General features: G+C 42.9%; 33 protein-coding genes, 4 pseudogenes and 2 riboswitches. Of the genes and pseudogenes, 35 read left to right on the forward strand and 2 right to left on the reverse strand.

The window, feature by feature from the left end:
* Positions 1-118 precede the first annotated feature (118 nt).
* From DW981_RS08985 to DW981_RS09090, 21 genes and pseudogenes are all read left to right on the forward strand, one after another.
* Complete coding sequence (locus DW981_RS08985; RefSeq protein ID WP_118501733.1) at positions 119-472, forward strand: thioredoxin family protein; 354 nt, start codon at positions 119-121, stop codon at positions 470-472.
* The gene (locus DW981_RS08990) at positions 472-879 is read left to right on the forward strand and encodes an arsenate reductase ArsC (RefSeq protein ID WP_118507479.1); all 408 of its coding nucleotides are present in this window, start codon (positions 472-474) and stop codon (positions 877-879) included. Before DW981_RS08985 ends, DW981_RS08990 begins: the two co-directional genes overlap by 1 nt.
* 36 nt (positions 880-915) lie before the next feature.
* Positions 916-1,362 carry a MarR family transcriptional regulator gene (locus DW981_RS08995; RefSeq protein WP_182434208.1) on the forward strand — a complete coding sequence of 149 codons (447 nt, stop codon included), beginning with the start codon at positions 916-918 and terminating at the stop codon, positions 1,360-1,362.
* A 12-nt stretch (positions 1,363-1,374) separates the two neighbouring features.
* Positions 1,375-2,736, forward strand: a complete 1,362-nt coding sequence (locus tag DW981_RS09000; RefSeq protein ID WP_118507481.1) for an MATE family efflux transporter — start codon at positions 1,375-1,377, stop codon at positions 2,734-2,736.
* A 263-nt stretch (positions 2,737-2,999) separates the two neighbouring features.
* Complete coding sequence (locus DW981_RS09005; protein ID WP_347474551.1) at positions 3,000-3,290, forward strand: hypothetical protein; 291 nt, start codon at positions 3,000-3,002, stop codon at positions 3,288-3,290.
* A 15-nt stretch (positions 3,291-3,305) separates the two neighbouring features.
* A pseudogene (locus tag DW981_RS09010) lies at positions 3,306-3,674 on the forward strand (recombinase family protein); the annotation flags it as partial.
* Between the two features lie 209 nt (positions 3,675-3,883).
* Positions 3,884-4,246: a VOC family protein gene (locus DW981_RS09020; RefSeq protein WP_118507483.1), complete on the forward strand. Its 363-nt coding sequence runs from the start codon at positions 3,884-3,886 to the stop codon at positions 4,244-4,246.
* 165 nt (positions 4,247-4,411) lie between these two features.
* Positions 4,412-4,978 (forward strand): annotated as a pseudogene (rhuM, locus tag DW981_RS09025) (RhuM family protein); the annotation flags it as partial.
* A gap of 49 nt (positions 4,979-5,027) precedes the next feature.
* Positions 5,028-5,318, forward strand: a complete 291-nt coding sequence (locus tag DW981_RS09030; protein ID WP_243034703.1) for a HigA family addiction module antitoxin — start codon at positions 5,028-5,030, stop codon at positions 5,316-5,318.
* 173 nt (positions 5,319-5,491) lie between these two features.
* Positions 5,492-6,505 carry a virulence RhuM family protein gene (locus DW981_RS09035; RefSeq protein ID WP_118507484.1) on the forward strand — a complete coding sequence of 338 codons (1,014 nt, stop codon included), beginning with the start codon at positions 5,492-5,494 and terminating at the stop codon, positions 6,503-6,505.
* 101 nt (positions 6,506-6,606) lie between these two features.
* Complete coding sequence (locus tag DW981_RS09040; RefSeq protein WP_118507485.1) at positions 6,607-7,197, forward strand: RQC-minor-1 family DNA-binding protein; 591 nt, start codon at positions 6,607-6,609, stop codon at positions 7,195-7,197.
* A gap of 35 nt (positions 7,198-7,232) precedes the next feature.
* On the forward strand, positions 7,233-8,522 hold the full coding sequence (locus tag DW981_RS09045; protein ID WP_118507486.1) for a hypothetical protein: 1,290 nt from the start codon (positions 7,233-7,235) through the stop codon (positions 8,520-8,522).
* Positions 8,523-8,647: 125 nt separating this feature from the next.
* A riboswitch (TPP riboswitch) is annotated at positions 8,648-8,757 on the forward strand.
* 100 nt (positions 8,758-8,857) lie between these two features.
* On the forward strand, positions 8,858-9,052 hold the full coding sequence (gene thiS / locus DW981_RS09050) for a sulfur carrier protein ThiS (RefSeq protein WP_022024584.1): 195 nt from the start codon (positions 8,858-8,860) through the stop codon (positions 9,050-9,052).
* 4 nt (positions 9,053-9,056) lie between these two features.
* Complete coding sequence (thiF, locus tag DW981_RS09055; protein WP_243034704.1) at positions 9,057-9,713, forward strand: thiamine biosynthesis protein ThiF; 657 nt, start codon at positions 9,057-9,059, stop codon at positions 9,711-9,713.
* Between the two features lie 163 nt (positions 9,714-9,876).
* On the forward strand, positions 9,877-10,647 hold the full coding sequence (locus DW981_RS09060) for a thiazole synthase (RefSeq protein ID WP_118507501.1): 771 nt from the start codon (positions 9,877-9,879) through the stop codon (positions 10,645-10,647).
* A 126-nt stretch (positions 10,648-10,773) separates the two neighbouring features.
* Positions 10,774-12,029 (forward strand): annotated as a pseudogene (gene thiH / locus DW981_RS09065) (2-iminoacetate synthase ThiH).
* A 67-nt stretch (positions 12,030-12,096) separates the two neighbouring features.
* Positions 12,097-12,753, forward strand: coding sequence for a thiamine phosphate synthase (gene thiE, locus DW981_RS09070; RefSeq protein ID WP_118507487.1), 657 nt, complete (start codon positions 12,097-12,099; stop codon positions 12,751-12,753).
* Between the two features lie 149 nt (positions 12,754-12,902).
* Positions 12,903-13,340, forward strand: a complete 438-nt coding sequence (locus tag DW981_RS09075) for an Hsp20/alpha crystallin family protein (RefSeq protein WP_022024589.1) — start codon at positions 12,903-12,905, stop codon at positions 13,338-13,340.
* A 335-nt stretch (positions 13,341-13,675) separates the two neighbouring features.
* The gene (locus tag DW981_RS09080; protein WP_118507488.1) at positions 13,676-16,237 is read left to right on the forward strand and encodes a hypothetical protein; all 2,562 of its coding nucleotides are present in this window, start codon (positions 13,676-13,678) and stop codon (positions 16,235-16,237) included.
* Between the two features lie 149 nt (positions 16,238-16,386).
* Positions 16,387-17,961, forward strand: coding sequence for a protein kinase (locus DW981_RS09085; RefSeq protein ID WP_147352630.1), 1,575 nt, complete (start codon positions 16,387-16,389; stop codon positions 17,959-17,961).
* Positions 17,945-19,345: a hypothetical protein gene (locus DW981_RS09090; RefSeq protein ID WP_118507490.1), complete on the forward strand. Its 1,401-nt coding sequence runs from the start codon at positions 17,945-17,947 to the stop codon at positions 19,343-19,345. The genes DW981_RS09085 and DW981_RS09090 overlap by 17 nt, the downstream gene beginning before the upstream one ends.
* Positions 19,346-19,424: 79 nt before the next feature.
* Here DW981_RS09090 and DW981_RS09095 read toward each other — a convergent pair whose 3' ends face one another.
* Entirely contained in the window at positions 19,425-20,849 is a 1,425-nt protein-coding gene (locus DW981_RS09095) for an alanine/glycine:cation symporter family protein (RefSeq protein WP_118507502.1), read from the reverse strand.
* Positions 20,850-20,862: 13 nt separating this feature from the next.
* Positions 20,863-20,959, reverse strand: a riboswitch (glycine riboswitch).
* 273 nt (positions 20,960-21,232) lie between these two features.
* On the opposite strand from DW981_RS09095, the gene DW981_RS09100 reads away from it, so the two are divergent.
* The 6 genes and pseudogenes from DW981_RS09100 to DW981_RS09125 all read left to right on the forward strand — a co-directional run bounded on the left by DW981_RS09100 (position 21,233) and on the right by DW981_RS09125 (position 27,278).
* Complete coding sequence (locus DW981_RS09100) at positions 21,233-21,466, forward strand: transcriptional repressor (RefSeq protein ID WP_022024653.1); 234 nt, start codon at positions 21,233-21,235, stop codon at positions 21,464-21,466.
* A gap of 429 nt (positions 21,467-21,895) precedes the next feature.
* Positions 21,896-22,531, forward strand: coding sequence for a DUF3793 family protein (locus DW981_RS09105; protein ID WP_118507491.1), 636 nt, complete (start codon positions 21,896-21,898; stop codon positions 22,529-22,531).
* Between the two features lie 147 nt (positions 22,532-22,678).
* A complete protein-coding gene (locus tag DW981_RS09110; RefSeq protein ID WP_118507492.1) occupies positions 22,679-23,110 on the forward strand; it encodes a flavodoxin in 432 nt (143 codons plus the stop codon).
* A gap of 236 nt (positions 23,111-23,346) precedes the next feature.
* The gene (locus tag DW981_RS09115; RefSeq protein ID WP_118507493.1) at positions 23,347-23,643 is read left to right on the forward strand and encodes a DUF6110 family protein; all 297 of its coding nucleotides are present in this window, start codon (positions 23,347-23,349) and stop codon (positions 23,641-23,643) included.
* A 138-nt stretch (positions 23,644-23,781) separates the two neighbouring features.
* Positions 23,782-25,859 (forward strand): annotated as a pseudogene (locus DW981_RS09120) (heavy metal translocating P-type ATPase).
* A gap of 45 nt (positions 25,860-25,904) precedes the next feature.
* Entirely contained in the window at positions 25,905-27,278 is a 1,374-nt protein-coding gene (locus DW981_RS09125) for a CPBP family intramembrane glutamic endopeptidase (protein WP_118507494.1), read from the forward strand.
* A 153-nt stretch (positions 27,279-27,431) separates the two neighbouring features.
* Here DW981_RS09125 and DW981_RS09130 read toward each other — a convergent pair whose 3' ends face one another.
* Positions 27,432-31,667, reverse strand: coding sequence for a 2-hydroxyacyl-CoA dehydratase (locus DW981_RS09130; protein ID WP_243034705.1), 4,236 nt, complete (start codon positions 31,665-31,667; stop codon positions 27,432-27,434).
* 291 nt (positions 31,668-31,958) lie between these two features.
* Between DW981_RS09130 and DW981_RS15110 the strand changes: the two genes are divergently transcribed.
* The 8 genes from DW981_RS15110 to rpmB all read left to right on the forward strand — a co-directional run bounded on the left by DW981_RS15110 (position 31,959) and on the right by rpmB (position 40,470).
* Positions 31,959-32,411 (forward strand): LysM domain-containing protein, encoded by a 453-nt coding sequence (locus DW981_RS15110; RefSeq protein ID WP_243034706.1) that lies wholly within the window; start codon positions 31,959-31,961, stop codon positions 32,409-32,411.
* A 230-nt stretch (positions 32,412-32,641) separates the two neighbouring features.
* The gene (locus DW981_RS09140) at positions 32,642-33,589 is read left to right on the forward strand and encodes a hypothetical protein (RefSeq protein WP_022024428.1); all 948 of its coding nucleotides are present in this window, start codon (positions 32,642-32,644) and stop codon (positions 33,587-33,589) included.
* A gap of 21 nt (positions 33,590-33,610) precedes the next feature.
* Positions 33,611-36,847: a phospholipid carrier-dependent glycosyltransferase gene (locus tag DW981_RS09145; RefSeq protein ID WP_118507495.1), complete on the forward strand. Its 3,237-nt coding sequence runs from the start codon at positions 33,611-33,613 to the stop codon at positions 36,845-36,847.
* 91 nt (positions 36,848-36,938) lie between these two features.
* The gene (locus tag DW981_RS09150) at positions 36,939-38,372 is read left to right on the forward strand and encodes a hypothetical protein (protein ID WP_118507496.1); all 1,434 of its coding nucleotides are present in this window, start codon (positions 36,939-36,941) and stop codon (positions 38,370-38,372) included.
* Positions 38,373-38,514: 142 nt separating this feature from the next.
* The gene (locus DW981_RS09155; protein WP_022024431.1) at positions 38,515-38,835 is read left to right on the forward strand and encodes a hypothetical protein; all 321 of its coding nucleotides are present in this window, start codon (positions 38,515-38,517) and stop codon (positions 38,833-38,835) included.
* 11 nt (positions 38,836-38,846) lie between these two features.
* Positions 38,847-39,797: a DUF2953 domain-containing protein gene (locus tag DW981_RS09160; protein ID WP_118507497.1), complete on the forward strand. Its 951-nt coding sequence runs from the start codon at positions 38,847-38,849 to the stop codon at positions 39,795-39,797.
* Positions 39,798-40,166, forward strand: a complete 369-nt coding sequence (locus DW981_RS09165) for a GerW family sporulation protein (RefSeq protein WP_118507498.1) — start codon at positions 39,798-39,800, stop codon at positions 40,164-40,166. It begins immediately after the preceding gene.
* Positions 40,167-40,284: 118 nt separating this feature from the next.
* A complete protein-coding gene (gene rpmB, locus DW981_RS09170) occupies positions 40,285-40,470 on the forward strand; it encodes a 50S ribosomal protein L28 (protein ID WP_118507499.1) in 186 nt (61 codons plus the stop codon).
* Positions 40,471-40,723: the final 253 nt, after the last annotated feature.

The raw sequence follows: 40,723 nt of genomic DNA on the forward strand, positions 1-40,723 counted from the left end.
TTCAGTACCCGATACATCGAAATGCTCATAGCTATGGTTTATTCGCTGAGATAAAAAGGTTGAGAAACCCTGAATTTTCAATAAAAAACACTTGATTATATGAGGAGGATAACTGATTATGGCATTATTTGGATTAGGAAAAAAGAAAGAAGAAACAAAGTCGTTATGTTGCTGTGGCGGAACCTGCACGCCTGACACAATGGAAAAGGCAGAAGAAAAGAAAACAGGTATGGGAGTAAAGGTTCTTGGTGGTGGTTGTGCAAAGTGTAATCAACTTGAAGCTGCGACAGTAGAAGCATTAACCGAGTTAGGTATGGATACAACTATTGAACATATCAAAGACTGGGGAGAAATTGCCTCCTATGGAGTAATGACAACTCCTGCTTTAGTGATAGACGGAAAAGTTGTTTCCTTTGGAAAGGTATTAAAGAAAGATGAGGTTGTAAAAATTCTTAAAGAGGTCAGAGGCTAATGGAAAAGAAGAAAATTGCTTTTATTTGTGTTCATAACTCATGTCGAAGTCAAATAGCTGAGGCATTAGGGAATCATTTGAGAGGTAATGATTTTGAATGTTACTCCTGTGGTACAGAAACGAAGCCACAGATAAATCAGGATGCGGTCAGACTGATGAAAGAACTATATGGGATTGATATGGAAGAGAAACAGTTTAGTAAAACTTATGATAGAATTCCGACACCCGATATTGCGATTTCAATGGGATGTGATGTAGGATGTCCGTATATTGGCAGAGCATTTGATGATAACTGGAGTTTACCAGACCCAACAGGACAAGGTGATGAAGTCTTTAAAGAAGTAATCAAGCAAATTGAGAGAAAAATTTGGACCATCAGCTATGACTTGACAAAAAATGAAGATTAGAGTAAACTACTAATGTTCAAAAACGAACAGTTCAAAATGAAAGAAGATGTGTTTGTGAAAAATTATTTTGCACATTGTGTTGATGTAGAAGAATTGTATGAAAATATGGTATCTCCTGTTTGTGAAAAATACGAATTGACCTATATGGAGTTTACAGTTCTTATGTTTTTAGCAAATAATCCCCAGTATGATACAGCTACTCAAATTGTTAGATATCGTCATCTTGCTAAATCCCATGTATCTGTTTCCATTCGTTCCTTACAGGAAAGAGGATTGGTGTTAGGTGAACATAGGGAAGGAAATCACAGAACCATTCACTTAAGTGTGGCTGACAAAGCAAGAGATATAATTGCGGATGGGCGTGTGGCGCAAGGCAAATTTTGTGAAATAGTATTCGCGGGATTTTCAAAAGAAGAAATAGAAGCCCTATATAGGTTTACAGAGCAAGTAAACAGAAATATCAAAGAATATTTGAATGATTAGGAGATGTTTATCGTGGAAAATAGCAAGGATTTTTTAGGTACGCAGCCCGTTGGAAAACTGCTTTTTAAGTTGGCAATTCCTACGGTGATAGCACAGTTGATCAATATGTTGTATAACATTGTTGATAGAATCTTTATCGGTCATATACCGGATGCAGGCAGTCTTGCTCTGACGGGTGTCGGTGTGACCATGCCTATTATTATGATTGTGTCGGCATTTGCAGGACTTGTAAGTTCAGGAGGTGCGCCACGTGCTTCTATTTCGATGGGAAAAGGAGATATGGACAGTGCAGAGCAAACGCTTGGTGGATGTTTTCTTTTACAGGTAATTGTTTCAATCATTCTGACAGTGGTACTTTTACTGTTTGGAGAAAATTTGCTGTTAGCTTTTGGAGCCAGTGAGAACACCATTTCGTATGCTGCTTCATATCTGAATATTTATGCTTATGGAACGTTATTTGTGCAGTTGACCTTGGGCATGAATGCATTTGTAACTGCTGAAGGGTTTACAAGGATATCCATGGTATCCGTTGCTATCGGAGCAATTCTAAACATTGTGCTTGATCCGATTATGATTTTTGGATTAAATATGGGTGTTCGTGGTGCTGCTTTGGCAACTGTTATTTCGCAGGCAGTTTCATGTATCGTCGTTGTGGCATTTTTGTGCAGTAAGAAATCAATACTTAGACTGAAACGTAAGAATTTGAATATAAAGCCCAAAGTTGTGTTCCCATGCATAGCACTTGGAACCGCAGCATTTATTATGCAGGCGAGTGAGAGCGTTATATCCGTATGCTTCAATTCTTCCCTGCTGAAATATGGCGGAGATATTGCGGTAGGTGCAATGACGATTCTTACCAGTGTCATGCAGTTTGCAATGCTTCCTTTACAGGGAATTGCACAGGGAGCGCAGCCAATTACAAGCTATAATTATGGAGCAAACAATACGGAACGTGTAAAAAAGACTTTTCGTGTTTTATTAACTACATGTCTGATTTATTCTGTCACACTTTGGCTGGCGGTAATGCTTTTGCCACAATTCTTTGTAAGTATTTTTACTCCGGAGACAGCGATGATCGAGTTTGCATCAAAAGCTCTGCGTATCTATATGGCAGTCATGTTTTTATTTGGTATTCAGATTGCATGCCAAATGACCTTTACAGCTCTTGGCAATGCGGCAAGTTCTATCATTGTGGCAGTTACAAGAAAATTTATTCTGCTGTTACCATTGATTTATATTATGCCACATATGGTTTCAGACAAAACCATGGGTGTTTACCTTGCAGAGCCGGTAGCAGATTTCATAGCAGTAACCTTTACTGCAATTTTGTTTTATTTCCAGTTTAGGAAAGCGATGAACAAGATTGAATCATAGTTTATATAGTCGTTAAGGAGAATTTCTTCTTGACGGCTATTTTTGTTTATAAAAAAATAATAAGTATTGGATTGACAAGTATCCGAAATCAGACTAAGAAAGGAAGGTGTTATGAATAAAGTTTCACAGTTACAATTAGAACGTATGAGGTATATGAGTCCATCTATAAGCAGGCAAAGTCATCAATATATGTTGTTGATAATTATATTGGATTAAGAACGCTGGTACACCTTAAGAATTCTCCGACCGGAGTAAATATTACTTTGTTCAGCGATAATGTTGGAAATAATAAACTTCATAATATAGAATTTACGGATTTTTGCAAAGAATATCCATCCGTAAAAATATCAATGAAAAAGACAGGAGGTATATTTCATGATCGATTTATAGTGTTGGATTATGGAACTGCAGATGAAAGGTTTTTCTTATGTGGTGCTTCGTCAAGGGATGCAGGAGCTAGAATAACCAGTATTGTTGAAGATTATGGAATATCTAAATATGCCCCTGTGATTGCCACACTGTTAAAAAATCCGATGTTGATTTTACCACAATAGGGGGGAGTGAATGTATTGGAAAAGAAAACAAAATGCTACATATATACTTGTGTATCAACAGCAATTCAGGTTGATGGTTACAGCTTGGATGTACAGAAGGACAAGCTTTGAAAATATGCAGAATTCCAGGATATGGAGATTGTAGAAGAATATTACGATGAAGGGCTTTCCGGTAAGAATATAAAAGGTCGTCAGGAATTTATGCGGATGCTGAATGATATTGAAGATGGCAAGGACGGAGTTGATTTCGTCCTGGTATTTAAATTATCCCGATTTGGCAGAAATGCAGCGGATGTACTCAGCTCTTTACAGATTATGCAGGATTATGGAGTGAATCTTATTTGTGTAAAAGATGGAATTGACGGTTCAAAAGAAGCTGGAAAATGGTGAACTTGTTATTACAGAGGATGTTACTGCATATCTATTAACTTTATCTGGGTCACTGTGGTTTCTGAGTGGCCCGGAGAAACAGAGTATAGATACATTATTTTTATGGAAAAAAGGTAAGATTGCTCGTATAATGAGTTTAGAAAATTTTAAGTAAACAATGGATTGGAGCTTGGACGCAGACCGTTTGCAGAATGGAGATTAAAATGAAGTTACGAAATGTGCTTATTGTTGTTAAAGATATAGAACAATCCAAGAAGTATTACCATGACTTATTTGGTCTGGAAATGCTTTTGGATAATGGTGGAAATATGATTCTTTCCGAGGGGCTTGTGCTTCAGGAAGAGGAATGTTGGAAAGATTTTTTGCAGGAGGATGTTCTGCCAAGAAATAATCATAGTGAGCTTTATTTTGAGGAGGCAGAGATAGAAAGTTTTGTGGACAAATTGGAACGCCTATATCCGGAAACAGAGTATGTTAATCCGTTGACGACACATAGTTGGGGACAGAAAGTCATTCGTTTTTATGATCTTGATGGGAATTTGATCGAAGTGGGAACACCGGTATAAGGCGATTTGACGGGACAGCGATCAAAAACACAATTGGTGGCACAAAACGTCAAATGCAGGCATTGTTGGCAATCTTACAATTAGGACTGCAATTACCATACAGCAAGTGTTAAAATAAAACATAGTTGATTATTCGACTTAGAATCTTAGAGGAGGGAATCCTATTTGAAAAAGAAAAAAGACGAAGTAACTATTCGTTCCAGTGCAGCAGAATACTTAACCTATGTTGCCTCTGTCGGTGATCAGCAGGACAGTATTGAGCTGCGCTACGAGAATGAGAATATATGGCTGACACAGAAGATGATGGCTACACTATATGACATTGGTTTGCCAACGATAAATGAACATATTAAAAAGATTTATGCAGATAGTGAATTAGAAGAGTCTGCAACTATCCGGAATTTCCGGATAGTTCAAACTGAGGGTTCGCGTCAGGTGTCTCGTGATACAAAGCATTATAATCTTCAAATGATCATTGCGGTCGGATTCAAGGTGAACAATGAGCGAGCAGTGCAGTTTCGTAAATGGGCCAACAGCATTGTCAAGGACTATACCATCAAAGGCTGGGTTATGGATGATGAGCGTCTGAAAAATGGTGGTTCCGTACTTACAGTAGAATATTTCGACCGTTTGCTTGAGCAGATTCGTGAAATCCGCCTCTCTGAGCGCAGATTTTATCAAAAGATAACAGACATCTATGCGACAGCTCTTGATTATGACCGAACAGCAAAAACATGTAAAATGATTAAAAATGTGAAGGTGACGGAGGTGTCGAACCATTATGAGTAATGTGAAGGAATACAAAGATGTAGTGGCATTTCACCCTGGATATTATATTGCAGATATTATTGACGATATGGAAATAAGTCAGAATGAGTTTGCCACAAGGATGGGAACAACAGCAAAGACATTAAGTAAGTTGATCAATGGGCAGGCTAATATTTCAAATGACTTAGCAAAGAAGCTTTCTGTAATGCTTGGAACGAGTGTAGAAGTTTGGCAGAATTTACAGAATACTTATGATCAAAAGTTGATTGAGATACAGCAGGTTAGCCTGTTTGCTCATGTGTAAGATGTGGACATTGCTTAAGTACTTTGTTGATTAATTTGGTTAATCCGGATTTGAATCTTGGGAAAAGTTTTGGTTGAACAGAGGTTTGGATGATGATAAGATTTAGTTGGGGCAATAGTGAACACATGAGTTCACATTTCATAACTAAGAAGTAATGGATTGGAGAAGTGCTTATGGCAGATAAAATTGGAACCGATGAATATGGGGAAATACTTATATATCAGACTGATGATGGGCAGACAAATATAGAAGTTAAAATAGAAGATGATACAGTATGGCTGACACAACAGCAGATGTCAGAATTATTCCAAACTTCTCGAACAAATGTAGTAGAACATATTAAGCATATTTATGAGGAGGGTGAATTAGACGAAATTTCAACCTGTCGGAATTTCCGACAGGTTCGAAAAGAAGGAAATCGTGAGGTGACAAGGCAGATTCCTCATTATAATCTTGATATGATAATATCTCTTGGATACCGTATTAAATCAGTGATTGCAACAAGATTCAGGCAGTGGGCAACAAAGCGGTTAAAAGAATATATGATTAAGGGATTTACGATAGATGACGAGCGTTTGAAAGGAAATGGTGGAGGAAATTACTGGAAAGAGTTACTTGACAGAATCAGGGATATAAGATCTTCAGAAAAGGTCTTGTATCGTCAGGTTCTTGATTTGTATGCTACGAGTGTAGATTACAATCCTCATAGCGAAGAGTCTGTTAGATTCTTTAAAATTGTTCAGAATAAACTTCACTATGCAGCACATGGTCATACTGCGGCAGAGGTTATATATCAGCGGGCAGATGCAGAAAAGCCATTTATGGGGCTTACTTCATTTGCCGGAGAGTTACCGGCATTAAAGGATATAGGAATTGCAAAGAAATATCTTGAAGAAAATGAACTCAAAGTATTAAACAATCTTGTTTCTGGTTATTTTGATCTGGCTGAAATTAATGCAATTGAGCATAAGCCAATGTATATGGATGATTATGTTAAGCAGCTGGATAGCGTGTTGTCATCCGGAAATAGAAAACTTTTAACTGGAGTTGGTTCTGTAAGTCATAAACAGGCGTTGGAGAAAGCAAAGTCAGAATACAGAAAATATCAGGAGATTACTTTGACGCCAGTCGAAAAAGCATATCTTGAAAGCATTAAAGAAGTTTCCAAGGAAGTGAAAAGGAGATAACATGAGATTGCATACATATTATGTGTTTTAAATTGGGGAAACAGTGTTTACCAAATTAAACAAGTCAGATTATTACTTGAGGAAGGACAAGAGGATAACAAATGAGCAAAAAAATACACAGAGTGCCGGTTGTTCTTGATGCAGGAGAAATTAAGGATTTGCCACCGGAAGATATTCGGATGATTTTAAGAGGTGCAGATGAACTGATTTTTACCGGTGGGAGAAACATGCTTGCCAAACTATTAAAAGGTTCCAAGGATAAAAAGATATTGGAATACAAACTGAATGAATGCCCGGCGTATGGATATTATCATAACCTAAAACTAAATGATATTAGCAAATGTGTTGATTGGATGATTGAGAAAGATTACCTCAGGATTAAGTATGATTATCGACTTCCTTTATTGGTGTTTTCCGAACAAGGATGGGAGATAGAAAAGGAAACATTTGCGGAAGAACTTTATCAAAGATTTTGTTTGGATGTTAAAGAAAAACATGCCCGTGTCATTTTTGAATTGAAAGAGGTAAATAGACAGGTTGTTTTGCGTGTGCTTGACAAAATAGAGGCAGAAGGAACAGATGAATTTCTAGCTTGCTTAGAAGCGTGGAGACGAATGGAAGTGAAAAAAGTTGCAGCACGGATCACAGATGTTGAAACTACGATTAAAAACAGAACAAACCTATCAGAATAGAAAATGAGTTTGATTTTTTAACGGAGGACGGTACAATGGCGAATGAAGAAAAAGAATTATATAAGTTTGTGAACGATCCGAAATATCGAAGCAAAGTGATTGCTAAAATTCACAAGAATAGTGACAATGCCTATAATAAGCGGATCAAGAAGATTGAACATGAGAGAGATGCACTGTCTAAAAAGAGAACTCGCGAAATTACGCGTATTGCCAATGACAGATGGGAAAGCCTGGCTGGCGGAGCAATCGGGGTCAATCGGACAGAAGGAAAAATACAGATCAATAATACAACGGTCTTATTTTCGAGCATTCGGGGTGCGGAAATGAACATGATGACCGGTTGCCGTGTTGTCACCCGGGAGAGTTCCAAAACCAAATCAAAGAAACATGCCTCTTTAGGAGGCGCTGTAGCCGGAGGCATGCTATTTGGACCGCTTGGAGCAGCAGTTGGGGCTGTTGGGCTTGGCGAAATGGATGGAAAGACCATCGGGACTACGGTGTCTGATCAGATACCTACCTGTACTCATCTGGGCGTTATGGTCAATATTGATGGTTTTATGTCAGAGGTGGTATTGCTCTCGAATCAAGTAGACCAAACGAGTGCTGCATTTGTAAATGCCAGAAATGAAGCACAGAGTATTATTGCGCAGCTTGGCAAATTGGCTAAGATGCCTGTTCCATCGCACTTTTTGCAGCCGGAGGAGGAACAGTCTGTGAAAGAGATCGAAGCGCAGATCGCGGCCAAGCAGTCAGAGCTCCAGATCGCCATCAACGACAGACCAACATATGATATTCCGGCTATGTACCGCACTCCAGAGCAGCGGGGAATGTCGGATGAGCAGTATTTGCAGTATTTAAATAATACAGATGCACAAAGAATGTCACAAAGTGCAGCGTATGAGGATGCATTAAAAGGGATACAAGCGGAGCAGAAGGCAGTTTGGCAGACCAAAAGCGAAGCAGAACGAGCTGAAAGAAACGCGCACATAGAGCAGAGAGTGGATAATGCAGGTTATCTGAGTACGCTCAGTTCGGTTGCCACATTGATCTATAATATTATTTTTTGGTTTCTGTCTGTATTTGTGCTGTTCTTTGCTATTGCAGGATTTGCAAATGCAGGTATTGTGAGTGGTATTATTTATTTGATCACAGCGATAATGATCAATCCGCTGGTTGGCGATCATATTCGGGATAAGGGCGCTGCATTTCCCAAATGGGCGGTTATTATTATATTGATAGTTGGATTTCTGGCGGGAGCGTTGACGTTTCCGATCACGGATACGTCCTCTAATAAAACAGCGAGTATAGAAAGAGTAAATTTTTGAAAGATATTCTCATTTAGCGTTGCGTTGATTTCTTTTTTGTGTATAATGATAACTGAGGTCGTTCGATATGCATTGTGCCTGTCAGAGGATGACGGTGCTTGATCTTGCATACGAAGGTCATAATATAATAAAAACAGGGGAGCTTGAATATAGCAGGCTGAGAGGAAGTGCTCAAACTTCGACCCTTTAACCTGATGCGGATAATGCCGCCGTAGGAAGTCATGATAAGAAGATTTTGCAGGAGGCATCAGATGTCTCCTGTTTTTTTACTTTATTGGATTAAAGTGTCAGCGGATTTTGGCACTAGGATCCATTACCAACAGAGGAGGAGAAGCATGGTAAAAGTAAATGGTGAGTTGTTAGATCTTGCAGGAAAGACAATTTCTGAATATCTGACAACAACAGAGTATGATCCAAAGCGAATTGCGGTAGAGCGCAATGGAGAAATTGTTTTTAAATCGCAATATGATGATGTGGTTTTGCAGGATGAAGACAGCATAGAAGTTGTCAGCTTTGTAGGAGGTGGTTGATGAAATGTCGATGAACAGGGAACAGAGCTCTGCTATCCCCACAAAGGAAGAATGGATGGCGGCGCTCACGATGCGCCATGGAGAGGAACGGCAGAAAGCATTTTCGGCTGCAACAGTTGCTGTTTGTGGATTGGGCGGACTTGGCTCGAACATAGCGACCGCATTGGCGCGTGCCGGCATTGGTAAATTGATCTTGATGGATTTTGACTGCGTGGATATTACGAATCTTCACCGTCAGCAGTACAAGATCACGCAGATCGGAATGCCCAAGACAGAGGCGATGGTACAGAATCTGCGGGAGATCAATCCTTATATTGATACGGAGATACATACTGTGCGCATTACAACGGAAAATGCGGTTGCTCTTTTGCAGGAGGCGGACATTGTATGTGAAGCGTTTGACAATCCGGAAGCGAAGGCAATGCTTACGAACCTCGTGTTGGAGCAGTTTCCACAAAAGTATTTTGTGGCGGGCTCCGGTATGGCGGGATTTGGGGATCCTAATATGATCCGGACGCGGAAATTGACGGAGCATTTTTATTTGTGCGGTGATGGATGCAGTGATGTTGCGGACGGCGTTGGATTAGTGGCGTCCAGAGTGATGATCTGTGCGGCACATCAGGCACATACGATCCTGCGCATCCTCGCAAAGGAGCAGTAGACAGCAAACTAAAAGGTTGGTTTCACAACGGAAAGAAGCAGCCGGCCAAAAACAGACGCTGGTTTCACAACGGGAAGCAGCAGCCGGCTAAAAACAGACGCTGGTTTCACAACGGAAAGAAGCAGCCAAATAAATGACACATACAACAGAAATGGAGATTATCATGAAAAATGACAAATTAGTAATTGGTGGACACGAGTTCAACTCTCGTTTTATTTTAGGTTCTGGAAAATATTCCATGAAGTTGATCGAGGCGGCAGTAAAAGATGCCGGAGCGGAGATTATTACGCTTGCAGTGCGTCGTGCCAATACGAAAGAGCAGGAAAATATTTTGGATTACATTCCGGAAGGGATAACGCTATTGCCGAATACCAGTGGCGCCAGAACGGCTGAGGAAGCCATTCGTATTGCACGTTTGGCGCGGGAACTGGGCTGCGGCGATTTTGTTAAAGTAGAGATCATGCGCGACTCGAAGTATTTATTGCCGGACAATCAGGAAACGATCCGTGCAACAGAAATTCTTGCGAAAGAAGGATTTGTGGTTATGCCATATATGTATCCGGACCTCAATACGGCTAGGGATCTTGTGAACGCCGGTGCATCTTGCGTGATGCCGTTGGCTTCACCGATTGGATCCAACAAAGGATTGGCTACGAAGGAGTTTATTCAGATATTGATCGATGAGATCGACCTTCCGATCATTGTAGATGCCGGTATTGGAAAACCATCGCAGGCGTGTGAAGCAATGGAAATGGGTGCAGCGGCGATCATGGCAAATACAGCACTTGCAACCGCAGGAGATCTGCCAATGATGGCATCTGCGTTCAAGGCAGCGATCGAGGCCGGAAGAAAAGCATATCTGGCGGGAATTGGAAGGGTATTGACGCGTGGTGCATCTGCTTCCGATCCGTTGACCGGATTTTTGCGCGACTAAGGCGATACAGATTAAGGTGTCAAAAAGTTTGAATAGCTCTATCATAGAAAGGGACTATAGACACCATAATCCTATCATAGAAAGGGACTATTGACACCATAATCCTATATAGGAAAGGAATATAAAATGGAAAATCAATTTTTAGTAGATTCTGAGTATCTTTCCCCGGAGGCTCTTGCGGTAAAGCACCGTCTTGAGACAGATCCTTCTTCCAGAAAAGATCATATGGAATATTTACCGGGAATGGAGATCATTGAGTCAGACGTCTGTGGTAAGGTGATGACTCAGATGAAACAGTATGAGGCAGATCGTTATACGGCAAAAGATGTGCGGGCGGCATTAGAGCATGAGACATGTACAATTGAGGATTTTAAGGCGTTGATCTCTCCGGCAGCAGAACCCTTTTTGGAGCAGATGGCGGAGCGTGCACGAAGGGAAACGAGTAAACATTTCGGTAACACGGTGTATCTTTTTACACCGTTATATATTGCCAATTATTGTGAAAATTACTGCGTGTATTGTGGCTTTAATTGCTATAATCACATCAACCGCATGAAGCTGACGATGGAGCAGATCGAAAAGGAAATGAAAGTTATTGCGGATTCCGGCATGGAAGAAATTTTGATCCTGACCGGCGAGAGCAGAGGGCAAAGTTCGGTAGATATATTGGAGAAGCCTGTAAATTAGCGAGAAAATATTTTCGGATGGTTGGACTTGAAATCTATCCGGTCAATACCGATGAATATCGTTATTTGCATGAGTGTGGCGCAGACTATGTAACGGTATTTCAGGAAACCTATGACATGGACAAGTACGAAACGCTGCATTTGATGGGACACAAGCGCGTGTGGCCTTATCGCTTTGATGCGCAGGAGCGAGCACTGCGGGGAGGAATGAGAGGCGTGGCATTTTCGGCGTTGCTTGGTTTGTCCGATTTTCGTAAAGACGCACTTGCCAGCGCACTTCATGTATATTATTTACAGAGAAAGTATCCGCATGCGGAAATGTCTCTTTCCTGTCCGAGACTAAGACCGATCATTAACAATGACAAGATCAATCCGTTGGATGTTCACGAAAAGCAGCTTTGTCAGATCATCTGTGCTTATCGCATTTTTCTGCCATTTGTGGGCATTACGGTATCCTCACGTGAGAGCGCTTCTTTTCGTGATGGCATTGTAAAAATAGCGGCAACGAAAGTATCAGCAGGGGTTTCTACCGGAATCGGGGATCACGACAGTAAGTACAATGGCAAAGAAAATGAAGAACCACAGGGCGATGAACAGTTTGAGATCAACGACAGCCGCAGTCTGGATAAGATGTATCAGGATATCGCGGAAGAGGGATTGCAGCCGGTCTTGAACGATTATCTTTATATCGGTTAGTTGCTCTGTAAATAAGGGGAAACCTTGTCAGAAGTGTCCCTATTAAAAGATGGAAAGGTGGAGGATAATGAGAAATTTTGATCCGAGTTTATATTTTATTACGGACAGTACCGGATTTACGGAAGAGAAGTTTTTGTACCGGGTCGAGCAGGCATTGATCGGAGGAGCAACGATGCTGCAGCTTCGTGAAAAAGAAAAGACGACCAGAGAATATATGGAGCTTGCTATCAAGGTGCATGCGCTCACGCAGAAGTTCAATGTGCCGTTATTGATTGACGATCGTGTGGATGTAGCACTTGCGGTTGATGCAGAGGGTGTACATGTTGGCGCCAGTGACTTGCCGGTTGCGGCAGCCAGACGTTTGATGGGCGATCATAAGATCGTTGGTGCGACGGCAAAGACAGTTCCTTGGGCTCAGGATGTCTATGAGCAGGGAGCCGATTACTTAGGCGTGGGAGCGATTTACCCAACAACAACTAAAGTAAAAACCGTGTTGACTTCGACAGATACACTGCGGGACATCTGTGAGGCAGTGCCTATCCCGGTCAATGCGATCGGCGGCCTGAATAAGGATAACCTGGATATATTGGACGGCATTCCAATCGCAGGGATCTGCGTAGTGTCGGCGATCATGAAAGCACCAGATCCGGCATTAGCGGCTAAAGAATTACGAGCACAGGCAGAGAAGCAAAAGAGTTCACAGAAAATTCACAAAAAATATTAGCACTCACTCTTGACGAGTGCTAATAATAGTGGTATAACATAATCAGAACGAAGGAAGAGGAAAGAAAAAGAAGTAAGATTCAAATCCCAAGTTCCAAAAATGTAACTTTTACATGTGTGAGCATTAAAAAGTTGAAGGAGGAATGACTTATGTTAATGCCTAGTATTTTTGGAGAAAACTTATTTGATGATTGGATGGATTTTTCATTCCCGGATATTGACAAGGCTTTGTATGGCAAGCATGCAAAGAACGAGATGAAAACAGATGTCCGTGAGACCGAAGATGGTTATGAATTGGATATCGACCTGCCTGGCTTTAAGAAAGATGAAGTCACAGCACAGTTGGATAACGGATATTTGACGATACAGGCATCCAAGGGCCTAGACAAAGAGCAAAAAGATAAGAAAGGCAAATATATCCGCAAGGAGCGTTATGCCGGTTCAATGAGCCGCAGCTTTTATGTTGGTGATGCGATCACGGAGGAAGATGTTCATGCGAAATATGAGGATGGTATCTTGAAACTGTCCGTGCCGAAGAAAGAAGCCAAAGCAGTAGAGCAGACGAAACACATTGCCATTGAAGGATAATGTGAGGTTAGAAAGTTTGTCCCTAACAAATAGATGGAATTGCAAAGGCTTTCGTGACCAGGGGCGTCATACCGTAAGGTATGGCGCCTTTTTGTGCTGTTTGGTGGCTGCAAAATGTTTTATTTATTGCTGATATAATAAGCAATATGTGGTTGTGGAGAATTTGAGGTATGGCAGGTTTGAGTATTTTATTTCATTGTGAATACATCTTGATTGTGCTAAAATAAAACAGACTGTGAGAATGAACATTTTGCAGTAGAGGATTAACATATATGACAATAAATTCTTTGTTTGCTACACTGTTATAGCGAATATATAGTGGCAGGAGGTATGAAATGAGGTACTATAAAAAAGCAATCGCAGCGATCATGGCTGTTGCTGTTTTGGTCGGATTGGAACCATATATAGAGAGGATTAATATTCACGGTGTGCAATATGCCTCTGCACAGACATCAGAAGATACTATAGAGACATCAGCACAACTGTCGGAAAGTGCAACGGGAATCCCTACACAGACACCGGACGTCACACAAGGAGTATCTGCGTGTGATTATTATCAAAATATGTCAACCATTGGAAAAGATACATCGGTTGTCACGATATCCAATGCGGACGATCTTCGTGCTTATATGAAGATTATGCAAAAAGTGACCGGATTTGGGTTGACTTTTGTGCAGACAGCAGACATTGCGCTCAGTGACTACAACTTTCGATATGATAAATCTTTGAAACGTATTGCTGTTTATGATGGTGATACGTTAAAATGCACCGTTGCATCGAATGGAACTGCGTATCAGCCGGACAATTCCGATCGCAGCGCTTCGTATGCAGCACTTGGTATGTCAGAAGATTTTCTATGGTTACACGGTCACGATTTTCATGGTGTGTATCAGGGAAATCATCATCGGATATCGGGGGCTTTGCTTGGAGGATCGAGTGCGATTTTCGGAAATGCGAGAGGTGCAGTGGTCAATTTGGTTCTGGAAGGATGCGCAGAAATTGCGGCAACTGATTGTGCATTGTTTGCGAAGGAGTTACAGGGGGCGATTGTGAACTGTTGTGCCAGGAACTGCATCATAGTAGATGTGGAGCGTGGGTACGCAGCGTGGGATGTTGGTGCTTTTGCCAGCCGTGTGACGGAAAAAGCAGTTGTAGAACAATGCACCTCTGAGAACAATCAGGTGATTGCAGAAGATATATGTGGAGACAACATTAGTCTAAATGTTGGTGGAATCGCAGGCAGTAGTTATGGTTCTATTAGAGATTGCCGGGTGCAGGGAGGCGTTGTGCATGGAAGTAATGCCGGTGGAGTGAGCGGTCTAATATCTGCTGGCGAAATATCTGCTGGCGAAATTATGGGGTGCTGCAATTCCGCAGATGTTTATGGGGTGTATTATACCGGGGGGATTTGTGGCTGGAATGCAGCCATGACGTATTTGCAGATGTCTGAGTGTGTGAATGAGGGAACCGTACATGAGTGTTCCGAGACGAGTGGGAGTATGGGGCAATATGCAGGTGGGATTATCGGGTATACATTAAACGGAATTACGATTAACAGATGTCGTAATGCAGGAAATATCAGTTCCGGAGAGCAATCCTGTAATGCGGCACCGGTTAACGTAGGTGGTATATTGGGCGGTGGCTGGAATGACGGAAGCTGTGATTGGATCATTTCTAATACAGTTAATACCGGAACGTTGATCGAACGGCAGCATTCCATCAGCTATATTGGTGGCGTTGTCGGAGACGGTGCCTATCCTCTGCTAAGGCTTTCTAATATCGCGAACTTCGGAACGCTGCTCTATACAGTACAGGATACGTATGCAGAGGCGGCGATTGGCGGTATATTGGGCAGAGGCTGTGAGGCAGAACAGACAGGATCAACTATTTGGAATTTACTGCAGCAGCATGCCATGACGAACTGTGTAAATTATGGAACGGTGCAATTTGACAGTGATTCGAAAAGTGAAGAACAAATCGACTATCATGCGGTGACTGGTGGCGGACTATCCGGAAATGCTGCTGCGACCGCATGGAAAAATTGTTATGAAGCTTCGGTATCAGATCTGCCCCTATTTGGAAAAGAGGGGAATGGTACGATCATGGAGGTTCATCGGATCGATCGTGCACAAAGAGCAGGAGAGGCTTCTGCGGCGTTCATTAGTGAGAATGCAGCGTCTTATGCGCACACTTCCTCACTGGCTGAAGCCTTAAATGCATATGTTTCAGCACAGAATGGAGCGAAAGGGGATTATCTGTCTTGGCTGCAGGGAGACGATACGTATCCTACGTTAAATCTCACGATCGATCTGACGAGAAGCGGATATTCGACCGATAGACTGGTGGACGGTGCTTCCTTGTTGCCAAAACCAAGTGCGGCACCCACGAGTTCACCAACGAAAACACCGACAGCGAATCCAAGTGTTACGCCATCTGTGGCGCCGAACATCCGTCCGACAGCTAACCCAAGTGTTACGCCATCTGTGGCACCGAACATCCGTCCAACAGCGGTTCCGACGAAACGACCAACGGTTGTACCGACAAAGCGTCCGGCGGCACCGGCAAAGCACCCATGCAAACCCACGATAGCACCGAAGAAATATCCTGCACCGCGCGTGAAAGTAGTCCGCAAGAAGACCAAAGCCGGTCAGCGGTATATTCAGGTGTCTCTGCGCAAAAAACAAAATTGTTATTTGCAATTTTACCGTAAAACAAAACTTGGGTTCATGCGCTTAAAACTTAAGAAAAATCGGTTAAAAAACGGACACCGCAAGATTAACATTGCCTATAGCAGGAAGATGAAAACCGTGACGTACAAAATACGTATCTACAAGAAAGTAAACGGACGCCGGAGGTACAGCAAATTTACGAAAGTAAAGAAAATGCGGTTATCCTAGCGCATTACTTCTTAAACAGCTGTTGTGTCGGATGGGAAAAAACGGATAAAAAAATAAGAAATTGATAGACAGCTATGACATATAATTAAGAAAACAATAGACAAAATCAGTATATCAGCATTGATACACATAAGGGAGTAGTACAGACATTGGAAGACAAAAAGTATTGTATGAATTGTATGCAGCCATTGAGTTGGGATGGAACTTGTCCACATTGCGGTCTGGCAGCAGAGAAGATTTCGGATGCCCCGCATCATATTCCACATGGCAGTAAGTTATTTCATGGCAAATATTTGGTTGGTCGTGTGCTTGGTGAAGGTGGATTTGGTATTACATATATCGGTCTGGATCTGACGCTTTTAATCGCTGTGGCGATCAAAGAATATTTCCCAAATGGTCTGGTTTGGCGAAAATGCGATAAAACCAGATCATCTTATCAGGTTACCCCGTATACTCCGGAATCCAAAGTGTTATTCGAACGTGGCAAGGACGATTTTCTCAAAGAAGCCAGAGTGCTGTCACAGTTTGGCACACAGGAAGGCATTGTCCGTACACGCAGTTTTTTTGAAGAAAATGACAGTGTATATTTGGTTATGGATTATGTGCGTGGAGGCAGCATTAAGGATTATGTGAAACGGAATGGACCATTTTCACCACAAAATTGTTGGAATATATTGCACAATCCGATCCGGGCATTGCTGGACCTGCATCGGAGGGGTCTTGTTCATCAAGATGTCAGCCCGGATAACGTGATCATAAATGCAGAGGGCAATGGCGTATTGATTGATTTTGGCGCAGTCAGACATGCAAATGCCATTGATGACAAGACGCGGACTTCTATATACAAACAGGGATTCTCGGCATATGAACAATTGGAAAAGCGTGGCCAGAGGGGACCGTGGACAGACGTATACAGCTTATGCGCTACGATTTATTATATGTTGACCGGACAGGCACCTATAGATGCGACAGAGAGAGTATTTAATGACACGATCAAGCCATTGTGGGAGTATCCGGTGGATATTACCAAAGATGTGGCTGAAGTCATTATGCATGGACTGGCTGTGGAAAGCAGTACGAGATTGCAGACATTAGACGAGTTGTACGAAACGCTCTATGAGTGTCCGGCGCATCGTAAAGATATGGCAGAAGTTGTTGAGTCGGCATCTGTGCTTGGCGAGAGCCGTGAGGCTATGCGTGAGGAAGCACTTGGTAAGCAGAAAAGGCGGGAGCGGCATATTCATCATTTGTCGGATCAGTTAGAGCAGATGGAAAGACGCCGCAAACACAAAAAGTGGGTGGCCGCCTTTGGAATCATGGTTGGCGTTTTGGCAGTGATCAGCGGTATCAGGTATCGTCAGATGGCAGCAGATCATGGCAAAGCGGAGATGAAACCGCCAGTGATCGCTTCGGCAGAACCGACGAGACTTCCGGAAGATCAGGCGGGACGATCGGTAGTTCCACAGGCAGATGCGGCAACGGCTTCGACAGAACCGACACCAACTGCCACAGAGCCGGTACGGACGAAAAAGCCAAAGGCAACAAAGCACCCGGTACGGACGAAAAAGCCAAAGGCAACAAAGCACCCGGTACGGACGAAAAAGCCAAAGGTGATAAAGACACCGGAGGTAGCAGCGACACCGAAGCGGACCAAAGCACCGAAAAAAACTAAAAAACCAACAAAAATACATATGGATGGTGATATGGATGAGCTCACAGAGTAGTACGAGAAAGATTGCAGAGAAGATTGCGGTCATCAATGACCGATCCGTTTTTTTGGGATTCGATGTATATATGACATTAGAATTGTTGTGTAAGACGCCACAGCAGTGGATGGATGCAGATGTAGAGCAGCAGGCCGCCTGGCGTGTGGAAACATATAAAAAGCTAAATATGGTACTTGGCAAAAAGAAGATCGTGTCAAGGCCGACATTACGACGTTGGCTTGCGCTGGATGGGGAGAACGCAGTATTTCCCAAAAGAGAACAGATCCTAAAGATGGCGCTTGCTCTTTCTTTTGATGAAGAACAATTGCAGCGTTGTCTAAGACAAGGCATACAAGAACCGGGTATTCAGATCAATGATTACCAGGAAATATTATGTTTATATTGTGCGGCACATCATCTTGATAATAACAAATATGAGGATATGCTGCAGATCTTTGAACAGGAAGCGAGCGAGGACACGGAATTAAAGCAAAAGAGTCATACCAGCCAGCTATGGAATATGTACAGAGTGCAAAAAGACAAAGAACCGGCTGATTTTCTGGAATGGATGTTAGAGCATGCTTCGATGTTTAAGGGCTATGGTAAAATGGGACTGAAAGTGTTCCATGAATACCGGGAAAAGATCGTGTATTACGCCAACAAAGAAGTACATGAACGTCTTGTTCGTGCTTTGGAGCAGACGGATTTTGAGGAATGGTCGGCAGAACATGGATACAAGACACCGGATTATGATAGAGGTGTTGTGCAGTATTTGAAAAATAAAAAGCGACGTAAAGATCCGGGCATTGACCAAAATTCATTACGAAGCATACAACGGGATCATTTGCTGTATTATTCCAAAATGGAAAAGAATCTGGTGATGCTGCGCGAACTGTATGCAGCTATTTTGATCCCGCAGGAAGAGCGGGATAGTGGCAGGAGCATCGTTTTTCAGAAACAGCTTAAAAATATGCCGTCGGAATTTCACTTTATGACCGATGATTATGTATCTAAGCTATTGACGGTATCCAAGCAAAAGGAGTGTTTATTCCGATTATCCAGTGAGTATGCCAAGACGAGGGACAAGAAGTGGTCGATCAAGATAAAAAGTCAAAAACAGCGCTGTCGTCAGGTGCAGCGTTCGGATATCCTGCCTATGATCCAGTGGGTTGCAGTACACCGTTATCTGGAGGAAAATGAAAAGCAGGATAGGGAATACGATCAACAGGAAGCGAAAGAGATGTTTGAGCAGATGGCAGAGGAAGCCCTGCAAAAATGCGATATGGCACCATTAAATCCGAGATATCGGTTAGATTTTGTGCTGCTGTCCTGTTTTGGGGACACAGAGATGTCGTACCTGTCAGAAATATTATGTGAATATATTCAACCGGAAGAAGAGTAGAGTGGAAACACTCTACTCTTCTTCCGGTTTTTTCTTGGTTTGTAAGGTCTGCATTGCATTGCCTAGCATTTCGTAGGCATTATTTGATCTCGCCTCGTTTATGTCGTTCAAAGAAATCTTTTGTTTCCTTAGCAACAACACCGCTCAGTGCGAATAATGCGATCATATTTGGCAATGCCATCAATCCATTGAAGATATCTGCAATCGTCCAAACAGCTTTTACAGTCATATATGGTCCGATGAAGATCGCAAGGATATAAATATATCGGAAGATCTTCACATGCTTCATATTACCTCCGCTTAAGTATTCTAAGCAGCGCTCACTGTAATAATCCCATCCAAGGATCGTTGTGAAGGCGAAGAATACCAGACATAGCATTAACACAAAAGCAGCAAATTCATTCGGGAAAGGAAGTCCCTTCTGGAATGCATAAGTTGTTACCTGAACGCCCTCTAAGCCCGGTACTTTCCAGGCTCCGGTAAGTACAATAGACAGACCGGTCAATGTACAGATTACGATCGTATCAATAAAAGTACCGGTCATGCTGACAAGACCCTGGCGAACAGGCTCATTGGTCTGTGCAGCAGCTGCTGCGATCGGTGCACTACCAAGACCGGCTTCGTTGGAAAAGATACCTCTTGCAACACCTTTCTGCATAGCAACTAACATACTTCCTACGGCTCCGCCGGTGACGGCCTTCGGCGTAAATGCTGCAACAACGATTGTTTTAATTGCTGCCGGTAGTGCCGTAATATTGCAAAGAATTAAGATAATAACAACGACGAAATATAAAATTGCCATAAATGGTACAATAACCTGACTGACGCTTGCGATTCGCTTTACACCACCGATCAATACGGCGGCAACGCAGAACGTTAAGATCAAAGAAGCGATCACAACAGACCAGGAATAATCTGCCAAAAAAGGAATGGATTTTACACGGTGTGTATTATTTGGATCAAAGAAGTTGTTTACGGCACTGGAGATACCATTTACCTGACTAAAGGTACCGATGCCGAATAATCCAACGCATACGCCGAAAAATGCAAATATTTTTGCGAGCCATTTCCAACGCTTGCCCATTCCCTGCTCTATGTAATAGAAAGGACCGCCTAAGCTATGTCCATCTTTCGCAACAACACGATATTTTACAGCAAGTAATCCTTCGGAGAATTTTGTAGCCATTCCTAGGAAGGCTGCGACGATCATCCAAAATAAAGCACCGGGACCACCGGCACCTACTGCTGTTGCGACACCGACGATATTGCCGGTACCGATCGTAGCACTTAGTGCTGTACAAAGTGCCGAGAAACTAGAAATTTCACCTTCGCCACCTTCTTCGTTTTTGATCATCCACTTGAGTGCTAACGGAAGTTTGCGAACTTGAAGTAGTTTGATACGGGTTGTTAGAAGAAGTCCACCTGCCATGATCAATATGATCAGAGGGACGCCCCATACTAAATTGTCAACAGTTACGAGAAAATTATTGATTTCTTTCCACATTTTTTTTACCTTTCTTTTGTTTTCTGTCCTTTTACCTGAGAGATTCCAGCCATAGGCTTGTTGCACCTTCGGTATCTGCCAAAACCGCAGAATTCTCCAGAGAGTCGATCCATTTACAGTTACACCGTATTGCACGGCACCTGAGAGTGTTACTCCTTCGGCAGGTGAAACCACCATTTTCCTGTAAACTTCATATCGAAACACACAATATATACTATATAACGTCTCCTATTTTTTTTCAAGAAAAAAGAAAAAAGCATTGACAACTAATAGAAGTTAGATTATACTAACTACCGTGAAATAAAAATTATTTCGCATTATTTTTTGAAGGTGGGTTAGTAAACGCTAACTATAATAAGTTATAGAAAGAAGAGGGTACTGTGATGGCAAAAGAAGTGATTATTCAGAAAATGAAAGACTCCGGCTGCAGAATTACGAAGCAGCGTATGATACTCTTAGATATTATTCTGGAGGAGGATTGTTCTTGCTGCAAAGAAATTTATTTTAAGGCATCCAAGAAAGACTCCAAGATCGGTGTGGCAACCGTATATCGTATGATCAATTCTCTGGAAGAAATCGGAGTGATCAGCCGCAAGAATATGTTTAAGGTAATGTAGTTAATAGATTGTTTTGCAAAAGCATTTTATATAGGGGACAAAAACATATTGTGTGCATTTATGTTTTTATTCCGTATGAATTCTACAAAAAAGGCAGAAACTTATGTTGATGCCTTTTTTTGTTACTTTATAGGAAACTGCTCACTACAGTAACTTCCCATACCGGAAGTTACTGTTCAAACCACATATTGCTTATTATGACGATGGTCTAATTATATTTTGCAGCTATTAGATAGAGAATCCTGCCATCAAAAAAATATAGCAATTACCTTGCTAAACCGGGACATCTCAGGCACTCCTTTAGGCATGTATTCATCAGAGACTGAACAAAATGAGAAAACGTATCAGAAGTATGTATTGACGAATGGAAAGGAGTTAGTTATCATACAGATAAGTTAGCAGAGACTAACTTAAAAGGAGGGAACGGTCATGCGAATAGAAACCTGGGAAATCATGCAGAATGCAGATTTGGATGAGATAGAATTGCAATTGGCGTTTCAGTGTGCACCGCTTATTACCGGTTTGAAGGTGTCTAATCTGTTTCAGATTGACAGTAGACATTATAAAAGATTATGTGAAATATTGGATAAAAGTAATTTTTCATTTTGCGGTTTGGGCGGAAGAAATGGGTCGGTGTCGTTGCTGATCTATCAAAAAGAATGGCTGGAGCAGTTTTTACAGCAAGAGGAGGTGCGGATATTGATGCATCGTTTGGGCTATAGGGATCTGCACTTGGAGCGGGTATTGACCAAGTTTCGCAGCAGATATATCCGATATATGCAAAAAAAACAGCAGTTCCCGCACGAGATGGGAGTACTGCTCGGATATCCGCCGGAGGATGTGGAAGGCTTTATTATATACGAAGGAAAGAACTCTTTGTGTGAGGGGTATTGGAAAGTGTATGCAGAACCGCAAAAGAAGCTTCGGTTGTTTGCACAATATGATAAAGCAAGAGAGTGGCTTTTGGATCTGCTGTATTGTGGCGTTGGGATGGAGGATATTGTAGGGGTAGCTCTTGATGCGGAAAGCAGAGCAATTTCGCAGGATTATCTTTTTGCTTCGTGAGATCGGGGCAAGATCCGGGAATGCACTGTGATTCTGTATCGTTACAAATAATATAGGCGAAGAAACTTCGCGGTATAAATATGGTGCCTGATATTCAGCAAAACGAGATTGCGGGATAACAGGAACATAAAAGAATGGAGGATTATTATGAGCAAAGTATCAATTGTGTACTGGACACAAGGTGGCAACACACAGGCTATGGCAGAGGCAATCGGTGAGGGTGTTACGGCAGCCGGTGGTGAGGCGGATGTTGTATTTGTCAGCGATGCTAATATTGCAGATTTAAAAGCAGAGGGTGCATTTGCATTGGGATGTCCGGCGATGGGCGCTGAGGTGCTTGAGGAAATGGAGATGGAACCTTTTGTTCAGGATGTTGAGAGGTTTGCCAATGGCAAAAAGATCGCGTTATTTGGTTCTTATGGATGGGGAGATGGTCAGTGGATGCGCGACTGGGAAGACCGCATGACCGCTGCCGGAGCAACACTGGTTGGCGGTGAAGGCGTGATCTGTCAGGAAGCGCCGGATGAGGCTGCATTACAAAACTGCATCGAGATTGGTAAACAGCTTGTGAACGCATAAGTTTAGATGTATCATTTTGTGGCAAAAGCATTCTGGGAGCATTTTGTCATGAAATTATTATATGGATTCTTTTGATTTAAGTCTAAAAGCGGTCTTGTTGATAAAATATATCAATAAGGCCGCTTTTGGCTGGAAATTCAAAAAATCGTAATGTATAATACTTTTTTGAGAATTCTCTACAATAGATCATAACAGAAGCGCACGGTTTTGTGATGCTTCGGAAATGGAGGAAGCATATGTTAGATTGTTTAAAAAAAGTGGATGGTAAAAAATTAGGAGTGTTTGCAGCCGGTGTAGCATTTGGTACTGCAGGTATCAAAGTATTATCCAGCAAAGATGCAAAGAAGCTTTATACAAATTGTACAGCAGCCGTTCTTCGTGCTAAGGAGTGTGTGTTAAAGACAGCAACGAAAGTGCAGGAGAATGCCGAGGATATTTATGCAGAGGCACAGCAGATCAATGAGGACCGTGCGGAAGCAGAAGAGGTTCTTGGTGAGGAAGAGACTGTAGAAGCGGAAACAACAGAAGAATAATTAACGCTGCACCTGTGGACGGGGTCGCTGTCTACAGGTGTTTTGTCGTTTATTGTCCGGGTGTGCTCTGTGCAGAGATGCCCGGACAGAGTTTTAATTAGAATACCGGTTTCAATGGTTAGAAAGGCATGAATAATTATGAAGTTTGTCATTAAACATGAGATAAGAGGTCGTATTCGAGTACATCTGATCGGAAAAGCAATGAGTTTTGCGCAGGCAGACACGTTGCAATATCAATTTGAGCAGATGAAAGATGTAACGGCGGTCAAGGTACAGGAACGTACTATGGACGTTACGATCTGTTATATAGGAAGCCGTAAACATATTATTACGGCATTAGGACAGTTTTCTTATGATAAGGTGGAAGTGCCGGAGGTGTATCTCAAAAATTCAGGACGGGAAATGAATCGTTTTTATTGGGATAAATTGGTTGATCAGACGGTAGTACATTTTGTAAACAAGATATTTTTGCCGGCACCGTTACGGGCTGGGATCGCTACTGTGAGATCGGTCAAATATATTGTGCAAGGTGTTAAGACTTTGGCTAAAAGAAAAATAGAAGTACCGGTGTTGGATGCAACGGCGATCAGTGTGTCTTTAATACGAGGTGATTATAAGACGGCGGGCGCTGTCATGTTTTTACTTAGTATGGGCGAGATCTTAGAGGAATGGACGCACAAAAAATCAGTCGGAGATCTGGCACGAAGTCTGTCCCTCAATATTGATAAAGTATGGCTTGTTACCGATGATACGGAAGTGCAGGTGTCGGCTGCACAGATTAAGGAGGGCGACCGGATTCGTGTACATATGGGAGCTGTTATTCCGTTTGATGGCATTGTGATGGAGGGAGAAGCGTTAGTCAATCAGGCGTCGCTTACCGGAGAGTCGCTGCCGGTGCGTAAGGCGGCAGAAAGTCCTGTTTATGCGGGTACCGTTGTTGAAGAAGGAGAGATTACTCTTTTGGTCAAAGAAAGTACCGGATCCAGCAAATACGAAAAGATCATGACGATGATCGAGGATTCCGAGAAGCTTAAGTCGTCCTTGGAAGGCAAAGCGGAGCACTTAGCTGACCGACTGGTACCATATACGTTTTTGGGTACCGGCCTTACGTTGGCATTGACTCGTAATACTGTGAAAGCGTTGTCAGTATTGATGGTTGATTTTTCCTGTGCATTGAAATTGGCAATGCCGTTGTCGGTACTGTCGGCGATCCGTGAATCCAGTGCACATGATATTACTGTGAAAGGCGGTAAATTCTTAGAGGCAGTTGCGGAAGCCGATACGATCGTGTTTGATAAGACAGGAACGCTCACTAAGGCACAGCCTACGGTAGTTGAGGTGATTCCGTTTGACGATAGAAGCCCTGATGAGCCGCTTCGTATTGCAGCCTGTTTAGAAGAGCATTTCCCACATTCTATGGCAACGGCAGTTGTTGTTGAGGCAATGAAACGCGGTCTTGTTCATGAAGAACTGCACACGAAAGTAGAATATATCGTGGCACATGGTATTTCCTCTACGATCAATGACAAGAAGATCATTATCGGAAGTCATCATTTTGTCTTTGAAGATGAGGGCGCTGTCGTTCCGGAGGATAAGAAGGAACAGTTTGAGCAGCTTCCGGAGCAATATTCTCATTTGTACATGGCGATGGATGGTAAGTTGGTTGCCGTGATCTGTATCGAAGATCCACTGCGAGTTGAGACAGCTGAGGTGATCCGTGAATAAAACATCTTGGTATTCATAAGGTTGTGATGATGACTGGTGACAGTGACCGCATTGCTGCTAATATTGCTCAAAAGGCTGGTGTTGATGCGTATTATTCGGAAGTGCTTCCGGAGGATAAGGCTAATTTTGTGGAGCAGGAAAAGAAAGCAGGACATAAGGTTATCATGGTTGGTGATGGGATTAATGATTCTCCGGCATTGTCGGCGGCTGATGTAGGCATTGCGATCAGTGATGGCGCGGAAATTGCCAGAGAGATTGCAGATGTTACGATCGCAGCAGATGACTTGCGTGAGATCATTACACTCAAGAAAATCAGCAATGCTTTGATGAAGCGTATTGACAGAAATTATAAAGTTATTGTAGGATTTAATACAGCACTTATTTTGTTCGGCGTTGGTGGTGTACTTCAGCCAACAATGTCGGCATTATTACACAATACGTCGACCATATTGATCAGTCTGAAGAGCATGGAAAACTTGTTGGAAGAGTAAGATATCATCTGAGAGGGGTATTGTAACAAGAATTAGGAGGAGTTTATGAAAGATATCAAGAAACCGGAGTTTATGCTGGAAGCGATGCGAGGACGGAGAGGGTTTATCGCCGTGCTTGAGATATTGATCGCGATTGTAGTCTTTGTGGTCAGTTCGATCGCAATGTCCATTGGTACGATTCCTTTAATGATCGGTTATTTCGTGAGTGATCCGGAGTTTATGAAAACGGCACAGTCTGTCGCGGACGGATCGATGGATTCGCTGCAATATATGCAGAAAATGCAGGACTATGCACTTCATTTGCCGGATTGGATGACCATTGCAACACTTTTATTAGAAATCCTGATGATTGCGGTTGTTTTTGTCTATTGCCGTTTTTTGGAGAAGAGAAAGATCCGTACATTAGGATTTCGTAAGAAGGGAATAGTTCCACAGTATTTGAAGGGTGCTGTGGCTGGAGCACTATTTTTTAGCGTAGCATATTTGATCTGTGTTCTAACAGGAAGTATTCATGTAGAAGGATTGGTGACCAATATGGCACCTCTGGGGATTCTTGGTTACCTTGTTGGATATTTGGTACAGGGCATGGCAGAAGAGGTGCTTTGCCGCGGCTATCTGTTTGTATCGTTGTCGAGAAGACATTCCGTCGTGTATTCGGCAGTGCTCAGTGCACTGTTCTTTGCTATGTTACATGGTGCCAATTCCGGCTTGACGCCACTTGCGGTATTTAACTTATTCCTGTTTGGTATTTTCGCAGCACTGTTGTTGGTAAAATGTGAAAATATCTGGGTTGTTGGTGCGTTCCACAGTTTGTGGAATTTTGCACAGGGGAATATTTATGGCATTCAGGTCAGCGGTAATTCTCTTCAGCCGGCAATCTTAAACAGCAGCAACGTGAAGGGACATGGTTTGATCAACGGTGCAGGCTTTGGCTTAGAAGGTGGTCTTGGCGTGACGCTTGTACTTGGTCTTGGTATTGTCTATTTGGTGTACAACTTGAACAAACAGGGCAAGATCGTGGAATGGGAAGGATTCCGGCCGGTCGGAGAGAATTATAATAACGATATGCCGAGCGGACAGAATTATGCAGGTCCACAGTATAACGGAAATCAGCAGGATTATGCAGGTCCACAGTACAACGGAAATGAGCAGAGTTATGCAGGTCCACAGTATGGCAGAGAAGAGCAGGATTACGCCGGTTCGCAATATAATGGAAATGAACAGAGTTACAATGGTTCATCATATAACAGCGATCAGGAAGCTTTTGCCAGACCGCAGGAAGAAGCACAGTTTGGTAAGAGTACAGAAGGCTATGAAAATATGGGCGTAGCACCGGGGCAGACACCTTGGCATCCGGAAACGCCAGAGCAGCAAATGTCCGATGAAAAGACATTTAATGCAGACTATTTTAAGGAATAGACGAGATAAAAAAAGCAAAGCGCTGGCTTTGCAAGAATTGCTAAAGCAATTCTTGGTAACATCACACTATATAACAGCAATTTCCTATTAAGTGAAATAAGAGGCATGTATGAATGGTATTCGTACATGCCTCTTTTGTTACTTTATAGGAAACTACTCTTTCTCAGGTTGTTTCAAGTTTTTTGCGGCTGTTGAGAGCATCAATTTGATTCGGTTTAACTGGTTCACTTCGCTGGCACCCGGATCGTAATCAACAGCAACAATATTGGAATCCGGATAGCAGTGACGTAATTCTTTGATAACACCCTTGCCGACAACGTGGTTTGGCAGACAGCCAAAAGGCTGTGTACAAACAATATTTGGAACACCGGAATGGATCAATTCGATCATCTCACCGGTTAAGAACCAGCCCTCACCGGTCTGGTTACCACAGGAAACGATCGGTGAAGCATATTCTGCAAGTTTGGCGATTGGAACCGGTGGGTCAAAGCGTTTACTCTCTGTCAGGGCATCGTGCATCGTCTTGCGATAATGTTCAATAAAACGGATCGCAGCGTTGTTGATCAAAGCACTGGATTTCTTTTTGCCTAAATAATCCGCCTTAAAGTTTGCATTGTAAAGACTGTACATAAAGAAATCGATCAGATCCGGACATACTGCCTCGGCACCTTCAGACTCCAATAATTCGACTAAGAAGTTATTGGCAAGTGGAAGGAATTTAACTAAAATCTCGCCGACAATACCAACACGCGGTTTCTTTACATCCAGCAATGGAAGTTCATCAAATTCTTTCACAATGCCGCGGATATTTTTCTTAAATTCGCTGTGTTTTCCGTTTTGAACGGATTTTTGTGCGATCTTCATCCATTTTTCATGCAATGCATTGGCAGATCCCGGAACTGCCTCATAAGGACGTGTTTTGTAGAGGACACGCATAAATACATCGCCGTAGATCAATGCCTGTAATGCACGGTCAGCCATCTTGTAGTTGATGTCTAATCCCGGATTCTTTTCAATGCCGGCGCTCATGGAAATGACAGGAATCTGCTCCATGCCTGCTTTTTCCAAAGCACGACGGATAAATCCAATATAGTTGGTTGCACGACATCCACCACCGGTCTGCGTAATGATCAACGCTACTTTGTTAAGATCATATTTGCCGGAAAGCAATGCCTGCATAAACTGTCCGACAACGAGCAGGGATGGATAACATGCATCGTTGTTTACATACTTTAATCCGTAATCCAGGCACTCGCCGGTGCTAGGTAATACTTCCAAATTGTATCCGCAGGATGCCAGTGCCGGTTCGAGAATATCGAAATGGATCGGAGACATCTGTGGAACAAGGATCGTATAATCTTTACGCATTTGTTCTGTAAAGACTACGCGGTGGTGTGCAGTATCTTTTTTGACCGGTTTGATCTGCTTGCGCTCGCGTTCACGAACAGCGGCGAGCAGAGAGCGGATACGAATACGTGCAGCACCTAAGTTATTAACTTCGTCAATCTTTAATACCGTATAGATCTTATTCTGCAGCGTCAGTATATCGCTGACCTGATCGGTCGTTACCGCATCCAGTCCGCAGCCGAATGAGTTGAGCTGGATCAGATCTAAGTCGGAACGGGTTGCTACATAAGAGGCCGCTTTGTATAGACGGGAATGATACATCCACTGATCCATAACGATCGTAGGACGATCTACGTTGCCGAGTTCGGATACACTGTCTTCAGTCAATACGGCAACACCGAAAGAGGTGATCAGTTCCGGAATACCGTGATTGATCTCCGGATCGGTGTGATATGGTCTACCGGCGAGCACGATACCGTGGCAGCCGTTTTCTTCCATATAAGCGAGTACTTCTCGTCCTTTGGCGGACATATCATCACGTACATGCTGCATTTCTTTCCATCCTGCAGCAGCCGCACGGCGGATTTCCTCTTTGGAAATGCCGTTTTCTTCCGTGAAGTATTCTACCAGACGTTTTGTTAATATTTTTTCACTTTCAAACGACAGGAACGGGTTTTGATATTTGATCTTGCCATCCTGCAGTTCTTCGACATTATTTTTGATGTTTTCACCATAAGAGGTGACGATCGGGCAGTTGTAATGGTTGCCGGCACCCTCTACCTCACAGCGTTCATATGGCACGCAAGGATAGAAAATGTAATCGAGTCCCTGCTTGATCAGCCAAGATACATGCCCATGCGCAAGTTTTGCCGGATAACATTCGGATTCGCTTGGAATGGACTCAATACCCAGTTCATAGATTTTACGGCTGGACTCCGGAGAGAGTACCACACGATAGCCAAGTTCGGTAAAGAAGGTAAACCAAAACGGATAATTTTCGTACATATTCAGTACACGTGGAATACCGACCGTACCGCGCACGGCGTGCTCTTCATCCAATGGTTTATAGTGAGCGAAGAGTCGTTTGTTCTTGTATTCAAAAAGGTTTGGAATATTCTTCTTGTTTTTCTGACCGCCAATACCACGTTCACAACGGTTGCCGGAAATAAACTGTCTGCCGCCGGTAAAACGATTGATCGTGAGAAGGCAGTGGTTGGTACAGCCCTTGCAGCGAGACATGGACGTTTCGAAACGAAGCTCGTTGATCTGGTCGATCGTGAGCATCGTGCTTTCCTGTCCGGTATAATGATCTCTGGCAATGAGTGCGGCACCAAACGCACCCATGATACCGGCGATATCCGGACGTACGGCTTTGCAGCCGGAAATGCGCTCAAAGCTTCGCAGTACCGCATCGTTATAGAAAGTACCACCTTGAACAACGACTTTTTCCCCGAGATCTTTTGGATCCGTCAGCTTGATTACTTTTAACAAAGCATTTTTGATAACGGAATAAGCAAGTCCGGCAGAAATATCTGCAACGCTGGCACCTTCCTTCTGAGCCTGCTTTACTTTGGAATTCATAAATACGGTACAGCGGGATCCAAGATCGATCGGATTCTCGGCAAACAACGCAACTTTCGCAAAATCAGCGACCTCGTAATTGAGAGATTTTGCAAAGGTTTCGATAAAGGAACCACAGCCGGAGGAACAAGCCTCGTTTAACTGAACTTTATCAACGGAGTGGTTTTTGATCTTGATGCATTTCATATCCTGACCACCGATATCCAAGATACAGTCTACTTCCGGTTCAAAGAACGCAGCAGCATTGTAGTGTGCTACCGTTTCTACTTCACCCTCGTCCAAAAGGAGCGCAGCCTTTAACAGTGCTTCGCCATATCCGGTAGAGCAGGATCGAACGATCTGTGCTCCAGCCGGCATTTTACTGTAAATATCTTTGATCGCCTTGATCGCTGTTTTCAGCGGGCTTCCGTTGTTGTTGCTGTAAAATGAGTACAGCAGGGAACCGTCTTCGCCGATCACAGCTACCTTTGTTGTAGTAGAACCGGCATCGATCCCTAAGAATAAATTGCCTTTATAACTTGCAAAATCGCCTTTCTTTACATCATTTTGCGAATGCTTTTGCAAGAAATCATCGTATTCTGCCTGATCCTTAAAAAGAGGCTCCATACGGGTTACTTCAAATTCCATCTTGATCTCTTGGGAAAGATCGGTGTGTAATTTGCCAAGGCTTGACATATCTTCTTCCTTGGCGTTCATTGCTGCACCGGAGGCTGCAAACAGATGAGAATGTTCCGGAGCGATGATCTGGTCGCCTTCCAGACCGAGAGTACGGATAAATGCCTGCTTTAATTCGGTCAGGAAATGAAGCGGACCGCCTAAGAATGCAACATTACCGCGAATCGGTTTACCGCAGGCAAGACCACTGATCGTCTGATTGACCACTGCCTGAAAAATAGAGGCTGAGAGATCTTCTTTGGTTGCACCTTCGTTGATCAGAGGTTGAATATCCGTTTTGGCAAATACGCCGCATCGAGCTGCGATTGGGTAAATTGCTTTATAATTTTTAGCATATTCATTTAATCCGCTGGCATCCGTCTTCAATAAGGTAGCCATTTGGTCAATAAAGGACCCGGTACCACCGGCGCAGATTCCGTTCATACGCTGGTCGATACCACCGGTAAAATATATGATTTTAGCGTCTTCCCCGCCTAATTCGATGGCGACATCGGTGTGAGGGGCGTAATCTTTGAGTGATGTTGCAACTGCTACTACCTCCTGTACGAAAGGAACGTTCAGATATTTGGACAGCGTCAGTCCACCGGATCCGGTAATGACCGGAGCAACCGGCAGATCACCAAATTCATCATAGGCTTTTTCAATAATAGCAGCAAGAGTTTCCTGGATGTTGGCATAGTGCCGTTGATAATCGGAAAAAATAATTTCGCCATCTTTATTTAACAGCGCAATTTTTACGGTTGTGGAACCGATATCGATTCCCAATGTATTCATGTGTAATTTCATAAATACCCTCCATCTAGTATCTTGTATTACTCTTAGTTTCTAATGGTATGTCAGCAACGATAAATTATGAGTTTGTGCTTGATTTGCGAGGCACAAAAATTCGTCGCATTTTCCTATTATAATGCTATTATGAGAGGAATGCAATAAACATTTTTTGCTTTTGTGGAGTGAGATCCGGATCCGCGGCTGCGAGTAGAGTCACCATTTCACGGAAAGCAGAATATACTGTAGCAAATAAAGGCATAAGGTGAATACACCATGAATCATGAGTATTGTAATGGACATATGCATATGATAAAGAAAGGAGATACACTGTACGCTTTGAGCCGAAGATATCATGTCCCGCTGGAAGTGATGTTACGTGCCAATCCTTATGTAGATGTATATAATCTACAGCCGGGTGATACCGTTTGCATTCCGGGAAAGAAAGCAGATGGATGCAATATAGATCTGATCATGCCGCGGATGGGTAACGAACAGAAGGAGATGACACCGGACGTGCAGGAAAATATCGCAGAGACTTCCGTTGATGCTGACCGTTCCGAAGAAGATCAGGAGAGACAATCCCATGAAATGACGCGGGAGTTTGACACGACAGTTCCCTATGATGACAGGTATGTGACCGAGCAGGGAGATTCCCTACAGTCTTTCTTGCAGAGAATGAACGTTTCACTGAATGATTTTTTGGAGCAGAATGAGCCAGAGGACGTCATGCTGCTGCCAGGTATTGCATATCGTAAATAGCAGAGATGCAGCCTGTTGTAAATAGCATATTTTGTCGCAGGATACACCCGCTTGCGGACGGGGAATCCAATTGACAAAGAATACGCGTCACACTATAATGAAATGTACTATGGCGTTCTTTTCGATTGCTGTAAAAATACGCTGTAGTACATTTTTGAATTGCATGTAAAATATCCTGTGAACAGATGGACTTTTGCAGGGAAAATATCAGGCATAGAAAGGACAAGTATATGATACAATGGTTAAATAAGATGGAACGCAAATTTGGAAAGTATGCGATCCCTGACTTGACACGTTACGTAGTTGGTGCATATTGTCTCGGTGCTTTGTTAGAGATGCTGACAAATTTTGGGATAATACCGTTTGATATTTATTATAACTGGCTTTGTCTGGATATGAGCAAGGTGGCGCATGGACAAGTCTGGAGATTGTTTACGTATTTGCTGGAACCGTATGGCTTTAGCGGCAGCACGTCCTTTGTACTCAGCGTGTTGTTTTTGGTGATCCAGGTTAATCTGTTTTTCTTGTTTGGACGATCTTTGGAACGGGCCTGGGGAACGTTTCGATTTAACATGTATTTCTTTAGTGGTTATCTGTTAAATATTATTGCAGCACTGATCCTGTATTTATGTCCGTTTCATATTGCAATTTATGATTCCGGTTTTCAGTATGTTTACTGGGCGATGTTCTTTGCTTTTGCACTGATCCAGCCGGACACGGAGTTACTTTTGTATTTTGTGCTTCCGATCAAAGTAAAATGGCTTGCGCTATTGGATGCGATTTATATGTGCTATTTGATAGTGGGCAATTTTGTGGCAGGTTTTCGCATGATGGGAATGACAGCCGTGTATGGAGCACAGGCACAGGCGTATGGCTGGATGCATATTAGTCAGGCGTTTGCGGTTATCGTAGCAATGGGGAACTTCTTACTGTTCTTCTTCATGACGCGGGATTACAAGCGGATGTCATATGGAGAGCAGAGGAGACGAAGAGGTTTTAAGAAGAAGATGAAAGCAGCGGGTGCCGGACAGCGTATTGTGCATCGCTGTGCAATTTGTGGCAGGACTCAGGAGGAATTTCCGGATCTGGAATTTCGTTACTGCTCCAAATGTGAGGGCAATTATGAATATTGTGCGGATCATTTATTTACACATCAGCATGTCAAAAAATACATGTAATTATTTAGGAGGAAGGTTGAAATGACAGCAATTACAGTTATTGCTATTTTGGCTGCGGCCGCAACGATCTATGGCTTTGTTGCAATGGATTCGTGTGAGCGCATTAAAGTAGCACCAAAAGGAAAGAAGAAGAAATACCAGGTACAGGAGGTTCCGGAGACGGGTATTCTTTTTATGGTGATCATGGCGGTCGCATTGATCGTTCGCTATATTGCGGCAGCAAAATATTTTGGCAATGAAACGGATATGAACTGTTTTATCGCTTGGGGGGACATGATCTTTAAGGACGGGATTGGTAATTTTTATTCTTCAGATTCTTTTACAGACTATCCACCTGGATATATGTATATTCTGTATATGGTCGGTGCGATCCGTCATGTACTTGGGGTGGCTTGGAATTCTACGCTTAGCGTGATGCTTACTAAGACACCGGCGATCATTGCCGATCTGGCCACGGCTTACCTGCTGTTTCGCATTGCCGGAAAGCGTTGGACGCAGAAGGGTGCGGGAATTTTAACAGCAATCTATCTGTTTGCACCGGCGGTACTGCTCGATGGAGCGATCTGGGGACAGACAGATGCAGTATTTACCTTTTTCGTTGTATTAATGATCTATTTGGTGACAGAGCGTAAGCTGATCCCGTCGTATTTTGTATTTGCGGTTGCAGTATTGGTAAAACCGCAGTCTCTTATTTTTACACCGGTATTGATCTATGGCATTATCGATCAGGTGTTTTTGGACGGCTTTGACTGGAAGAATTTTTGGAAGAATCTGGGGCTTGGTCTGGCAGCGATTGCGATGATCGCCCTGCTGATGCTCCCGTTCGGATTTAAGGATGCGTTATCACAGTATACGGAGACATTGGCATCTTACAAATTTGCCAGTGTAAATGCTTATAATATTTGGACATTGTTTGGACAAAACTGGGCCGAACAGACGAAACACTTTATGGGGATCACGTATCAGACTTGGGGAACCATTTTTATTATTTTGATCGTGGCAGCAGCTACCTGGCTTCATTTCCGTGCAAAAAATAATCCGGCACGTTACTATTTTGTCGGGGCATTTATCGTAACAGGAATGTTTTTGCTGTCAGTTCGCATGCATGAGCGTTATGTGTATCCGGCGATCATTATGCTGTTATTTGCATTTGCGATGCGTCCGAAACGTGAGATTGCCTATTTATTTACCGGGTTGTCAGGAATGGCATTTTTCAATATGGCACATGTCGAGTTTGTGTATGATCTGAATAATTTTAACGCCAAGGAACCGGTGACCTTAGCAATTGCAGCCGGTATGGTGATCGTATTTGGCTACATGGTATATGTAGCGTTGACATGCTTTAACGGTTATTTGTCAGAGGGTGAGATCGCGCGTACTTCGACCGGACGGCCTGCACAGGCAGGACGTAAGAATACGCGTGCGAATAATGCACGTAACAATGTAAGCAAAAAGGAATCAGAGGGCAAGATCGCCCGTTCTGTAACGCTCAGCAAGATGACGAAAGTTGACTGGATCGCAATGGCAGTGATCACATTGATCTACGCAGTGGTAGCATTTGCGCGTCTGGGGAATATGTCGGCACCGGAAACAGCATATTCTGCTGTGAAAGAAGGAGCGATCGTTCTTGATTTCGGTGAAACTACCAACATTTCACAGTTATGGGATTATCTGGGGTATGAAAATAATCCGCACTATAACATTGAATACAGTAACAATAAGGATTCCGGTTATACAACATTTTCGACCGGTGTTACAGATGACAATGGTAATACGCAGAGCTATTGGGATGCAGGTTCTGTATTTTGCTGGAACAGTCTTACATTGAATGTTCAGGCAAGATATGTCAAAATTTCTCCGACGGAGGATAATTACGAGGATAGTCTGTTAGAGCTTGTGTTCTTGGATAGCAATGGTAAAAAATTGGAGCCTGTGAATCGAGATGAGTATAAGAATTTGTTTGATGAGCAGGATGAATTTGAGGGACGTGCCAGTGCAATGAACGGTACGTACTTTGATGAGATCTATCATGGACGTACGGCATACGAGATGATACATAAGCTGTACTGTTATGAAAACACGCATCCGCCACTTGGTAAAATATTCATCGCCTGCGGTGTACTCATGTTTGGAATGAATCCATTCGGATGGCGTTTTATGGGAACCTTATTCGGAGTATTTATGGTTCCGATCATTTATTTGTTTGCCAAACGTTTCTTCAACAAGGAATGGATCAGCATTGTGACGACGTTATTGTTTGCGTTTGACTTTATGCATTTCGTGCAGACAAGAATAGCGACGATCGATGTGTTTGTTACACTGTTTATTATGTTGTCGTATTACTTCATGTACTGCTATCTGCAGAAGAGTTTTTACGACACAAAGCTGCAAAAGACATTCATACCGCTTGGACTTTGCGGTGTTGCAATGGGGCTTAGCTGGGCCAGTAAGTGGACCGGAATTTATTCCTCGGTAGGTCTGTGTATATTGTTCTTCCTGCATATGTATCGCAGATACCGTGAATATGTCATTGCCTGCAAGACACCACGCGGTCAGACGAATGGTATTTCACATACGTATATTATTGATAATTTTAGCAGTTATTTTTGGAAGACGATTGGATTCTGTTGCGTCTTTTTTGTGGCAGTTCCGGCAATCATTTATATATTGTCTTATATTCCATTTAATGATGGAACAGACCATAACTTATTGACGCGCGTGATCAATGCACAGAAAACGATGTTCGATTATCATTCTGCTTTGAAAGCGGATCATCCGTATTCTTCCAAATGGTATGAGTGGCCGATCATGACAAGACCGATCTGGTATTATTCCGGAACGATTGGCAATCTGCGTGAGGGTATCAGTGCCTTTGGTAATCCACTTGTTTGGTGGGCCGGCATTCCGGCAGCGTTTTATATGCTGTATCTGCTGTGGAAAGATAAAGACCGTAAGGCCGGATTTTTGCTGATCGGGTATCTGTCGCAGTATGCACCTTGGTTCTTGGTAAGCCGTGTGGTATTTATTTATCATTATTTTCCAAGCGTACCTTTCGTTGCCGCTATGGTGGGATACAGTTTCTTTAAGCTGGCACAATGGAAACCAAAGATCAAACCGGCGATCTATGTCTATGTTGCCTGTGCGATCGGGTTATTTATCCTATTTTATCCGGTGTTGTCCGGGCTTGCGATCGATCCGGCATTTGCAACCAAGTATTTGAAATGGTTTGATAGTTGGGTATTGTTACAGACTTGGTAATTTGATCAGGAACAGGGTGGTAAAAATGTCATAAATTTGATGATCTGACAGAATATGGATGTCAGGTCATCACGGATAGAAAGGTAAAAATATGAGCAATAAGTTACGAGAGTGTGTCAATAAATTACATAGTAATAAAGAAGTTGGGGATCTGTTACCAGAATATCTGAAGCAGAGCATGATCCTTCATGATGGATATACAAGGATCAAATTGATGATGGAATATTACATGTTTTACGAGGTGGTCACAGAAGATATCAACCCATATATTGCGATGGCAAAGGAAATGATCACTTCTTTGAATGAGACAGTGGGACAGGCGATGTCTGATACATTGGATGATACACAGAGAAAACAGTTGGTCGATCATATTTTAGCAATGCGTACGGAAGTGATCGACCGTATGCAGGTGTTGACCGGATATGTGGACTGTTTTGTCGTATATGAATATATTTTAAACCGTATTCAATATCGGTTTGATGAGAAAGAAGTTTTGCCGGAAGACACTGCATTTGCGCAGGAGGTTATGAATTTTATCTTTGGTTCAAATGATAATGTGACGATCAATGATAATTTACGCGTGGTACTGGGACAGCTTCCGATGCGAATGACCCGTTCTCATTATTTTGATCTGATCAAAAACTGCATTTCCGTTTATAAGGGCAGTGAGATAGAATCATTGGAGGGATTTTTGTATATGTTCCGTACCAGTGCCATGTTGTATAAGCATCCTGCACAGGAACAGTATTTTACGGAATTTGCCGGTGTGCTTCAGGAATTGATGGAAGCAGACTACGAGCATATGGATCGCACATTATATGAATTGTATGCAGAAAAAGTACGAGTCAGTGCTTCAAAGCTCAATGATCTATCTGATCTGTATATGCAGATTGGACAGATTATCAATGGTGTGTATACGTTAGTGGTGACAGAACCTTATTGTGTTGATGAAGAGAAAATGACGGTAGTAGATGATGTGATCCGAGGCATCAATGCACTCTTTTTGGAAAAAGAGATTGATCTTTGGCAGAGGGAGGATCTTTTGACAGAAGAGGATCGCTTAAATTGGCTTGCCGAGAAGCTTCCTGCGGTTGAAGGCCAACAGGAAAAGTTATATCAGTCTGTTAATGTAGCGGAAGCGGCACTGGATGAACTATTGGAAGGACGAGCAGAGGAAATTGAGGCAGCAGGGCTTAGTGATGCTTTTATCAAACTGCATCATTTGTCTCAGCTTAATTCGAGCAGTGTCTTTGCACCATTGGAGAGTCAGGAATCAGCAGGGATCGTTACGGCAGAGATCGCAGAGCAGGAAACAGAAAAACTGCTCAGTGAACTGAAAGAGTTATTTCAAGGACGCAGCCGTATGTTTCGCCGTGCCATCATGGCCGCCACTGTGGAAAAATTACCAACCTTTTTCAAGAGTGCACAGGAGATCGCAGACTACATGATGAACGCACTGAACCAATGTGACGATGAAGCAGAAAAGTATGCATCCAAACAACTGATTCTCGAAATGATCCGGTAATCACACCCAACTTTGCATACCCACTATTGCTTTAGGCTCACATATTGCTGACATAATAAGCAATATGTGGTTCGATAGCGACTATAGGTATGTAAAGTTGGCGGAAGTATGATAAGTAGCAGTGCGGAAAGGCGGAGGTGTTATGATCTGGTGGGATGAGAAGTTGTATACCGATGATAAGGTGGCCAGACATCCGGCTCGATACCGGAAACGGGTCGAGAAAAAGGGGCTGCGTGGATGCTTTTGTGTAGTGCTGGGGCGTAATCCTGCGAACAGCCTGGAAATCTATGCGTCGAGAACGCTATGGTTCCGCTATGAAAAGGAATGCGGTGTACAAGTAGTGGGGCTGGCGGCCTCTTATGACAGTGCTGTGGAGCTGTTGCAGCAAATGATCACGGATGTCTATCGTGATCGAGGGAGCGTTGATTCCGATGCGATCCGTGCTTATTTTACGGGGAGGTGACAGACCGGGCGATGGAAAAGATCATATTATTGGTTTTGGTTACCATAGCAAAAGTGATAGGGATCCTTTTGGCGGTACTTGTTATCGTGGCACTGGCGATATTGTTTGCGGCAGTGCGTTACTGCGGAAAGATCTCGTTCGATGATAAAAAAGCACAGATCAGTATTCGATGGTTAGGTGTTGTGCTTCGTGTGCCAATCCTGATCACTGAAAAGGATCTGCAGTGGAAAGTCCGTGTTTTTGGCGTGCCGATCCTGCGCAGTGACGGCGCACATAAAAAACGCCGTTCTAAAAAGTCTTCTGCCCCAAAAGCACAGAAGCGAAAAGCTGAGAAGGCAGCCGAAACAGTTCAAAAAACACAGGGATCATCGAAACAGGAGAAGAAAGCGCTCTCTGTGAACTTGGAGAAGAGTCCGACAGCACCTGAACAAGAGAAGCAGATAGCACCTAAGCAGGCGACTGATCAAAGAGAAGAGCAATCGGCTTTTAGGCAGGCTGATGAAAGAGAGAAAAAGCCGCGGGGGATCCGACAGTTGTTTCTTTGGCTTCAAAATGTAATAAAGATTGTGCGAAAGATTAAGAAAAAAGTACATTCTGTGCAGGATCTGGTTGATATTTTGCGCAGTGATGCGGGAAAAGCATTTATTTGCATCGTCAAAGAGAATGTGATACATTTATGGAAACAAATACATCCGCGGCGTATGCGCGGTAAAGTAATATTTGGAACCGGAGATCCGTGCTCTACCGGTGAGCTGTTGGGAGTGCTCGCACTTTTTTATGCATGGTATGGGAACGGAGTACAGATCATTCCGGATTTTGAGCAGAAACGCATAGAGGGGAATGTTTCATTTCGTGGAAGAATCCGCATGATTACATTAATTTGTATTGCGTGGCGCATAATAAAAAATAAAGATGGCAGAAAGCTTCTACACGAATGGGAGAAGTGGAAGGAGGAAAAGTAAATGGCAGACAATTCTTTTAACGCAAATGTAGGATCCTTATTTCAGGGGATGGAAGGATTTATTACCGGAAAGACCGTTGTGGGTGATGCCGTGAAATTTGATGATGGAACGATCATTTTGCCACTGGTGGACGTTAGCTTTGGTGTGGCTGCAGGTGCTTTCGCAGAGCCGGGCAAGAAAGAAAACAGTGCCGGAGGTATGGGCGGAAAGATCCAGCCGAGTGCGATCTTAGTGATCCGCAATGGTGAGACGAAGCTTGTCAATGTAAAAAATCAGGATAGCATTACAAAAGTATTGGATATGGTTCCTGATCTTTTGGACAAATATGTTCCTTCCAAAAAGGAAAAAGCGCAAAAAGCAAAAAATTAAATTTTGTTCTTGCATTTCTGTTTAATTTTTGGTATTATGTTCATGTTGTGCTAATAACACTGACAGAAATGACAGGATAAATGAGACCATCAGGAATAAAGGTAAGGAGGTGCTTACGATGGCAAAGTGTGCAGTATGTGGAAAGAGTGTTCACTTCGGAAACAAGGTGAGTCATTCACATAGAAGAAGCAACAAGATGTGGAAGCCGAACATTAAGTCTGTTCGTGTAAAGGTGAATGGTGGAACCAAGAAAATGCCAGTATGTACAGGATGTTTACGTTCTGGAGCTGTAGAGCGTGCATAATCGCAATCACCTTTTATATGAGAATCCACAGGATCGGGATTATTCCCGGTCCTTTTTTCTTATTAATTCAAATTTCGCACATCCGAAGCTGCCATCTGGTCACATATTGCTTATTATGTCGATAGTTTAATTATTTTTTGCAGCCACCATATTGTGGGTTCTGCCATGAAGAAACTATAGCAATTGCCTTGCCGCAATTAGTTTTCACAGTGATTTCTAGATTTTGTTGTCTCTGATGTATGATTTACATGCC

Source organism: Clostridium sp. AM49-4BH (genome assembly GCF_003478335.1).
In the GTDB taxonomy this organism is placed as follows: domain Bacteria; phylum Bacillota; class Clostridia; order Lachnospirales; family Lachnospiraceae; genus Butyribacter.

What these genes read in the sequence shown, in the direction of transcription:
- DW981_RS08985 (WP_118501733.1), top strand. Translation starts at nt 119, where the DNA reads ATGGCATTATTTGGATTAGGAAAAAAGAAAGAAGAAACAAAGTCGTTA.
- DW981_RS08990 (WP_118507479.1), top strand. Translation starts at nt 472, where the DNA reads ATGGAAAAGAAGAAAATTGCTTTTATTTGTGTTCATAACTCATGTCGA.
- DW981_RS08995 (WP_182434208.1), top strand. Translation starts at nt 916, where the DNA reads ATGAAAGAAGATGTGTTTGTGAAAAATTATTTTGCACATTGTGTTGAT.
- DW981_RS09020 (WP_118507483.1), top strand. Translation starts at nt 3,884, where the DNA reads ATGAAGTTACGAAATGTGCTTATTGTTGTTAAAGATATAGAACAATCC.
- DW981_RS09030 (WP_243034703.1), top strand. Translation starts at nt 5,028, where the DNA reads ATGAGTAATGTGAAGGAATACAAAGATGTAGTGGCATTTCACCCTGGA.
- DW981_RS09035 (WP_118507484.1), top strand. Translation starts at nt 5,492, where the DNA reads ATGGCAGATAAAATTGGAACCGATGAATATGGGGAAATACTTATATAT.
- DW981_RS09040 (WP_118507485.1), top strand. Translation starts at nt 6,607, where the DNA reads ATGAGCAAAAAAATACACAGAGTGCCGGTTGTTCTTGATGCAGGAGAA.
- DW981_RS09045 (WP_118507486.1), top strand. Translation starts at nt 7,233, where the DNA reads ATGGCGAATGAAGAAAAAGAATTATATAAGTTTGTGAACGATCCGAAA.
- thiS (WP_022024584.1), top strand. Translation starts at nt 8,858, where the DNA reads ATGGTAAAAGTAAATGGTGAGTTGTTAGATCTTGCAGGAAAGACAATT.
- thiF (WP_243034704.1), top strand. Translation starts at nt 9,057, where the DNA reads ATGTCGATGAACAGGGAACAGAGCTCTGCTATCCCCACAAAGGAAGAA.
- DW981_RS09060 (WP_118507501.1), top strand. Translation starts at nt 9,877, where the DNA reads ATGAAAAATGACAAATTAGTAATTGGTGGACACGAGTTCAACTCTCGT.
- thiE (WP_118507487.1), top strand. Translation starts at nt 12,097, where the DNA reads ATGAGAAATTTTGATCCGAGTTTATATTTTATTACGGACAGTACCGGA.
- DW981_RS09075 (WP_022024589.1), top strand. Translation starts at nt 12,903, where the DNA reads ATGTTAATGCCTAGTATTTTTGGAGAAAACTTATTTGATGATTGGATG.
- DW981_RS09080 (WP_118507488.1), top strand. Translation starts at nt 13,676, where the DNA reads ATGAGGTACTATAAAAAAGCAATCGCAGCGATCATGGCTGTTGCTGTT.
- DW981_RS09090 (WP_118507490.1), top strand. Translation starts at nt 17,945, where the DNA reads ATGAGCTCACAGAGTAGTACGAGAAAGATTGCAGAGAAGATTGCGGTC.
- DW981_RS09095 (WP_118507502.1), bottom strand. Translation starts at nt 20,849, where the DNA reads ATGTGGAAAGAAATCAATAATTTTCTCGTAACTGTTGACAATTTAGTA.
- DW981_RS09100 (WP_022024653.1), top strand. Translation starts at nt 21,233, where the DNA reads ATGGCAAAAGAAGTGATTATTCAGAAAATGAAAGACTCCGGCTGCAGA.
- DW981_RS09105 (WP_118507491.1), top strand. Translation starts at nt 21,896, where the DNA reads ATGCGAATAGAAACCTGGGAAATCATGCAGAATGCAGATTTGGATGAG.
- DW981_RS09110 (WP_118507492.1), top strand. Translation starts at nt 22,679, where the DNA reads ATGAGCAAAGTATCAATTGTGTACTGGACACAAGGTGGCAACACACAG.
- DW981_RS09115 (WP_118507493.1), top strand. Translation starts at nt 23,347, where the DNA reads ATGTTAGATTGTTTAAAAAAAGTGGATGGTAAAAAATTAGGAGTGTTT.
- DW981_RS09125 (WP_118507494.1), top strand. Translation starts at nt 25,905, where the DNA reads ATGAAAGATATCAAGAAACCGGAGTTTATGCTGGAAGCGATGCGAGGA.
- DW981_RS09130 (WP_243034705.1), bottom strand. Translation starts at nt 31,667, where the DNA reads ATGAAATTACACATGAATACATTGGGAATCGATATCGGTTCCACAACC.
- DW981_RS15110 (WP_243034706.1), top strand. Translation starts at nt 31,959, where the DNA reads ATGATAAAGAAAGGAGATACACTGTACGCTTTGAGCCGAAGATATCAT.
- DW981_RS09140 (WP_022024428.1), top strand. Translation starts at nt 32,642, where the DNA reads ATGATACAATGGTTAAATAAGATGGAACGCAAATTTGGAAAGTATGCG.
- DW981_RS09145 (WP_118507495.1), top strand. Translation starts at nt 33,611, where the DNA reads ATGACAGCAATTACAGTTATTGCTATTTTGGCTGCGGCCGCAACGATC.
- DW981_RS09150 (WP_118507496.1), top strand. Translation starts at nt 36,939, where the DNA reads ATGAGCAATAAGTTACGAGAGTGTGTCAATAAATTACATAGTAATAAA.
- DW981_RS09155 (WP_022024431.1), top strand. Translation starts at nt 38,515, where the DNA reads ATGATCTGGTGGGATGAGAAGTTGTATACCGATGATAAGGTGGCCAGA.
- DW981_RS09160 (WP_118507497.1), top strand. Translation starts at nt 38,847, where the DNA reads ATGGAAAAGATCATATTATTGGTTTTGGTTACCATAGCAAAAGTGATA.
- DW981_RS09165 (WP_118507498.1), top strand. Translation starts at nt 39,798, where the DNA reads ATGGCAGACAATTCTTTTAACGCAAATGTAGGATCCTTATTTCAGGGG.
- rpmB (WP_118507499.1), top strand. Translation starts at nt 40,285, where the DNA reads ATGGCAAAGTGTGCAGTATGTGGAAAGAGTGTTCACTTCGGAAACAAG.